The sequence below is a fragment of the Sphaerisporangium sp. NPDC088356 genome (assembly GCF_040685555.1).
Taxonomy (GTDB): Bacteria; Actinomycetota; Actinomycetes; order Streptosporangiales; family Streptosporangiaceae; genus Sphaerisporangium.
On sequence record NZ_JBFBIK010000019.1, the window covers coordinates 1 to 57,114 of the forward strand.

Genomic DNA, 57,114 nt, shown 5'->3' on the forward strand with positions numbered 1-57,114 from the left:
CGCTGACGAGCTCACCGTGGCGGCCCGGCGCGTAGCGGAACGGTACAGGGATTTGTCCCGGTCCTCCCGGTCCTCCCGGGACCACGACCGGCCAGGCGACCGGCGGACCGAGCACCGGTGTCCCGACTCCCTCGGTGCCTCCGACCGGCGGCCTCGTGCCGATCGTGGGTCTCCCGGCCGGCGTCGTCGTTCCGCTCACCGCTGTCCCGGCATCGCCGTGCGGTGGATTCTCGGGCTACGGCTACCCGGCCGTCTATTCCGTCTGCGGCGGCTGATCGCCTCTGACGCCCGGCGGGTGAGATGACCGGAGGGGTGCGTGCCGCATGGGGCACGCACTCCTTCGGCCGTGTGGCTCATGCCAGGCCGCCGGCCGGGCCGGGCCGCTAGGCTCGCGGGGGAGACGGTGAAGACGAGGGGCTGGCGTGATGATGTTGGGGCGATCTCGGGCCGGGCTCGCGGGAGCATTCGTCTCGGCCTCTGTGGCGCTCGCCGCGTGTGCCGCGCCGGGGCACGTGTCGCCGTCAGCCGAGGTCGCCGGCCTGCCGACGGCTCCGAGCACGGCCGCCACCTCACAGGCACCCGTCGCGTCTCCGTCGCCGGCCCGCACCCCCACGCCGACCCCTTCGGGCAAGGCCCTCGGGCCCGGCGAGGGCACGGTCACCGTGCTGACGTCGCGCGGGTACGCCGAGTACGGCGGGAGCGATCCCGCGTTCGACTGGGTGGGGCCGTTCGAGGACAAGACCGGCTGCCGGGTGAACCTCCGTTTTCCCCAGGTGAGCGACCAGATCGACAAGCTGCTCGCCCAGACGTCGTATGACGTCGTGTCGGCGCCCCCCGAGTTGGCGGGGAGGCTGATCGCCGAGAAGAAGGTGGCGCCCCTCACCACCTCACTCGTGCCTCACTACGACGACATTCCCAAGTGGCTGCGCTCCCAGCGGTCCGTCACCGGTGGAGGCAAGGTGTACGGCGTGCCGTACCTGTGGGGGTCGTATGTCACGCTCTACGACAGCGAGAGGGCGCGCCCGGCGAAGGGGGACGCGCTCTACTCCAATCGGGGCGCCGTCATGCTCAGGGACAGCCCTCTCTCGATCGCCGACGCGGCTCTCGCGCTGAAGGAGCGGCGGCCCGGCCTCGGCGTCAAGGATCCGTTCGAGCTCACCCCGGCCCAGCTGGACGCGGCGATCGCGCTCATCGGCGAGCGGCGCGACGGTGAGCGTTCGTACTGGAAGGACCCGATCGACGCGTTGCAGGGCTTCACCGGGGGGTCCGTGCGGCTCGGGCGCGCGCTGCCGTACCAGCTCGACATCCTGCGCCGGGCGGGTCGGCCGGTGAAGGCCGTGGGCGGCGAGCCGACGACCGGGTGGGTGGACTCCTGGATGCTCTCCGCGCAGGCGGCCTCTCCGAACTGCGCCTACAGGTGGCTCGACTGGATCAGCTCGCCGGAGGCGCAGCAGCAGGCGGCCGCGTGGAACGGCCTCGCCCCCGCGAACCCCTCGGCGTGCGGCTACCCGGGCGACGACTCCGAGAAGTACAGGTATGCCGAACGGGCCGGGAGGGTGTGCGACGCCTACCGGGTGAAAGACGCGGCGTGGATCAAGAAGATCAGCTTTGCCGTCCGCCCGGCGAGGGACTGCGGGGGCCGCGACGGGGAGTGCACTGACTATGCCGAGTGGGCCGCCAGATGGCGGCAGCTCGTGCGTTAGCCGGGGCGATCCGAAGCTGCGGCGGGCGTTGACCATCGTTTTCGCCGGATCGAGGCGATCCTGCAACGGATTCCGTGGAGAAAACCGGATTTTCCGGCGCCCCAAGTTGAATGGTCGACCAGTCAATTGGTACGGTCGCTGGCATGCGCATCCTGCTTGTAGGCGCTGGTGGCGTGGGTTCCGCTGTGGTCCCGATCGCCGCCCGCCGAGACTTCTTCGAACACATCGTCGTCGCCGACTATGACCGCTCACGTGCCGAGGCCGTGGTCTCCAAACAGGTCGCGTCCGGGCATCGGGACGCCGGGGGAGACGCGCGGTTCAGCGCGATCGGCCTCGACGCCTCCGACCAGGACGCGGTGGAGGCGGCACTCCGCGAGCACGACTGCGACGTCCTTTTCAACGCCGTGGACCCCCGGTTCGACATGCCCCTGTTCCGCGCCGCGCTGAACGCCGGAGTGCACTACCTCGACATGGCGATGTCGCTGTCCAGGCCGCACCCTTCACGGCCGTACGAGCTGACCGGGGTCAAGCTCGGGGACGAGCAGTTCGCGATGTCCCCCGAGTGGCAGGCCAAGGGGAGGGTGGCGCTGGTAGGCATGGGCGTGGAGCCGGGCCTCGCCGATGTCTTCGCCCGGTACGCGGCCGACCACCTGTTCCAGGCCATCGACGAGATCGGCATCCGCGACGGGGCGAACCTGGTGGTCGAGGGGCCGGACGGGGAAGAGTCCTTCGCGCCCACGTTCTCGATCTGGACCACCATCGAGGAGTGCCTCAACCCGCCCGTCATCTGGGAGGACGGTGAGTGGCACACCACCGAGCCGTTCAGCGAGCCGGAGGTCTTCGACTTCCCCGAAGGCATCGGCCCGGTCGAGTGCGTCAACGTGGAGCACGAGGAGGTGCTCCTGGTCCCGCGGTGGGTGAACGCCCGGCGGGTGACGTTCAAGTACGGCCTCGGTGAGGAGTTCATCGAGGTCCTCAGGACACTTCACAAGCTCGGCCTCGACTCCACCGAGCCGGTGAAGGTCAAGGGCGTGGAGGTCTCGCCGCGCGACGTCGTGGCCGCCTCCCTTCCCGACCCGGCGACCCTCGGCGACCGCATGCGCGGCAAGACCTGTGCCGGCACGTGGATCAAGGGCACCGGCAAGGACGGCCGGCCGCGCGAGGTCTACCTGTACCACGTGGTCGACAACGAGTGGTCGATGCGGGAGTACGGCTCCCAGGCCGTCGTCTGGCAGACGGCGGTCCATCCCGTCGTCGCGCTGGAACTGCTCGCGCGAGGGGCATGGAAGGGCGAGGGCGTGCTCGGCCCCGAGGCGTTCGACCCGGTGCCGTTCCTCGACCTGCTGAACGAGTACGGCTCGCCCTGGGGCATGCGCGAGCAGTGACCCCGGCCATCGCCGGCCGGTGGCCTCCCGCGGCGGTGGCCCGCCGGAGAGGTGGATCGCCCGCCGGGGCCACGGTCAGGGGAGCGTCGCTCTCCTCGCGGAGGGTTTGTGCCGGGGTGCGGGGGGCGCGGGGAGCAGCGCCTCGGCGCACTCCTCGCAGGCCATGACGGGGGCGTCGTCGGGAAGTCTGCCGACACGGACCCGAGGTCGAGGCCACTTCCTGTGGCAGACCACGCAGGCGTCCCCGTCGCGCTGCGGGCCGGTGAGATCTTCTGGGTCGAACGTCAGGTTGAGCCGTGCCGCTCCGGTCGGATCCCAGCTCATCACTCTCCTGTTGGTGATCGAGTGTCTCGTACCCGAACCGTTATAGCCTCATTACCGTCTGTGATCGACTAGGGCGATGTCAAGGACGGGTTAAATCGTCGGCATCGGGCGCGCCGTACAACAACAAAAGGGACACCCAGCAGCAAGCCGGGTGCCCCTTTTGGGGTGTTCCTAAACGGACGAGATGGCCTTCTCCAGGATGGACAGGCCCTCTTCCAGCAGGTTGTCGGGGATGGAGAGCGGGGGAAGGAAGCGCAGCACGTTGCCATAGGTGCCCGCTGTGAGCACGACCAGGCCCTCCGCGTGGCACCGCCTGACGATCTCCCCGGTGACCGCCGGGTCGGGCTCCTTGGAGCCGGGCACGACCAGCTCGATCGCGATCATGGCACCGCGTCCCCGGACGTCGCCGATGACGTCGAAGCGCTCGGCCAGCGCCCGCAGCCGGGGCAGCATGACGTCGCCGATCTGCCTGGCCCGCTCGACCAGATTCTCGGCCTCGATGGTGTCGAGCACGGCGAGCGCGGCCTCGCAGGCCAGCGGGTTGCCGCCGTAGGTGCCGCCGAGGCCGCCGGCGTGGACGGCGTCCAGCAGCTCCGCCCTGCCGGTCACGGCCGCGAGCGGCAGGCCGCCCGCGATGCCCTTGGCCGTGCAGATGATGTCGGGCACGATGCCCTCGTCCTCGCAGGCGAACAGGTGGCCGGTACGGGCGAAACCGGTCTGCACCTCGTCCGCGATGAAGACGATGCCGTTGGCCTTCGCGTACTCCACCAGGGCGGGCAGGAAGCCTCGGGCCGGCTCGATGAAGCCGCCCTCCCCCTGGATCGGCTCGATCACGATGGCGGCGACGTTCTCCGCGCCGATCTGCTTGTTGATCATGTCGATGGCCTGCGCCGCGGCCTCCTCGGCGCAGTTCTCGGGGCCGGTGGGCCACCGGAACGGGTACGCCATGGGCATCCGGTACACCTCAGGGGCGTACGGGCCGAAGCGGTGCTTGTACGGCATGTTCTTCGCCGTGAGGGTCATCGTCAGCAGAGTGCGGCCGTGGTAGCCGTGGTCGAACACCACGACGGCCTGGCGGCCGGTCGCGTGCCTGGCGACCTTGACGGCGTTCTCCACGGCCTCCGCGCCGGAGTTGACCAGGAACGAGCGCTTCTCGTGGTCGCCGGGGGTGAGCCGGTTGAGCTTCTCGCAGACCTCGACGTACGACTCGTACGGCGTGACCATGAAGCAGGTGTGGGTGAAGTCGGCGACCTGCTTCTGGACCCGCTCGACCACGCGCGGCGCGGCGTTGCCCACGGTGGTCACCGCGATGCCGGAGCCGAAGTCGATGAGCGAGTTGCCGTCCGCGTCCACGACCACGCCGCCGCCCGCGTGGGTCACGAAGACCGGCAGCGTGGTGCCGATGCCCGGTGGAATGGCCGACCGCTTGCGCGCGAACATCTCCCGCGACTTCGGGCCGGGGACCTCGGTGACCAGGCGGCGCTCCTGCGGAAGCGAGGGGCCGCCTCGCGTGATGGGCTGGTGCTCGGCCACGCCCGGCTGCTCGTGTACGTCACGGTCGATGCTCATGCCTGCGACGCTACGGCCACCGCGCCCGGCTGCCGACCTTGCGACATGGCACAATATGGCCATCCTGCTTGTCCAGGATGTACAAGTACCGACCGTTCCTGGGGGCTGGAATGGCTCCGACCTTACGGCGTGTGGTGGCGCTGGCGCCGCTGCGCCTGCGGGTGCGCGCCGGGCAGGGCGCGATGGACCGGCCGGTGCGCTGGGTGGCGGTCAGCGAGCTCGAGGATCCCACGCCCTTCCTGGAGGGTGACGAGCTGGTGCTGACCACCGGGATGCGGCTCGGCCCGCGGGACGCCCAGCCGTACATCTCCCGGCTCGTCGCCCGGGGGGTGGCCGGGCTCGGGTTCGGCGTCGGGCTCGGGCACGACAGCGTGCCGCCCGAGTTCACCGAGGTCGCGGCCGGCGCCGGGCTCCCCCTGATCGAGGTGCCCAGGGAGACGCCGTTCATCGCGATCGGCAAGGCCGTCAGCGAGCTGCTCGCCGCCGAGCGGTACGAGGAGCTCAGCAACGCCTTCGCGGCGCAGGGACGGCTGACGCGCGCCGCGCTCCAGGCCGGCGGCATGGGGGCGGTGGTCGAGCGGCTGGCCAGGGAGATCCACGGCTGGGCCGTGCTGCTGGACGAGTCGGGAGCGGTGATCCACGCGGCGGGCGCCGGGGCCGTCGAGGGCACGCACCTCGCCGGGCGGGAGCTCGGCAGGCTGCGGGCCTCCGGCTCGCCCGCCAGCCTCGCGCTTTCCGGGCCGTACGAGCACGTGATCGTGCAGCCGCTCGGGGACCAGCGGCGCATCAGGGGTTTCTTCGCCGTCGGATCGGAACGGCCGTTCTCGCCCGTCGGGCACACCGTGGTCAACACCGCGAACTCGCTGCTCACCCTCTCCCTCGAACAGGGCAGGGACCGGCTCGCCGCCGTGCGGCGGGTGCGCTCCGCGGTGCTGCGCCTGCTGCTGGCCGGGGACCGGCAGTCCGCCGAGGGCATCCTCGCGGCGGTCGGCGGCGGGCTGCCCGCGGGGCCTGTGGTGGTGCTGGCCTGCGAGCCGCGCGACGAGGAGGCGTTCTATGACATGCTGCCGGGCTTCACCGCTCCCTGGGGCACGCAGGTTGTCGTCCTGGCGGCGGCGGAGGAGGCCGATCACCTCGCCGAGGTGGCCGCCGGGGCCGGGCGGGCGGGCGTGAGCGGGCCGGTCGAGCTCTCGCAGCTGGCCACCGGTCTCGATCAGGCCGAGCGTGCCCTGGCCTCGGCCGCTCCGGTCATGCGCTTCGCCGACCTCGCCGGTCAGGGACTGCTCTCACTGGTCGATCCGGCTGTGCTGTCGGCCTTCTCCAGCTCGCTGCTCGCCCCGCTCAGGGAGTACGGCTCGCGCGCCGACCTGGTGGAGTCCCTGCGCGCGTACCTCGCGTGCAACGGCCACTGGGACGCCGCCGCGCAGCGGCTCGGCATCCACCGGCACACCCTGCGCTACCGCATGCGGCGGGTGGGCGAGCTGCTCGGGCGCGACCTGGACGACCCGGCCTCACGCGCCGAGCTGTGGATGGCCCTGTCGGCGTCCGGCTCCACCGGCCCGCCGGGCCGTTAGAAGGTCATCGGGATGGAGTCCTTGCTCACCAGGTAGCGGCTGATGGCGGCCATGGTGACGGACGCGTAGACGCGGTCGTCCCTGAGATGGCCGGCGCGTTCGAGGCTGACGGCACCGTGGGCGGCGGCCCACAGGCAGTCGGCGATCTTGCGGGGCTGGGTGGGCACCAGGTAGCCGGCGGAGATGCAGTCGGCGATGGCCCGGTCGAGGACGTTGACCGCGGCCCTCGCCAGCGTGCGCGCCCGCTCGCTCGGCTGGAAGCCGGGGATGGCCTTCTCGAACATCACGCTGTAGTACCCGGGCTCGGCCAGGCAGGCCTCGCGGTACGCAGGGCCGAGCGAGGTGAGGTACTCAAGGGGGTCGGGGTGGCGCGGAACCGCAGCGAGCCTGCGCCGGAAGCGCTCGAAGCCCTCCAGGTAGAGCGCCTCGGCCAGCCCCTCCTTGTTGCCGAACATGGTGTACACGACCGTGGTCGGGCACCCTGCCTCGGTGGCGATGCGCCGCACGGTGAGGCTGTCGGCTCCGTCGGTGAGGAGCAGCTCTCCTGCCACGTTGATGAGGCGGCCGCGCAGCTCGTCCTGGGAAGTCTGGCTCCCCAACGCGTACGCCCCCTGAAGGCCAAGCGGCGCCGGCGAACCCATGAGCTACCCAGCCCCTTCTCCCCAAAGGGTCCCGCGCGGACCCGCCTGTTGACTTAACCATGTGCGGAGTCCTTCAAACCGCCATGCGCCAGAAACACCCGAAATTGCGGCATGTCTGTTACGGAAAGGGGAAAATACATGCCTTATGCGGAATGTAGCGGTGGGGGCCGCCGCTTGTCCGTACTGGAGTAGCGCCCCCGGCGACCTGGTGGCATACGGTCGGGGACATGGACGTACGCCCCTTCTGGCTCGCCGGTTCGCCCGCCACGGGCGAGGCCGAGCTCACGGTGACCAACCCCCATGACGGCCGTGTCGTCGGCATCGGCTCCGTGCCTTCCCCCGATCAGGTCGAGCAGGCCGTGGCGGCCGCGCACGCGGTCCGCAGGGAGGCCGCCGCCCTGCCGATCCACGTGCGCGCGGAGGCGCTGGCCCATGTCTCGCGGCGCCTGTCCGAGCGCGCCGAGGAGATCGCCCAGCTGATCAGTGCCGAGAACGGCAAGCCGATCTTCTGGGCGCGCGGCGAGGTCGGCCGCGCGGTCGCGACCTTCCGCTTCGCCGCCGAGGAGACCCGGCGCTTCAGCGGCGACGTCCAGCGGCTCGACACCGAGGCCCCCGCCGACGGCCGCCTCGCCTACGTGTCGCGCCAGCCGTACGGGCCGGTGCTGGCCGTCACGCCCTTCAACTTCCCGCTCAACCTGGTGGCCCACAAGGTGGCCCCGGCCATCGCCGTCGGCGCGCCGGTGATCGTCAAGCCCGCCCCGGCTACCCCGCTCTCGTCGCTGCTGCTCGGCGAGATCCTCGCCGAGACGGCCCTTCCCGCGGGCATGTTCTCGGTGCTGCCGGTGCCGAACGACCGCGCGGGCGCGCTGGTCGAGGACCCGCGCCTCCCGGTGGTGTCGTTCACCGGCTCCGGGCCCGTCGGGTACGCCATCAAGGACCAGGTGCCGCGCAAGCACGTCACGCTGGAGCTCGGCGGCAACGCCGCAGCGGTCGTGCTCGCCGACGCCGACCTCGACTGGGCGGCCACGCGCGTCGCGCTGTTCTCCAACTACCAGGCCGGGCAGAGCTGCATCGCCGTGCAGCGGGTGATCGTCGAGGAGCCCGTGGTGGAGGCGTTCACCGCCAAGCTCGTCGCCGCCGTCGAGAGCCTGGTCGTCGGCGACCCGGCCGACGACAAGACGCAGGTCGGTCCGCTGGTGTCGGTCGACGCGGCCGAGCGGGTGGAGCGGTGGGTGGCCGAGGCCGTGGCCGGCGGGGCAAGGTTGCTCGCCGGAGGCGGCAGGGACGGTGCCACCGTCGCGCCGACCGTGCTCGCGGACGTCCCGGGCGACGCCAAGGTCATCCGTGAGGAGGTGTTCGGCCCGGTGCTGGTCATCCAGCCGGTCTCCTCGGTGGACGAGGCGTTCGCGGCCGTCAACGACTCCAAGTACGGCCTGCAGGCCGGCGTGTTCACCCGCGACCTCGGCATCGCCTTCCGCGCCGGCAAGGAGCTGGAGGTCGGCGGGGTCATCATCGGCGACGTGCCGTCGTACCGCGCCGACCAGATGCCCTATGGAGGCGTCAAGGAGTCGGGCATCGGCCGCGAGGGCCTGCGCTCGGCCATGGAGGACTTCACCTACGAGAAGGTCATGGTCCTGACCGGCCTGACCCTGTAGGTGCCGCGCGGGGCTCTCCTGGCGGTCACCCGTCGCTGACCGCCTGGAGAGCTCTTTTGGTCAGCCGGGTCGGCTCACGCGCGCTGGGCCGTGTCGAAGAGCCGTTTCGCCTGGTCGCCGAAGTACGGGCCGTACATCGTGCCGTCGTCGTCGCTGTACTTGAAGCTGCTGACCGAGGTCACGACCCCCTGGCCGGTGGCGGGGTCGAAGGAGGTCAGCCACGGGCCGCCGCTCGACCCGGCCGTGAGGTCGCACCTCATCCCCTGGTCGCGGGTCTGGCTGTGGGGGTCGTGGTGCAGGTCGCCCGCGCAGTAGATCAGGTGCCGGCCGTCGTAGGGCGGGTCGGCGGGGAAGCCGAACCCGAAGGCGCGCCCGCCGCGCGGCACGTTGAACCCGATCTCCTGGCCGCCGACCGCCTCGTTCAGGTGGCGCCCGCCGGAGGGGTTCACCGCGACCATGCCCACGTCGTAGCTGTCGTCGCCGCTCTCGGACCAGGGCTCGGGGACGAACATCCGCCGCGCCGTGAACACGCCGTACGGCTGGCGCCCCGGCTCGTAGGCCGGCACGAAGGTCCAGTTCTCGGCCCAGGCGCCGGAGCCGTCCTTGGCGCAGTGCCCCGCGGTGACGACGACGTCCATGTTGCGGCTGCTCACCGCGCCGGCCGAGCAGACGTAGTCGACGCCGCGCAGGGTGAGGAACACCCGGCCGGTGGTGCGTTTCACCGCGCCTCCGGCCGCCCAACGCGCGCCGCTCGTCTTCCCGCCGGGCGCGCCGGCGCCCGAGGCGGAGGCCGCCGAGGACGCTGAGACCGCCCGGGCGGGGGAGGAGGGCGGCGGCGCGGGGGACGCCGTGGAGCTGGACGAGGGCGTGGAGGCGTGCTCGGCCGTGAGGCGCAGGGGCAGCGCGCCGGACGCGAGGCCGCCGATCTTCGCGACGGGGCCCAGCACCCCCGCGGGGACCGCCCGCGCCATGCGCCCGGCGGTCCAGTAGCCGAGCACCCGGCGCTGCTCGGCCCCGGTGCGGGCGGCCATGTGCTGGACGACGCCGGTCGACGGGGCTTCGTTCCTCGTGACGGCTCGGCCGGCGCCGCTGGACGCCATCGAGCCGGTGGGCAGGGCGCCCACCAGCCCGGCGGCGAGCGGCACGGCGGCGATCAGGGGGAGGATCGGGGTCATGGCTCCCGAGTTTGGACTACCGAACGTGCCCTCGCGGATACTTTCGGTAAATCAGGTGGCGTCCTGACTCTGGGCGGAGGTGTAGACCGCCTGGGCCTCCGGGCCGAAGTACGGGCCGAACATCCAGTACGGCGCGAAGTTGTACTTGAAGCTGTTCACCGAGTTCAGCGTCCCCGCGCCCGTGCTCCGGTTGAAGCTCATGAACCAGCCGCCCCCGCTGGAGCCGCCGGTCATGTCGCAGCTGAGCCCTTGGTCGGTCGAGATCAGGTAGTCGTCGAACACCCTGCCGCCGCAGTAGATCAGCTTCGACCCGTCGTACGGGCTCGCGGCCGGGTACCCGAAGGCGTACATCTGCTGCCCGCGCGCCTGGTTGAAGGCCACGCCCTGGCCGCCCACGACGTCGACGAGGCGCTCGCCGTTCAGCGGGGCGACGACGGCCGCGGCCATGTCGTAGTTCATGTCCTCACTGGCGTTCCACTGGGTGGTGGTGAGCAGGTTGGTGGCCACCCAGGTGCCGTACGGGCGGCTGCCGGCGCTGTAGCCGGGGACGAACACCCAGTTGGTGTGGAAGGCGCCGCCGAGCTTCACGCAATGCCCGGCGGTGAGGACCACGCTCTTGTTGGCGCTGCTGACCGCGGTGCCCGAGCAGGAGGCGCTGCGTCCCTGGTAGGTGAAGAAGACGCGTCCCTCCGTCTTCACGATGGTGCCGCCCCCCGTCCAGGAGGCTCCGGTGGAGCGGGCCGCCAGGGCGGGCGCCGGGGTGGCAGGGACGGCGCTCGGCGAGGGCGAGGGCGAGGCCGGCGCGCTGGGCGAGGCCGACGCCACGGGCGGGGGTGGGGTGGTGGGCTCGGCCGGGGTGTCGGCGCGCTTCACGGCATGGGCGCCGGGGGCGACCGGTTTGACCGCTCCCCCGCCGCTCGGCGCGGTGGTCGTGCGCCCGGCGCGCGACCTGACGAGGTCGAGCGGCTTGGCGGCGGCCATCTTCGCGGGGGTCCAGAACCGCTTCACGACGCGCTGCTCGGTCTTGGTGTCGGCCGCGCCGTGGACCACGGGCCGCGGCGGGGCGGACGGCTTCGCGGCCTCGGCGGTGGGGGCCGTCAGCAGGATCCCCGCCGCCACGAGGGGCGATATGGCCAGGATGGGGATGAGACGTCGTGCCTTGCGATGCATGCGTGTCCTCCGTGCTGTGTCGCGCTCGCCGGGTACGCGCCGATGGGTCGTTTCCGTGCCCGTGGGGCGGCGCTGGGGTGCCTGCTCGTGCCCGGCTCCCGCTGTGATCGGGTGCCATGTCCTGACGGGGGAAGCTAGTGGGGTCGAATGCCGCATTTCTCGCGATTTACCGAGACCGGTATGGCGGGATTCGGGCATTCAGCTGCTGGTTTCCCACCCGTCGCTGTGGTGACGGAAATCGGCTCGCGAGCGGGTGGGGTCCGCGCGGGGCGGGCCCTCGGCAGGGGGAGCGCGCCGCCGCGATAATGGGGGGCATGCAGACCCCTCTGGCAGACCCGGCCGATCTGGCGCCCGCCGCCGGCCCCGCCGATCTCGTGGGCCCGGTGTCACTCCCCGGCCCGGCCGAGCCGCGATCGATCGTCGTGCTCGGCTCCACAGGATCGGTGGGCACGCAGGCGCTCGACGTCATCGAGCGCGATCCGGGCCACTTCCGCGTCGCCGGGCTGGTGGCGGGCGGCGGGCAGATCGACGTGCTCGCCCGTCAGGTCGAGCGGTTCCGCCCCGAGGTGGTCGCCGTCGCCGACGAGCGAGCCGTTCCCGCGCTGCGCGAGGCCATCGGGCCGGTGCGCATCCTCGCGGGCCCCGAAGGGGTCGCCGAGGCCGCCGCCTGGCCCTGTGACATCGTCCTCAACGGGATCACCGGAGCGGTCGGGCTCACCTCGACCCTCGCCGCGCTGGAGGCCGGACGGGTGCTCGCGCTGGCCAACAAGGAGTCGCTCATCATCGGCGGCCCGCTGGTGAAACGGCTGGCCGGTCCCGGCCAGATCCTGCCGGTCGACTCCGAGCACTCGGCGCTGGCGCAGTGCCTGTGGGCCGCCGGCCCGTCCGGGTACGACCCGGAGGCGGTGCGGCGGCTCGTCGTCACGGCGAGCGGCGGGCCCTTCAGGGGCCGCAGGCGGGCCGAGCTGACGGAGGTCACCCCCGAGCAGGCGCTGAAGCACCCCACCTGGGACATGGGCACGGTGATCACGCTCAACTCGGCGACGCTGGTCAACAAGGGCCTGGAGGTCATCGAGGCCAGCCTGCTGTTCGACATCCCCTTCGAGCGGATCACCGTGGTCGTCCACCCGCAGTCCGTCATCCACTCGATGGTGGAGTTCGTGGACGGCTCGACCATCGCGCAGGCCAGCCCGCCCGACATGCGGCTGCCGATCTCGCTCACCCTCGGATGGCCGTCCCGGGTGCCGGGGGCCGCCAAGGCCGTCGACTGGACCACCGCCCACACCTGGACCTTCGAGCCCCTCGACGAGGAGGCGTTCCCGGCGGTGGCGCTGGCCCGGCACGTCGGCTCCCAGGGCGGCACGGCTCCGGCCGTCTACAACGCCGCCAACGAGGTCTGCGTGGAGGCCTTCCTGGCCGGGAAGCTTCCGTTCCTCGGCATCGTCGACACCATCGCGGCGGTCGTCGGTGAGCACGCCGTGTCGCCCGCGGGCTCGGTGGCCGAGGTGCTCGACGCCGACGCCTGGGCCCGCGCGAGGGCCAGGGAGCTGACGGCCGGCTGAGCGAGCCGGAGACGACTCGCCATGCAGCGGTAAACGGCTTTCTCGGCATCCGTAACTCGATGGTCGGCACGGGTACCTAGACTGAGTAGGTCTTAGCGCGTCGCCGAACACCAAGGTGCTGGAAAATATGACATCTGTTGATCTGGGGATTCCCTCAGTACGGAGCAAGCCGATCGCCGAGCGGCGGATGTCGCGGCAGATCATGGTGGGCTCGGTCCCGGTGGGCGGGGACGCGCCGGTTTCGGTTCAGTCCATGACCACCACGCTCACCTCCGACGTGAACGCCACGCTGCAGCAGATCGCCGAGCTGACGGCGTCGGGCTGCCAGATCGTCCGGGTGGCGGTGCCCTCCCAGGACGACGCCGACGCGCTGCCGGCCATCGCGCGCAAGTCGCAGATCCCGGTGATCGCCGACATCCACTTCCAGCCGAAGTACGTCTTCGCGGCGATCGAGGCCGGCTGCGCGGCCGTCCGCGTGAACCCCGGCAACATCAAGAAGTTCGACGACAAGGTCGGCGAGATCGCCCGGGCCGCGGCCGACACCGGCACCCCGATCCGCATCGGCGTGAACGCCGGCTCCCTGGACCCCCGCCTGCTGGCCAAGTACGGCAAGGCGACGCCCGAGGCCCTGGTGGAGTCGGCGCTGTGGGAGTGCTCGCTGTTCGAGGAGCACGGCTTCCGCGACATCAAGATCTCGGTGAAGCACCACGACCCGGTCGTCATGATCCAGGCGTACCGCCAGCTCGCCGCGCAGTGCGACTACCCCCTGCACCTGGGCGTCACCGAGGCGGGCCCGGCGTTCCAGGGCACCATCAAGTCCGCGGTGGCGTTCGGGGCCCTGCTGGCCGAGGGCATCGGCGACACGATCCGGGTCTCGCTGTCCGCCCCTCCGGTCGAGGAGGTCAAGGTCGGCATCGGCATCCTTGAGTCCCTCAACCTCCGCAAGCGCGGGCTGGAGATCGTCTCCTGCCCGTCGTGCGGGCGTGCCCAGGTCGACGTGTACACCCTGGCCGAGCAGGTTCACGCGGGGCTCGACGGCCTCAAGGTGCCCCTGCGGGTCGCCGTGATGGGCTGCGTCGTCAACGGCCCCGGTGAGGCCCGCGAGGCCGACCTGGGCGTCGCCTCCGGCAACGGCAAGGGCCAGATCTTCGTCAAGGGCGAGGTCGTCAAGACCGTCCCCGAGTCCCAGATCGTGGAGACCCTGATCGAGGAGGCCCTGCGCCTGGCCGAGCAGATGGGCGTGGACGTCGACCTCGACGACGACGAGGACGCCTCCGGCCCCGAGGTCTTCGTCCGCTGACCACCCGGCCGGCCCCGGGGCCGGCCGCTGTGGGGAGTGTCTCCTTGCCTGGGGAAAAGTGCTCTTCCTGGGCGGGGACGTGTGGGTGTATGCAGGAAGGGTGCCATTTCGGCGAAGCCCGTCGGACCAGCACCAGCGGCGGCGGCCCGGTAACGCGCTGGTGGCGATACCACTCGCGCTGATCGCGGCGATCACCGTCGCCGATCTCCTCACCCCGCGGGAGATCCAGCTGAGCCCTCTCCTCGTCACCGCTCCGGCGATCACGGCCTCGTTCGCGGGTCCCTGGCTCACCGGCCTGGTGAGCGTCATCACCGTCGTGGACGGACTGCTCGTGAGCGCGCATAGCGACCTGCTCGGCACGCGCACCATGCAGACACAGCTAGCGGCCCTGATCGTGGTCTCGGTGTTCCTTGTGATCTTCTCTTTCGTGCGCGACCGGCACCAGGAGGAGCTGACCCGGGTGCGCTCGGTCTCCGAGGCCGCGCAACGGGCCCTGCTGCGGCCCCTGCCGGCGGGCCTCGGGCCGTTCCGGCTCGCCTCGATGTACCTCGCCGCCGAGCAGGAGGCGCAGATCGGCGGCGACCTGTACGCGGCCGCCCGTACGCCGTCGGGGGCCCGCGTCGTCATCGGCGACGTGCGGGGCAAGGGCCTTCCCTCGGTGTCGGACGCCGCCCTGCTCCTTGGCGCCTTCCGGGAGGCCGCCCGCCGCCACGCGACCCTGCCCGACGTCGTCGACCACCTGGACGAGAGCGTGCGGGCGGATCTGGAGGAGCACGCGGAGGAGTTCGCGGAAGCCTGCGAGAACTTCATCACCGCGGCGGTGCTGGACATCCCGGACGACCGGCCGGTGGTCGAAGTGATCGACTGCGGGCACCCCCCGCCCCTGCTGCTGCGCGACCACGAGGTCATGACGCTTCAGGTCGCCCAGCCCGCGCCCCCGCTGGGCCTCGGCGATCTCACCGAACCCGGGTACCACGTCGAGACGTTCGACTTCAAGCCGGGCGACACCCTCCTGCTCTACACCGACGGCGTCATCGAGGCCCGCGGCCCCACCGGCGTCTTCTACCCGCTGGTCGAGCGGGTGCTGACGTGGCCGGGGGACGGCCCCGCGACGCTGGTCGAGCACGTTCGCGACGACCTCCTCGCCTACGTCGGCGGGCGGCTCGGCGACGACGCCGCCATGGTCGCGATACAGCGCCTCCGCGAATGAGCCCGGCCGGGCGGGTGAACCATCACTGAAGTGCTGATCATCACGGTCCCTGCGGTGGATCGCCCGATCCTACGTTGCGCAATCGGATGACTACGGATCGGTAAACATTGGGCCGGGTCGCAGGTGACCGTACGGCCTGATCCGGAAGCATCACCCTCTGCCACAAGAGCAGAGGGAGTGACGTGTGAAGCGGGTCTTCGGCGTATCGGCGATCATGACGGTGCTGGTCACCGGGCTGACAGGAGGAGCCAGTGGGGCATCGGCCGCTCCAGGTGACGGAGTGGTCTGGGGGCCCTGCGCGGGGTCGAGATCGGTGATGGCGGTCGAGTGCGCGACCGTCAGGGTGCCACTCGACTATTCCCGGCCGGCCGGGCCGACCATCGGGCTGGCGCTCAACCGCATCAAGGGTTCGGCCTCCCACGGTCACGCGCTCCTGGTCAACCCCGGAGGGCCGGGCGCCTCGGGCCTCGGGCTGTCCCGGTACGTCGGGGCCGCGCTGCCCAGGGACGTCTCGGCGCGGTACGACGTGATCGGGTTCGACCCGCGGGGCGTCGGGAGCAGCGAGCCGGCGCTGAGCTGCGCCGATCCCAAGCAGCACTTCGCCGCTCCTCGCATCGACCAGGTGCCGAGGAACGACGCGGCGGAGTCCGCGCTGCTCTCGCGGGCCAAGCAGTACGCCGACGCGTGCGGCAGCCGCTGGTCGTGGCTGCTCCCGCACCTCACCACCGAGAACTCCGCCCGCGACATGGACATGATCAGGCAGGCGCTCGGCGAGCAGAAGATCAGCTACCTCGGTTACTCGTACGGCACCTACCTCGGCGCCGTCTACGCGACGCTGTTCCCGAACCGGGTGAGGCGGCTGGTGCTGGACAGCGTGGTGGACCCCGAGGGCGTCTGGTACGACTCCAACATCGCCCAGGACTACGCCTTCGACCGGCGGCACCGTGACTTCCTGGCCTGGGTGTCACGGCACAACGACGTCTACCACCTCGGCCGCACCGAGACCGAGGTCTCGGACGCGTGGTACTCCATGCGGCAGCGCCTCGGCGCCCGCCCGGCGGGGGGCCTCGTCGGGCCGAGCGAACTGGACGACATCTTCACCGTCGGCGGCTACACCAACGCGGTCTGGCCGCAGTTCGCCGGCGCCTTCGCCATGTACGCGAAGAAGGGGAAGCCCGAGGGCCTGGTGGCCGCCTACGACCAGCACGTGGACCACGACGCGGCCGCCGAGAACAACTACGCGGTCTACCTGGCGGTCCAGTGCCGCGACGCCGAGTGGCCGCGCGACTGGTCGCGCTGGTGGGCGGACACGCTGAAGGTGAACGCGAAGGCGCCCTTCATGGCCTGGGCCAACGCGTGGTACAACGCGCCCTGCGCCTTCTGGCCGGAGAAGGGCGGGACGCCGGTCCACGTCGGCGACGTCGCCCACCTGCCCTCGGTCCTGCTGATCCAGTCCAAGCACGACGCGGCCACGCCCTACCACGGAGCCCTGCGCGTGCGCGACCGGTTCCCGACTTCGCGGCTGGTCGTCGAGGGCGGCGGCAACCACGGGGTGTCCCTCGGGGGCAACACCTGCGTCGACCGCTACCTCGCCGAGTACCTGCGGGACGGAAGCGTTCCGGGCGGTGCGACGCGGGCCACAGGGCATCAGCCCGACGCGACCTGCCCGGCCGGGCCCGACCCCCGGCCGATACTTCCGATGTCGTCGGGCCCCGGTCACCTTAGGCTGACAAAGGTGATTCTCGGCCAGTAGGGTCGGTTCATTCAAAAATCGGGACGGTCGCGTAGGCTAAGCCCGTGATGCTGCGAACATCGGCGTCGCGCGTGCTCGACGATCAGGACCGCGAAGAGGTGCTCTCGATACTCGACGCGGACCCCGTCGCCAACGTCTTCGTCGCCTCCCGGGTCCGGTCCGTCGGGCTGAGCCCGGCCCGGCTCGGCGGACAGATGTGGGGATTCGGCCCGCGCGGCGGGCTGACCTCACTGTGCTACGCCGGGGCCAACCTGGTCCCGGTCAACGCCGGGCCCGAGGCCGTGCAGGCCTTCGCGGACCGTGCCCGCAGGCAGGGCCGCCGCTGCTCGTCGATCGTCGGCCCCGCCGACGCCGTCGAGAGGATATGGGAGCGGCTGGAGCCCTACTGGGGCCCGGCGCGGGCCATCCGCTGGGCCCAGCCGGTCATGGTCACCTCCTCGCGGTCGCCCGTCATGCCTGATCCACTCGTGCGTCAGGTACGCCCGGACGAATTCGCCACGCTGCTCCCCGCATGCGTGGCGATGTTCACCGAGGAGGTCGGCATCTCCCCGGATCTCGGGGACGGCGGCGCGCTATACCGGTCGCGGGTGGCGGAGCTGATCCGCATCGGCCGCTCGTTCGCCCGTATCGAGGACGGTCAGGTCGTCTTCAAGGCGGAGGTCGGAGCGGTGACCCCGCAGGTCTGCCAGATACAGGGCGTGTGGGTGCATCCGGACCGGCGCGGGCGGGGGCACGCCGTGGCGGGCATGGCCGCCGTCGTCGACCAGACCCTGCGGCATTTCGCGCCGACGGTGACGCTGTACGTGAACGACTTCAACGTCCCCGCGCGGGCGGCGTACCGCAGGGTGGGCTTCAAAGAGGTCGACACGTTCATGTCCGTCCTGTTCTGATTGGCGCTCGCCAGGCTCGGTACCCTTGGCGGGTGCTCGAACAGGTGACCGCGACGCGCTATGTGACCCCGCTCCGGGAGGGCGGGTCGCTGCCGGGCGTCGTCGAAGCAGATGACCTCGGTACCTATGTCGTAAAATTTCGTGGTGCGGGGCAGGGGCGGCGCGTGCTCGTCGCCGAGATCATCTGTGCCGAGCTGGCACGCGGGCTCGACCTGCGCACCCCCGATCTCCGGATCGTCGACCTCGACCCGCAGATCGGGGCCAGGGAGCCCGACCAGGAGATCCAGGATCTCCTCAACGCCAGCGAGGGCCTCAATCTCGGGGTGGACTTCCTCCCCGGCGCGCTCGGCTTCGACCCGCTCGCCTGGACCCCCGACGCGGCCTTCGCCTCGCGGGTGCTGTGGTTCGACGCGCTCATCCACAACGTGGACCGCAGCTGGCGCAATCCGAACCTGCTGGTCTGGCACGGGAACACCTGGCTGATCGACCACGGCGCCGCCCTGTGGTTCCACCACAACTGGCGCACCGCCGACCCGCAGCGCCCCTTCGACGCCCGCGACCACGTGCTGGCGCCGTTCGCCACCCGCATCGAGGAGGCCGACGCCGAGCTTCCCGGCCGGATCACCGAAGACCTGGTCCGAACGGTCGTGGACCTCGTCCCAAGTGAGTGGCTCGACGGCGAGCCCGGCTTCGAGGACGCGGCGGCCGTGCGCCGGGCCTACGTCGACCACCTGCTCGCCCGCGTCCACGGCCCGCGTGCCTGGCTCCCGGCGGTGGCGCGATGAGCGAGCTGTTCATCTACGAGTACGCGGTGATCCGGGTCGTGCCGTGCGTGGTCCGAGGCGAGCTGATCAACGCCGGTGTGATCGTCTACTCCCAGCCCCGCGGCTACCTGTGCGCCCGTACGGAGCTGGACGAGGCCAGGCTGCGCGCGCTCGACGACGGCGTGGACCTCGACGGGCTCAGGCTGGCGCTGGCCGCCTTCGAGCGGGCGTGCTCCGACGACTCGGGGCCGCTGCGCGAGGAGTCGCTCGGCAGCCGGTTCCGCTGGCTCACCGCGCCTCGCAGCACGATCGTGCAGACCGGGCCCGTGCACGCCGGACTGACCGCCGACCCCGCCGCCGAGCTGGAAGCCCTGCTCGACCGGCTCGTACGCAGGTTCACATCCGCGCGATGACCTCCTCCGCGAAGCGCTCCATGGTCGCGATCTTGAGGTCGAGGGTGCCCTCGCCGTGCTCGGCCTTCTCCTTGGGGGTGGCGAGCCACCACGGGGCGGCCAGCGTGCCGGTGACGCCCTTCTCCGCGATCCTGCGATAGGTCTCCGGGTCGGGCATGACGGCGAGCGCGGCGATGATCTCCAGGTCGTCCTCGGACCTGCCGTACTCCTTCAGGTAGGCGCGGAGATGGGCCAGCACGACGTCCAGCTCCGCCTCCGAGTACACGCGGTTGCCGATCCAGCCGTCCCCGGCACGGGCCGCCCGGCGCAGCGCGGCCTCGCTGTCACCGCCGACCAGGAACGGCACCGGGCGCGAGGGGACCGGGGCGATCGACAGCGGGCCGAAGTCGAAGTGCGTGCCGTGGTGCTCCACGGTGCCGCCCGCCCATAGCTCGCGCAGGACCGGGATCATCTCGTCCAGCCGCTTGCCGCGGGTGTGGAAGTCCTGCCCGGTCTGCAGGAACTCGTCCTCGCACCAGCCGACCCCCACGCCGAAGGAGACCCGGTCGCGGGAGAGCACGGCGGCGGTGGACACCTGCTTGGCGACGGTGAACAGGTCGCGGGCGGGAGCGATGTAGACGTTGGGGGCGAAGCGCAGGCGCTCGGTGACGGCGGCCATCGCCCCGATGGTGACCCAGACGTCGGGCCAGTGCGTCGCGGCGTTCCAGCGCGGCGCACCGGTCCGCGAGTAGGGGTAGGGCGAGCGGTAGTCGGCGAAGAAGATGTGGTCGGAAAGGGTGAGGGTGTCCATGCCGCACCGTTCGGACGCCTTGGCCAGCTCGATGAACTGGTCGGTGTCGCTGAACGACGCACCCAGCCAGAAGCGCATGCGATCCCGTTCTCAGCCGGCGAACTCGGGGATGACCTTGGTGGCGAACATCTCCAGGTTGCGCTTGACCGTGTCGAGCGGCAGCACGCCCTGCTGGCCCTGCATGAACAGGCCGAACCACTCCAGATCGGGCATGCGGTCGAGCATGCGCTGGATGCCGCGCTTGACGTCGTCGGGCGTGCCCAGCAGGGCCAGCTCGACCTCGTTCATGCGCTTGTAGTCGCCCTTCTCCGGGGAGATCGGCTTGTGCCGGTCGTCCTCCTGCTTGCGGAGGACCTCCAGGTAGCCGAAGGGGCCGAAGAAGGCGGCGAAGTCCTTCTGCATCGGGCCGTACGTGGCGATGGCCTCCTCACGGGTGTCGGCCATGCCGACGACCTTCAGGATGCCGGTGTGCTCGCCCAGCTTGTAGTCGCGGCCGCACTTGGCCGACTCCTCCTGGTAGAGCTTGGCCTTGGCGGCGTGCTCGTCGGGGTTCGGGGTGAACATCCACGGCAGGATGTTCTCCTGCGCCGCCCTGATCACCGACCGGTCGCTGATCGTGAACGGCTGCCACAGCTCGGGATAGGGGTCCTGGTACGGCCGGGGGCTCACCGAGACCGCCTGGAGCTTGCCGTCCTCCGACACCTCGCCAGGGGCGCCGAACGTCTTGGTCCACTCCAGCGCGGGCCAGCCCTCGATGCCGTCGTAGGGCGAGGGCACCTCGTAGTCGAGCGTCTCGCTCTTGTAGCGCAGGGTCTCCTGGGTCCACGCCAGCTTCATGATGTGCAGGATCTCGCCGAACACGTCGAAGTTGCGGTTGTCCGAGGCCGAGCCGTCCGACCGTGCCGCCGACGCGTGCCAGCGCTGGCCGAGGACGTTCATCCACCGGTTCTGGTAGCCGCGCGCCACGCCCAGCCGGAGCCGTCCCTTGCAGAACTGGTCGAGCAGCGCGACGTCCTCCGCCGCCCTGATGGGGTCCCAGGCGGGCAGCACGAGCCCGAGGGGCGCCAGCAGGATGCGCTCGGTGCGCGCCGCGAGGTCGGTGAGGACCATAAGCGGGTTGACCGAGAACTCGAAGCCCTCCGAGTGGAAGTGGTGCTCGGTCATCATGAGGGCGTCGAAGCCGATCTGGTCGGCGTGGACGGCGATCTCGCGGACCTCGTGCAGCAGCTTCTGGTACGACTCGGTGTCGCGGCCGATGGGGCGCCTGGCCCGGGCGTTCTCCTCCTGGCTGTACCCGGAGCCGGGGATCTGCGGGTTGAGCATTATGGAAAATTTCACGGCAAACGTCTCCTCATGCGCGAGCGCCCGCGAGCGCCTTCAGCCAGTTGTTGACGACGAGGAGGAACTCCGCCGGGCGTTCCTCGTGCAGCCGGTGGCCGCTGCCCTCCCAGACCACGGTCCGCGAGCGGGGGTCCTTGAACAGGCCAGACTCCCAGGCGGCCTGGCCGGGGTCGAACCAGAAGCTCAGCACCGGGCAGTCCCTGCGTGCCAGGTAGCCGTCGGAGTTGGGCCGCACCCCGATCGCGCCCGGCACCGCGAACATCGCCTCGAACGCCTCCACGAGCACGTGGGGCGGCGTGGCGAGCGTGCGCCTGCGGTGCCACTCCCTGATGAGCGGGGGAGTGGCGCGCGTGTACGACCACCGGTCGATCCCGACGGCCACGGTGCCGGTGTCCCCGTCGCGCAGGGCCGCCACCATGGCGGGGAAGCCCGAGGCGATCGGATCGGCGAAGCCGTACCCCGGGTCGACCGTCACCAGCGCGCGCACCGCCTCGGGATGCTCGACGGCGAGGTGGGAGACCACCTGGCCGCCCATGGAGTGGCCGACGGCCACGACCGGGCCCGTGCCGAGCCCGGCGAGCAGCTCGGCCAGGTCGGCGGCCATCCGGCGCGGGGTGTTGCCGGTGTCGCGGGAGGAGGAGTATCCATGTCCCCGGAGGTCGACGGCGATGACGCGGTGCCGCTCGCGGAGCTTCGGGATGTGGTGCGACCATTCGTGGGAGTCCGACCCCCATCCGTGGACGAGCAGCAGCACCGAGCCGGCACCGGTGTCACCGGTGTCACCGGTGTCATCGGTATAGAACAGCCGCACGCCGTCGACATCGGCGAATGCCATGAGCGCCCTTCCTATGAGGACTTCCCGCCAGGCAAGCTACCCTAGGAATGCTAACCGAGCAATCGCTTGTTTAGCCACGCGGGGTTCGTCACAGGGTTTGTCACGGAGAGGACGGCGTCATGCGGCTGGGCGTCACGATGTTCACCACCGATCAGGCTATGCCCGTCGCCGATCTGGCACGAGCGGCCGAGGAGCGGGGTTTCTCCTCGCTGTACGTGCCCGAGCACACCCACATCCCGATCTCCCGCAGGACGCCGCCCGCCGCCGGGCAGGACGTGCTGCCGGAGGAGTACAAGCGGACCCTCGACCCGCTGGTGGCCCTCGCCTACGCGGCGGCCGTGACCGAGCGCCTCACCGTCGGCACGGGCATCATGCTCGCGGCCCAGCGCGACCCCATCGTCACGGCCAAGGCCGTCGCGACCCTCGACCACCTCTCCGGCGGGCGGTTCGTGCTCGGCGTCGGATTCGGATGGAACGTCGAGGAGATGGAGGACCACGGCGTGCCGTACGGCTCGCGCCGTGACGTCGCCCGCGAGCACGTGCTGGCCATGAAGGAGCTGTGGAGCAGGGAGGTCGCCGGCTTCGAGGGGCGGCACGCGCGCTTCGAGCCGTCCTGGTCGTGGCCCAAACCGGTCGGCGGGCCACCGGTCTACATCGGGGGCGCGGCGGGCCCGAAGATGTTCGCGCACGTCGCCGAGTACGCCGACGGCTGGATGCCGATCGGCGGCAAGGGCGTGAAGGACGCGCTGCCCGCCCTTCGCGAGGCGTACGAGAAGGCCGGGCGCGACCCGGCGACGGTCAGGGTGATCCCGTTCGGCACCGTCCCGAGCCGGGGGAAGCTCGACTACTACGCCGGGCTCGGCATACAGGAGGTCGTGTGCAGCCTCCCGGCCGCGTCCGCCGACACCGTGCTGCCGATGCTCGACGGCTACTCCTCGTTGCTCTGAGCCCGGGGCACCCACCACATCTGCCCGCTCGCGATCTCGTGGTACACGTCGAGCAGGTCCTTGTGGGTGGTCACGCTCCGCGACTCGGCGGCGGCCCAGGTGTACACCCCGCGCGACATGGTCGACGTCTCCTGCTGTACGCGCAGCGTGTAGACGCGTGCCCTGATCTCGTGCACCTTGTGGTCGCTCGGGTCGGCCTGCATGGCCAGCTCCGCCAGCTGGCACGCCAGGCGCAGGTCCCCGTCCGCGGCGGCGGTGGCGGCGCGCGCGGCGAGGACGGGGGCGCCTCCGGCGAGCGCGGCGAGGGCCGAGGCCAGCACCTCGTCGGGCGCCGGCTTGAGGTGCGCGGGGTTCCCGTCGTGCCACCCGCCGTACAGCCGCCAGATGTTGCGCACGACGAACTCCGGCTCGTCGTAGTGCGGCTGCAGGTAAGGGCGGCCCGCCAGCGCCTCGGGGGGTTTCACGGTGTGGATGATCTCGTCGAGGCGGGCGCCCGCGTTCATCATCTCCAGCGTCTGTTCCACCAGGCTGTCCAGGTAGTCCGCCGTGTCGGTCAGCGCCTGCCGCACCCTGCCGGTCCCGGCGATGGGCAGGCCGTGGCCGGGCAGCAGCACCTCCGCGTCCAGGGCGGCCATCTTCCGCAGCGCGATCGCCCACTCGTCGGGGTACCGCTGCACCTTCTGCGGGTTCCCGGCGTTCGGGGTGACCCAGATGAACAGGTCGCCGGTCAGCAGCACGCCGCGCTCGGGCAGGAACGCCCAGGTGGCGTCGTCGGTCTCCCCGCGCGCGTGGTGCATCTCGAAGGTGACGTCGCCGAGCGAGAGCCGCATCTCGTCGCGGTACGTCAGGTCGGGCCGGCGGTAGGCCGTCGGCCAGGTCATCCGGGTGAAGCCGAACTGCCGCTGGTTGATCACCGTGTTGTAGCCGGCGGTCCTGGCGTACCGGGTGAACCGGGCGGCGACGTTCTCGTGCGCGATGACGCTCGGGCGAGGGCCGTCCTCCGCGTCGAAGGGATCCATGCCCGCGACGTGGTCGAAGTGCCCGTGGGAGAAGATGGCGTAGCGGACTGGCTCATCGGACCAGGCCCTCATGGCCGCGTGCATGTTCCGCGCGTCCATGTTGTTCCCGGTGTCGAACAGAGCCAGGCCGCCCTCGCCCCGGATGCCGTAGACGTTGCCGAACGCGGGCCACATGACCACGCGATCGGCCACCTCCTGCACCCCCCTCGAGCGCAGGTCCCGCAGCGGCACCTCCTGCGGGGTCACCGACCCGCCCCAAACACTGTCCGCATGGTCGAGGATCGGCGTTGTCATGGGCCAAGCCTGTCGCGGACGCCCCCGCCGCAGCAGTAGGGAGTTCCCTACTCCTTGGATCTTCGCCGTCTCAGGGCCGCCGGCACAAGCGCCGTCCAGACGTCGATGGCGCAGCACGAGCTGTAATCGTCGGAGGCTTGGTGCAGTGGCGCCGCACCCGAGCGGTCATACTTCGCCGCGTTCGTACGCCAGGGCCAGCTCGACGCGGGAGCGTAAGCCGGTCTTGGCGTACACGCGGGACAGGTAGACCTCCACGGTCTTGCGGCTGTAGTGCAGCTCGTCGGCGATCTGGGGGTTGGAGAGCCCGGTCGCGACCAGTTCGATGACGCGTCGTTCGACCGGGGTGAGCGCGGCGGCGGGGGCCGGGGCGAGCCCGGCGTCCCTGAGGCGGCGGGCCGTCCGCTCGCGCCACGGCGCCGCGCCGAGGTCGGTGAAGATCCCGTGCGCCCGTACGAGCTGGGCGCCGTCCCCGAGCGCTCCGAGGACGAGGCGTGCACGGCCCTCCTCGAACCTCAGGCCGTCCGCCCTGGCCGCCTCCAGCACGGCTTCGGCCCGGGCGGCGTCGTGGAAGGCCCCCGCCGTCGCGAGCTCGGCAGTCATGCGCGCCCGTGGGGTGCCGGTCCGCGCGACCTCGGCCAGGGTGACGGCCGCCTCACGGGCCGGCTCCATCTCTCCCGCGAAGCTGTGCATGGCCACTCGGAGGGCCAGGACGCGATGCGCGACGTCCGGCGGCCCGCCGGCCATGGCCTCGTCCAGCAGCCGGACGGCCGTCGCGCGGTCTCCGAGGCCGAGCGCCCGTCTGGCCTTGAACATGGCGCGCAGAGACAGTTGCAGGACGCAGTTGGGCGGCGGGTCGGCGAGCAGCGGCTCGGCCTCGTCGTAGCGTCCCTGGTCGAGCAGGATGTCGAGCTCGATGTTGCGCAGCAGCGCGACGTTCTCCCAGAGCCCGGCCTCGGTGAGCGTGACGGCGTCCGAACGGATGTCGCGCAGGGCGTGCTCCCACTCGCCGCCGAGCCGCCGGACCACCGCCATGGTGCGTACGTGCTGGCCCGCGATGTTGTGCCAGCCGAGCCCCCGGTAGATCGCCTCGGCCTCGGAGAGCAGCCCGAGCGTACGGGTGCGCACGCCACCGCTGGCGAGGAGGTGCGCCGCCGACTCCAGCGCGGCCAGCCGCCCGGCCGGTGGCAGCGCCGCGGAGGCCGACAGGAGGGTGTCCAGGGCCCGTTCGGTCTCCTCCCACCTTCCCCTGATGATCGCGTCGCCGGCCAGGGCGCTGAGGGCGATCACGAGGTCCTCCGAAGGGCACTGGGGAAGGGCCCGCCAGCTCTCCTTCACCAGGTCGGCGGAGTCGAGGCCGAGCTGGGTGCTGATCACGGCCCGCTGGGCGAGCAGCGCGGTCGGATCGTCGGCGAGGGGAAGCTGATCGGCGGCGATCGACACCGCCACCTCGTACTGCCCCATGGAGTGCGCGGCGTTGACCAGCGTGTGCGCGGTGCGGGTGTGCCGGCGTCCGGGGGGCAGCACGGCGAGGGCCGCCCGTCCGGCGCGCAGCGCGTCCACGGGGCGGGAGCCTTTCCAGTACGACAGCGCCTGCCTGGCCAGCAGCACGCCGCGCTCCCCGGGCGGGGCCAGCACGGCGGCCCTGCCGTACCAGTGGCCGGCGGAGAGCGGCGCGGTCCAGCGGGTCAGCTCGGCGGCGCGGAGCATGGCGGGCAGCGCCTGGGCGCTCGTGGCTCCCTCGGCGAGGTGGGTGGCCCACTCAAGGACCCGGCGCGTCCCGCTGAGGCCCTGCCGGTGGAGCAGTTCGGCGATGCGGGTGTGGACCCTGCGCCGTTCGGCCGGGCCGAGGTCGGCGTAGAGGGCCTCGGCGACCAGCGGGTGGGCGAACTCGTACGTGCCCTCGCCGGTGCCCACGACCAGGCCGTCCCTCACCAGCCCGTCGAACGCGCGCTCGGCCTCGCCGGCGTCGAGTCCGGCGACCTCGGCGAGCGCGTCCAGGTCGGCCATGCCGGCGGGGCGGGTGCGGCGGAGCGCGGCGAGCACCTTGGCGAGGTTGCGGCCGCCCTGGTCGCGCTGGAACAGCCGGCTGAGTATGGCGCCCCTGCGCGGGCCGGGGTAGGCCGACTGGATCGCGCCGCCCTGCACGAGCGTCAGCACCGCCTCGCGGACGAACCACGGGTTGCCCCGGCTCTCGTCGTGGACGCGGCGCAGGATCGGCTCGCTCGGGGTACGGCCGAGCAGGCTGGTCACCAGGGCGGTGACCTCGTCGAGCGACAGCGGGCTGAGCCGTACGGCGAGGTCGGCGTCCATCGCGGGGAGGCGTCTGGCCGTGCCGGCGACGGCCAGGCCCCGTACGCGGCGGGGGAGATAGGAGAGCACGCCGAGGGTGTCGGCGTCGGCCAGGTGCAGGTCGTCGATGGCGAGGAACGTGCGGCCCGGCAGCCCCTCCAGCAGGTTGGCGGTGCGCACGGCCGGGGCGGCGCCGGTGATCCCGAGGGCGGCCTGGTCGATGGCGTCCAGCAGTTCCTTGAGCGGTTCACGGGCGGCAGGGACGGCGTGGAGGGGGCCGAGCGCGTCGGCGAGCGAGGCGTAGGCGAGGCCGCTTCCGAAGTCGCGCGCCTGGCCGTGGAGCACCCGGTAGCCCACGGACCTGGCGAGCACCTCGGTCTCGGCCAGCAGGTGGGTCTTCCCGATGCCGGCCTCGCCGTGGATGAGCAGCGTCACGGGCGGGCGGAGCAGCGCGGCCTCGAACCGGCGCAGGACCGCCGGCCGGTCGGCGGGGTCCGGGGCAGCGTGGTGGGCAGCGTGGTCGGCAGGGTGGTGGGCGGGTGTGGGGGGGTCCTCCACGCGTCACCGGCCCTGGTCGCCGGCCAGGGCCGCGTCGTGGACGGCGAGGGCGGAGGCGAGCAGCAGCCTTCGTACCGTCTCCTGCGGGAGGTCCATGGTCTTCACCACGGCGAACTGCAGGGAGCCCATGACCGCCCAGGCCCGGATCCGGGCGGCGCTGTCGGGCGACGGTCCGGCGAGCCGGTTGTAGATCTCCTCGCCGAAGGCCCGGATGGTCTCTCCCGGGGACCCGGGAGGGGCGTCGTCGGCTCCGCCGATATCTTCCATGAGCAGTCTTATTACGGCCCGGTGCTGAACGACGAAGTCCGTCAGCGGCTCGATGAACCCGCGCGGGTCGTCGCCGTAGTCGCCTCCGAGCAGCGCGAACAGGTCGTCGGCCGCCGGTGCGATCAGCTCCGCGGCGAGCTTGTCCTTGGGGTGGAAGTGGTAGGCCACGGCCGTCTTGGTCAGCCCGACCCGGGCGGCGATGTCGGTGAGGGATGTGGCGGCGTAGCCGCGCTCGGCGAACAAGTGGCGCGCGGCGGCGAGGATCCGGCTACGGGTGTCACTGCCACGGTCGAATGTGGTCATGGTCTCACTTCTTAGCGCGACGGAGCATTTCAGGATAATCGCGCCTAAGCTCTTAAACGGACGTCCTGCACGGCCGTACAGAACGGGACGTCGCAATCGTCTTTCGGAATTCATCAATAGTGTCTGGGACGGTCACCGATGGCTAGCTTGCTTGGTCGACTGGGTGGTTGGTGCGCGCGCCACGGTCGCATCGTGCTCGCGGTGTGGATCGTCCTTGCGGGGACGCTGACGCTGAGCACCGTGGTGTTCGGCCGTCCGGTCAACAGCAACGTCTCCATTCCAGGGACGGACGCCCAGCGCGCCCACGACCTCATGCGCGACGGCTTCGGACCGGGGTACGACCCGGGCGGCACCGTGCAGGTCGTTCTGTACTCCAAGGACGGCTCGCTGCTGACCGCCGAGCGCAAGCGCGCGGTCGAGAAGGCCATGGCCGAGATCCGCGAGGTTCCCCACGTGGTCCAGGTGGACACGCCGTACCGCGCGGGCGGGGTCTCGTCCAACCTGATGATCGGCGTCATCACCGTCCGGCTGTCGGGCAACGATTCGAGCAAGCTGGGGGAGACCTCGCGGCAGATCTCCGAGGCGGCGCAGCCCGTACGGGAGGCCGGTATCGAGGCGGTCCCCGCCGACAGCGGGACGCCCGCCGACAAGGAGATCAAGACCGGGTCCAGCGAGATCATCGGGCTGGCCTGCGCCCTGCTGGTGCTGCTCCTCGCGTTCGGCACGCTCGTCGCCGCGCTGGTGCCCGTCTTCACCGCGATCATCAGCCTCGGCGTCGGTCTCGGCGTCATCGGCGTGCTCGGCCACATCGTGGACGTGCCCAAGCAGGCGTCGGTCATGGCCTCCATGATCGGTCTGGGCGTGGGCATCGACTACGCCCTGTTCCTGCTGTCACGGCACCGGAAGCTGCTCGCCGACGGCGTGCCCGTACAGGAGTCCGTCCGGCGTACGACCGCGGGCGCGGGCGGGGCCGTGCTGTTCGCCGGGGGCACCGTCGTGATCGCGCTCACCGCGCTGATGCTCGCGGGCTTCCCGATGCTGCGCACGCTCGGCTGGATCACCGGCATCTCGGTGGTGTGCGCGGTGCTCACCTCGCTCACCCTGGTGCCCGCGCTGCTCGGCCTCCTCGGTCACCGCGTCAACGCGCTGCGCCTGCCGTTCGTCGGGCCCCGGCGCCGCAGCGCCCACGCCCCGGCGAACGGCTGGGCCGGGCTCGGCACCTGGGTCGCGCGACGCCCGTGGCGGGTGCTCGCGGTGTCCGCGGTCGTGCTCGGCGCGCTCGCCGCACCCGCCCTGGCGCTCAAGCTCGGCACCGTGGACGACGGCTACGCCGATCGCGGGCAACCGGCGCGGCGGGCGTACGAGCTGATGGAGACCGGGTTCGGCCCCGGAAGCAACGGCGCGCTGATCGTCGTCGGCGAGCTGGACTCCAAGGTCGCGGCCGGCGACCCGCCCGCCCCGGTGGTGAAGGATCTGAAGAACCGCCTGACGTACGTCCCCGGCGTCGCGCACGTGGCACCCGCGAAGATCAACACCTCGGGGACGTCCGTGCTGTTCCAGGTGGTGCCCGAGTACGCCCCGAGCGACCCGCGGGCGGGGGACGTGGTGCGCGCGGTACGCGGCCTGCACGTGCCCGGAGCGCGGCTGCACGTGGGCGGCGAGGTCGCGGGCATGGCCGACGCGAGCGACCGCATCGCCGAGCGCACCCCGGCCGTGATCGGCGTCGTCGTGCTCCTCAGCGCCCTGCTCCTGCTGGTCGCCTTCCGCGCGCCTCTGGTCGCGGCCAAGGCCGCGCTGATGAACCTCATCTCGCTGGGCGCGGCGTTCGGCGCACTGGCGATCGTCTTCTCGTACGGGCTCGGCAGCGGCCTGGTCGGCATGGACCCGCCTGTGTCGATGGACGGCTCGTACCTGGCGACGATCTTCTTCACCGTGCCCATCGACTCCTACGTGCCGCTCATGCTGTTCGCCGTGCTGTTCGGGCTGTCCATGGACTACGAGGTGTTCCTGCTGACCTCGGTCCGCCAGGCGTACCTGCGCTCGGGGGACAACCGGCGCGCGGTCGCCGAGGGGCTCGGCGCGACGGGCCGGGTCATCACGTCCGCAGCGCTGATCATGGTGGTGGTGTTCGTCGCGTTCATCGCCTACCCGGACCCGCTGGTCAAGGTGTTCGGCGTGGGACTCGCCGTGGCGATCGCCGTGGACGCCACCGTCATCCGCGGGCTGCTCGTCCCGGCCACGATGGTGCTGCTGGGCCGGCTCAACTGGTGGTGCCCCGCGTGGCTCGACCGGATCCTGCCCAACCTGTCCATCGCCGACCACGCCGAGGACGACGACGAGCCACCGGTGACACCGGACAAGGACCTGGTCACCACCGGCCGGACCTGACCGGCGTCCCGAGCCCGCGCGGGCCGTACGAGCCGTCGTGCTACCGCCCGGCTCCGGCGTCGCGCGGGCGCCTTGCCGCGCGGCGGCCGGTGACTGCGGGGAGCAGCCCGTGGGGCAGGAAGAGGACGACCACGATCAGCACGAGCGCGTAGACGGCGTACGAGAGCACGCTCGGGGCGTAGCTCGGCATGCCGGGCGCGGTGCCGACGACGTTCAGCGCCTGGACGAGCAGCGTGATGGCCGCCGCCCCCACCACCGCCCCCCAGACGGTGCCGAGGCCGCCGACGACGGCCATGACGATGTACTCGATGGACAGGAGCACCGGGAAGGAACCCGGGGCGACGTACCCGACGTAGAACGCGTAGATGCCGCCCGCCAGCCCGGCGAAGGCCGCGGAGAGGGCGAAGACCACAAGCTTGTAGCGGCCGACCGGAACGCCGGACGAGGCCGCCGCCGTCTCGCTCGTGGCGAGGGCCCGCAGGGCGCGGCCGGGCCGGGAGTCGATGACGTTGCGCGTCACGAGCATCACCACGGCCACCCCGGCCCAGGTCAGGTAGGCGTAGCTCGCGGCGTCGCCCAACTCGAACGGGCCGATGCCGAATCTCGGGATGCCCTGCAGCCCGATGTCGCCGCCCGTGAACTCCAACTGGCCCGCCAGCGAGAGCAGGATGAGCTGCGTGGCCAGCGTGGCGAACGCCAGGTGGTGCCCGCGCAGGCGCAGGAGGGGGACGCCGATGACGGCCGCGAACACCGCCGCGACGACCGGGGCCGCGAGCAGCCCGAGCACCGGGGGGCCGCCGTGCACGGCGAGTATTCCGGCGGTGTAGCCGCCCACCGCGTAGAAGGCGCCCTGGCCGAGCGAGACCTGACCGGCGTACCCCATCAGCAGCGAGACGCCGACAGTCACCATCGCGGCCAGCCCGAGAAAGATGTAGACCGACAGCGCGCTGTCGTCCAGCACCGCGGGAAGGGCCAGCGTGACCGCGCCGACGGCCAGACCGGGGAGCGGGCGTTTCATTCGGGCTCCTCCGGTCATACGGCCTCCTCCAGGACGGTCGCGCGCCGGGCCGACTGGACGACCATGATGATGAGCATCAGGCCGAGGGCGAGCTCCGTCTGGTAGGCCGCGTACCCGTACCCCGCGGCCAGGGACTCGGCGACTCCGAGCAGCAGCGCGCCCACCAGGGCGAGACCCGGGCGGGTGAGCGCGCCGAACACGGCGGCGGCGAAGCCGTTGACGATGAGCGTGACGTCGGTGTCGAACGAGACGGGCCGCAGCGGGGTCACGAGCACCCCGGCCACCCCGCCGAGCAGCCCGCCGAGGGCGAAGGCCAGCAGCCCCATCTTGGTGACGTCGATGCCGATGACCCGGGCCGCGTAGGGGTTCGAGGCGCACGCGCTGAACGCTTTGCCGAGGTACGTGCGGCCGAAGAAGGCGGTGAGCAGCAGGAACGTCACCACCGTGGTCGCGACGACGAGCAGGTGCTGCCACTGGATCCCGACTCCGGCGAGGGTGAGCGAGCCCGGCAGGCCGGGGAACGAACGCGGCTGGTCCCCCCAGACGAAGATCTCGACCGCGTAGGCGAGCACGCCGACGCCCAGCGTGATGATGAGCGACGACTGCGGGGTGGTGCCCCGCTTACCGATCGCGAGCAGGCCGGTGAGCAGGCCGGTGGCGGTCGCGATCAGCACGGCCGCCACCTCGCTCACCCCGTGGGGCAGGCCTGCGCCGAGCAGCCACGACGCGCTCAGCCCCGCGACGACCGCGAACATGCCCTGGGCGAAGTTGACCACCCCGGTCACCCGGTGGACGGCCACCAGGCCGCTCGCGATCAGCGCGAACCCGCAGCCCACGGCGAGGCCGTTGACGAGGTAGGTCAGGAGCTCTCTCACGTCACGGCCCTTCGTCCCCGGACCCGGTCACGCCTGGGTCTCCTCGATCGATCCGCCGAGATAGGCGCTGGCCACCCGAGGACTCCCGGCGAGCTCGGCGCACGGCCCTTCCGCGACGACCCGGCCGGCCTCAAGGACGTACGCCCGCTCGCACACGCCGAAGGCCAGCCGGGCGTTCTGCTCGATGAGGAGCACGGTGAGCCCCTGGTCCCGGTTGAGTGCCACGAGGTGAGCGGCCAGGTCGCGGGTCACCATGGGGGCGAGGCCGAGGGACAGCTCGTCCACGACCAGCACATCGGGCCGGGACATCAACGCCCTGCCGAAGGCCACCATCTGCTGCTCGCCCCCGGACAGGACGCCCGCCCGGCGGCGCCGGAGCTCGGCGAGCCGGGGCAGGAGGCCGAACACGAACGACGGGTCGCGCTCGCGCGAGCGCCAGCCGCCGAGGCTCAGGTTGTCCTCGACGGTGAGGTCGGGGAAGAGCTGGCGGCCCTCGGGTATGTGCGCGAGCCTGCCGCCGACCTCGACGGTCCCGGACCGCGGGGAGACGATGCCCGACAGGGTGTCGGCCAGGGTCGACTTGCCCGCTCCGTTCGGCCCGAGCAGCGCGACCATCTCGCCGCGCCGCACGGAGAGCCGGACGTGGTCGAGCGCGGTCGCCGAGCCGTACGTGACCACCAGGTCCGTGATCTCGATCATGCCGCGATCCCCCCGAGGGCTCACGAGCGGGCTCACGAGGCTTCTCCGAGATAGGCGGAGACCACGAGCGGGTCGGCGCGGACCTCGCCGGGAGTGCCCTCGGCGATGATCCGGCCGAGGTCCAGCACGGTGATCCGGTCGGCCAGCCGGGTGACGAAGGCGACGTCGTGCTCGACCAGCATGATCGTCAGGCCCCCCGCCCGCAGCTCCTCGATCAGCACGGCCAGCGCCTCGCGTTCGCCGGCCCGCAGGCCTGAGGCGGGTTCGTCCAGGAGCAGGAGGCGCGGCTCCGCGCACAGGGCGCGGGCCACCTGCATGGACCGCTGCTGCCCGAGGGGCAGCAGGCCCGCCTGCCGGTCGGCCCACGCGCCGAGTCCGACCCGTCCGAGCGCCTCGTCGGCCAGCCGGGCGATCTCCCGCTCGTCGCGCCGGTGCCGGGGGAGCCGGAGCGCGGCGGCGGTGAAGCCGGTTCGCGTACGGCTGTGCGCGCCGACCATGACGTTCTCCCGGACGGTCATGCCGCGGAACACCCGTGCGCCCTGGAAGACGATGGAGATGCCGAGCCGCGCGCGCAGGTGCGGGGAAAGGCGGTCGATCCGCGCGGACTCGAAGGAGATGGTGCCCTGGTCGGCGGCGAGATGGCCGGTGATGAGGTTGAACAGCGTCGACTTGCCCGCGCCGTTGGGCCCGATGATGCCGCGCACCTCACCCCCGGCGATGCCGAGGCTGACGTCGCGCACGGCGTAGACGCCTCCGAAGGACCGGGAGACCCCGTGGACGCTCAGCACGTCGGCGGACTCCGGCGAACTCGACTGGTCGTGACTTCCCCGCACCTGGAACCTACCCGGCGGCGACGGTCTTGGACAGCTGCTCCCGGGCCCAGCCGGTGGGCACGAACGCCCCGCCCTTCACCGTGTTGATCGAGATGAAGTCCGGCCGCAGCCCGGAGTGGTCGGACGGCGAGTAGCGGAACCGCCCGTTCGGGGTGACCAGGTCCATGCCCTCCAGCGCCTGCTGCACCTTGGCCTTGTCCGTTCCTCCGGCCTTCTTGATCGCCTCGAACAGCAGGAGGCTCGCGCTGTAGCCGTCCTGGGCGAACTGCGGCGGCGGGTAGCCGTACTTCTCCTTGAACGGCGTGGCCATCTGGTCGATGACCTCCTTCTGCCTGCTGGCCGGCAGGTGGTCGCCCACGACGCCGATCGCGCTCTGCACCGTCATGCCCTCGGCGGCGTCGCCCATCGGCTCCAGCCAGAGCTTGCTGGCCTGCGATCCGGTCAGGAACAGCGGCACCTTCAGCCCCGAGGCGGCGTACTGCTTGCCCGCCGTGACGCCGGGGGCTCCCGACCCCCAGAAGACCAGGGCCTGCGCCCCGGAGTCGCGGACGTGCGTGAAGATCGCGCTGAAGTCGGAGGTCGTGGTCTCGTACGGCTCGTCGGTGACGACGGTCACGCCGTACTTGGCGGCGAGGGCGGCCATGGCCTTGTGCCCGGCCACCGAGTACGCGCTCTTGGTGTCGTGCGCGACCGCGATCTTCGTGATCTCGGTGGCCCGCATGTACTGCAGATACCGTTCGGCGTACATGCTGGAGAGCGCGGGCGTGACGAAGACGTACGACTTGATCGGCTCCACCTGCTCCTGCGCGGGGGCCAGGGAGAGATAGGGGATCTTCTCGCGCTGGGCCAGCGGCTCGATGGCGAGCGCGGAGTTGGAGAACACCGGGCCGATGAGCGCGTCGATCTGGCCCTTGATCTGGTTGAAGGCCACGATCCCCTGGTCGGGCGCCGTCTTGTCGTCCCGCTGGACGAGCTCCACCTTGCGCCCGAGCAGGCCGCCCTTGGCGTTGACCTGCTCGACGGCGAGCTCCACGGCCTTCTTGTCCTCGCTGCCGAGCGGGGTGTAGTTGCCGGTCAGGGAGACGATGAGGCCGACCCGGATGGGGCCGTCACCCCCGGATCCGCCGCCGGTCGAGCCACCGCACGCGGTCACGGCCAGGGCTAGACAGGCGATCGCTGGGACGAGCTTGCGCACGTGTGCCTCCTGAAGCTCATGTCGCGGCAACAGGCCCCCGCGCATGCCTCCATCAAGCGCTGGTACGGCCACCGCGCAAGGGAATACGGCGTGATCCGGACCCTCGATCGCCCTGAATTTAGGCATGGCATTTACAGCTGTCAATAGAATGCGCGACATCTTGAAGTGAGGTACGGCGTGGTGGCACAGGTTCGCGAAAGTCCTGCGGGGCAGGCAATGCGGTCGCAGTCGGTGCTGCTCACGTTTCTCGGGAACCATGTGTACGGCCGGCCGGTCCGCGTCTTCTCGGGCAGTTCGGACGCCGCCGTTCGTTGGGCAGAACAGTGACAGCCGTCATGCCCTGGCCTAAGTTGATTGGCGGGATCACCTGACCGTCAGGGAGCGCCATGCGGAATCAGGGCTTGGGTTCGTGGCCGGGGCGGCGGGCGCGCATGACGCCGGAGCGGGTGGCGCTGAGCCACGACGGCCGCCAGTGGACCTACGCGGAGCTGCACGAGCGGGTCGACCGGCTCGCGTCGGCGCTTCGCGGCCTCGGGGTGCGGCATGGTGACCGGGTCGCCTTCCTCGGGCTCAACCATCCGGCCCTGGTCGAGACCTTCTTCGCCGCGGGCGCGCTGGGAGCGGTGTTCGTGCCGCTGAACACGCGCCTGACCGCACCGGAGCTGACCTACATCGTGCGGGACGCGGGCGCGGACATCGTCATCTGCGGGGCCGAGCACGAAGAGGTCGGCGCCGCCCTGCCCGTCGCGCGCCGCGTAATGGTCGGGGGGGAGTACGAGGGCCTGCTGGCCGGGGGCGATCCGGAGCCGCTGGACGAGCCCGTCGGACCGGACGAGCCGTGCCTGATCATGTACACCTCGGGCACGACCGGGCGGCCCAAGGGGGCCGTGCTGAGCCACGCCAACCTGACCTGGAACACCTTCAACCTGCTGGTCGACGTCGAGCTCGCGCATGACGAGGTCACGCTGATCAGCGCTCCGTTGTTCCACATCGCCGCGCTCGCGCAGACCCTGGTGCCCACGGTGCTGAAGGGCGGCAGGTCCATCCTGCTGCCGTCGTTCGACGTCGATGAGGTGATCGGCCTCATCGAGTCCGAACGGGTGACGCTGATGTTCGGGGTCCCGGCGATGTTCACCTTCCTGGCCCAGTCGCCCCGGTGGAGCGAGGCCGACCTCTCCAGCCTGCGCAACCTGCTGTGCGGCGGCGCGCCCGTGCCGGAGCCGCTGATCCGGACGTATCAGGCGCGCGGGCTGACCTTCCTGCAGGGCTACGGCATGACGGAGACCTCGCCGGGCGCCCTGTTCCTGGCGGCCGAGCACTCCGTACGCAAGGCGGGCACCGCGGGCGTGCCGTGCTTCTTCTCCGACGTCCGGCTGGTCGATCCCGACGGGGTGGACGTCGCGCCCGGTGAGCCCGGCGAGGTGATCGTCCAGGGGCCGAACGTGATGACGGGCTACTGGGAACGCCCGGATGAGACCGCGACAGTAGTGTCGGAGGACGGATGGTTCCACTCGGGTGACCTCGCCCTCGCCGACCAGGACGGATATATCCGGATCGTCGACCGGGTCAAGGACATGATCATCTCTGGTGGTGAGAACATCTACCCCGCCGAGGTCGAAAGCGTCCTGTACGGGCACCCCGCCGTCGCCGAGTGCGCGGTCATCGGGGTGCCCGACGACAAGTGGGGCGAGGTGGGCAGGGCCCTGGTCGTCCTGCGGCCGGGGATGACCGCCGAGCCGCATGACCTGCTCGGCCACCTCTCCGGGCGGCTGGCGAGCTACAAGATCCCCAAACGGGTGGAGTTCGTGTCGGCCCTGCCGCGAAACGGGGCGGGCAAGGTCCTCAAGTCACGTCTGCGGTTCCTCTACGGCTGAAGGTACAGGTGAAGATGGTCGGCATGAGTGCGATGAACGTGGAGTCCCTTGTCGCGATCGACGTGCACACGCACGCCGAGGTCTCGCTGGACGGTGGAGAGTCGCTCTCCGGCGCGCTGAAGAGCGGCGCCGACGAGTACTTCAAGCTGGCGGGGCAGCGCCGGCCGACCGTGCCGGAGATCGCCGCGTTCTACCGCGAGCGTGCCATGGCCGCCGTCGTGTTCACCGTGGACGCGGAGACCGCGACCGGGCATCCTCCCGTGCCCAACGAGGAGATAGCCCAGGCCTGCGCGGACAACGCCGACGTGCTGATCCCTTTCGCTGGGGTCGATCCGTGGAAGGGCAAGGCGGCGGTGCGGCAGGCCCGGCGCCTGGTCGAGGAGTACGGCGTTCGGGGGTTCAAGTTCCACCCGAACCTGCAGGCGTTCTTCCCCAACGACCGGATGGCGTACGGGCTGTACGAAGTGCTGGAGGAGCTCCAGGTTCCGGCGTTGTTCCACACCGGCCAGACCGGCATCGGGGCGGGGGTCCCCGGAGGCGGGGGGGTACGGCTGAAGTACTCCGACCCGATGCACGTGGACGACGTCGCCGTCGACTTCCCCGAGCTGCCGATCATCCTCGCGCACCCGTCGTTCCCCTGGCAGGACGAGGCGCTGGCGGTGGCCACGCACAAGCCGCGGGTCCACATCGACCTTTCGGGCTGGTCGCCTAAGTACTTCCCGCCGCAGCTCGTGCAGTACGCGAACACGCTGCTCAAGGACAAGGTGCTGTTCGGCTCGGACTTTCCGCTTATATCGCCAGATCGGTGGCTGGCCGACTTCGAGAAGCTGCCGATCAAGGACGAGGTCCGGCCAAAGATCCTCAAGTACAACGCGGCGCGGCTGCTCGGGCTCTGACGCCCCGGGGGGCCGTCGAAACCTGCCGGCAGGACGCGTGGCCCAAGGGGTTCAGAGGACGTCCGTCTGATCGCGGGCCGCGATGGCCGGGGCCATGAACTCGCGGAAACGGGCGAACTGCTCCGCGTCCATCCGGAGCCCCATGCCGTTGACGATCCGGTCGTCCTCGGACCTGGAGCCGATTTGGACCTGGAACCCGTCACCGCGCGGCTTCGCGTCCACCCCGAGGAACGCCACGTGGTGACGCCTGACACTGGACAGGGTCCGGTGGAAGATTTCGAGGGTCCTGCCATCCTGCACCAGGATGTAGTCGCCCAGATGGAACTCCGCCGCCATGGCTCCCGCTTCCGTCCGCCGAACCGATGCCCGACAGTACCGTCTCACGCGTGGGACCGGCGTCGGCGTCGGGTCGGGATCGGCGTCTCAGTCGAAGACGATGACGCTGCGGGCGACGGCGCCCCGGCGTACGTGCTCGACGGCCTCGTTGATCTGGTCGAGGGGGATGCGCTCGCTGACCAGCCCGTCCAGGTCGAGACGGCCGCGCAGATACTGCTCGGCCAGCATCGGCAGGTCCCGGATGGGGGCCGCGTCGCCGCCCTGGGTGCCCATCAGGCGGCGGGAGGCGAACAGCAGCGAGGCCTCGACGCCGACGGTGCTTCCGGCGGGAGGGCTGCCCACCATGACCGTCGTGCCCCCGGGCCGGGTGGCGGCGAACGCCGTGCCGAGCACGCCCGCCACGCCGGTGACGTCGAAGGCGTAGTCGGCGCCGCCCCGCACGATGCCGCCCACCTGTGCGGGCAGGTCGTCGGCCAGGATGGCGTGGGTCGCGCCGAACTTCCCCGCGAGCCCCAGCTTGGGCTCGGCGACGTCCGCGGCGATGATCGTCGTCGCCCCGGCGAGGACGGCTCCCTGGATGACGTTCAGCCCGACGCCGCCGCAGCCGACCACAAGCACGCTGGACCCGGGCCGTACCTGGGCCACGTTGAGCACCGCGCCGACCCCGGTGACCACCGCGCAGGCGAGCAGGCACATCAGATCCATCGGCGCGTCCTTGGCGATCTTGACGCACATGCGCTCGCCGACCACGGCGTACTCGGCGAACGAGCCGATGCCGATCATCGTCTTGGCGGGGGTGCCGTCCACGCTCAGTCGGGTGGTGCCGTCGCCCATCGTGCCCATGATGGCGGCCATCCGGGCCGGGTCGCCGCACAGGTGGAAGCGGCCCGCGCCGCAGTCGCGGCAGCGACCGCAGGGACCGTTCATCGCGATGATGACGTGGTCGCCGGGCCTGACGGCGGTCACGCCCGCGCCGACGCTCTCGACCACGCCCGCGCTCTCGTGGCCGAGGACGAACGGCAGGCGCCGCACGACGGGGCTCTTGCCGTCCAGGGCCTTGATGTCGGAGCCGCACACGCCGGAGGCGGCGATCTTGACCCGCGCTTCGCCGGGACCGGGACCGGCGATCTCGATGTCCCGGATCTCCATCTCGGCCCCGAACTCGGTCAGTACGGCTGCGCGCATCAACATCCGCCGGGCTCCGTCCCACCTGTCTGGATGGCTCTGGTCCGAACGCTAGCGAGGCGCTGTGTTCAAAGCAAGCAGTTGCTTGGCTCGGATGGCCTCCGGTCTACGAACGGCCGCCGCGGCGCTGGCAAGGACACCAAGCGTGCGCTAGTTTGGTTGGGCCGCCGACCTACGGAGGACATGTGGATCTGGACTTCACGCGGGCGGAACAGGACTTCCGGGCCGAGGTCCGCGCCTGGCTGGCGGCACACGTGCCGGACCCTCCGCTCCCCTCCATGGACACCGCCGAGGGCTTCGAGGCGCACCGGGAGTGGGAGCGTCTGCTGGCCGCCGAGAGCTACTCCGTCGTCAGCTGGCCCCGCGAGTACGGCGGGCGAGGCGCGTCCCTGGTCGAGTGGCTGATCTTCGAGGAGGAGTACTGGGCGGCGGGCGCGCCCGGCAGGGTCGGCCAGAACGGCATCTTCCTGCTGGCGCCCACCCTGTTCACCACCGGCACCGCCGCGCAGCGGGACAGGTTCCTCGTCAGGATGGCACGGGCCGACGACGTCTGGGCCCAGGCCTGGTCGGAGCCCGAGGCGGGCAGCGACCTGGCCTCGCTGCGCTCGCGCGCCGAGCGGGTGGACGGCGGCTGGCGCCTGTACGGGCAGAAGACCTGGAGCTCCCGGGCCGGCTACGCGGACTGGGGCTTCGGCCTGTTCCGCTCCGATCCCGAGTCGGCACGCCACCGGGGCCTGACCTACTTCATGTTCCCGCTCCGGGACGTCACGGTCCGCCCGATCGCCCAGCTCGACGGCGAGCACGGGTTCGCCGAGCTGTTCTTCGACGGCGTCTTCGTCCCCGACGACCAGGTGCTCGGCGCGCCGGGAGAGGGCTGGCGCATCGCCATGGCCACGACCTCCTCCGAGCGCGGCCTCACGCTGCGGAGCCCCGGCCGCTTCCTGGCCACGGCCGACCGCCTCGTACGGCTGGCGCGCACGCTGAACCCCGACCCGGTGCTCGCCGACCAGGTGGCGCGGGCGTGGCTCGACGCCGAGGCCTACCGGCTGCACACCTTCGGCACCGCCCGCAGGCTCGCAGCGGGAGAGGAGATCGGCTCGGCTTCCAGCATGGGGAAGGTCTTCTGGTCCGAGTTGGACGTGCGCATGCACACCCTCGCCCTCCAGCTCCTCGGCCAGCGAGGGCTGCTCTCCGGCGGCGCGCCCGACTCCGCGGACGGCGGGCGGTGGCTCGACGGCTTCCTGTTCTCCCTCGCGGGCACGATCTACGCGGGCACCAACGAGATCCAGCGGAACATCATCGCCGAGCGCGTCCTTGGGCTGCCGCGATGAACTTCGCGTTCAGCGACGACCAGCTCGCGCTCGCGGCCACCGTCAAGGACGTACTCCGGGCCCACTGCCCCCCGCGCGCCGTGCGGGACGCGGGGCTGGACGGCGACCGCACGCCGGCCTGGGCGCACCTGGCGAAGGCCGGCCTGTTCGGGATGCTCGTGCCCGAGCGCTACGACGGCATGGGTCTCGGGGTCACCGACGCGGTCCTGGCCTTCGAGGAAACGGGAAGGGCCGCCCTGCCCGGCCCCGTCGCCGAGACCGCCGCCGCCGCGCCCGTACTGCTGGCCGGCGACCCGGCCGCGGCCTCGTCGGTGCTGCCGGGGGTGGCGGCCGGTACGACGATCGTGAGTGTGCGCCTCGGCGACCAGGTGTACGCCCCGGACGCCGACCTCGTGGACCTGCTGATCCTGGAGGAGGACGGCGAGCTGCACGCGGTGCCCGCGGAGGCTGTACGGCTCACGCCCCAGCCCGGGGTGGATCCGGTACGCAGGCTGTTCGCCGCCGCCTTCGACCCCTCGCCCGGCACCCGTCTGGCGCACGCGGGACCCGGCGCCCTGCGAGGGGTGACGATCGCGGTCGCCGCGCAGCTCATCGGGCTGGCCCGGCACCTGCTGGAGACGACGGTGGGCTACGCGAGGACGCGGCGGCAGTTCGGCGCGGCGGTCGGGACGTTCCAGGCGGTGAAGCACCAGCTCGCCGACGTCGCCATCGCGATCGACTTCGCCGCGCCGCTCGTCTACGCGGCGGCCTTCGCCGCCGACCGCGACCTGCCCTCGGCCGACCGGGACGTGAGCGCGGCCAAGGCGGCGGCGGGCGAGGCGGCCGACCGCGCCGCCCGGGTCGCGCTCCAGGTCCACGGGGCCATCGGCTACACCGGCGAGCTGGACCTGCGGCTGTGGCTGGCCCGGGTCTGGTCGCTCGCGTCTGCCTACGGGAACACCGGTCTGCACCGCTCGCGCCTCAGGTCGGCGATCCTCGGCACCCCCGAGCTGCGGAGATGGCCGTGAGCGCGGAGGTGGGCCGATGAGGTTCGGCGTCCCGCTCGGACTGCTGCATCCGGCGGCCTGGAAGGACGTGGCCGTGGCGGCCGACGAGCTGGGGTTCGAGTCGGTCTGGCTGCCCGAGCATCTCGTCTTCGCCACGGACCTGTCGCTGGCGGCCTATCCCGGAACCGGCAGGCCGGGCATCTCACCCGCGACCCCGCTCTTCGACGCGCCCGCCTACCTGTGCTGGCTGGCCGCCCTCACCTCACGGGTGCGGCTCGGCACGGCGGTTCACCTGTACGCCCTGCGGCACCCGTTCGTCTCGGCCCGCGCCTTCGCGACCCTCGACGTGGTGTCGGGCGGCCGGGCGATCTGCGGAGTGGGCGCCGGATGGTACCCGGGGGAGTGGCTGGCGGCGGGCGTGGACTTCGCGACCCGCGGGCCACGGCTGGACGAGGCCATCGAGGTGACCAGGCGGCTCTGGTCGGAGCCGGTCGTGGCTCACGACGGGCGGTTCTTCGCGTTCCCGCAGGTCGCCTTCGAGCCCAAGCCCGTCCAGGAGCGGCTGCCCATCCTCGCGGGGGGCGAGTCGGTCGCGGCGCTGCGCCGGGCGGCCACCCTGTGCGACGGCTGGATCAGCATGCCGCACACGCTGGAGTCGATCCGTCCCCGGCTCGACCGGCTGGCCGCCCTGCGCGGCGCCCACGGTTCGGCGGATCCCTTCTCCGTCACCGTGCACGCCTACTCGCTGGCGGGGCCGGACGAGATCGGCGGCTGGGAGGCGCTGGGCGTGGACCGCATGATCGTCCGTCCCTGGACGCGGGGCCGCGAGGCGGTGGCGAGGCTCGCGGATTTCGCCGACCGGTACGGCGTCCGTGATCGGGCCGTCGTGGACTGAGTGCCCGTGCTCCGCCTGGTCACGGCGTGCGCCAGCCGTACGGAGGCCCGCGTGACCTTGAAGTAGGCGATCAGGACGAGGGCGGCGATGAGCATGGGGATCACCAGGGCGCTCATGCCGAGGTCGCCCTGCTGGGGGCCGGTGGTGAACGCGCCGACGGCCCTTGGCGCGAGCGCCGTCGCGGACAGCGGGAACTCGGCGGCCTTGAGCGTCACCGACGGGGCCTCCGCGGGACCGGCGAGGGGGATGCGAGTGGACGGCGCCTTCGCCAGGACGGGCTCGGGGGCCATCTTGGCCTGGATCTTGTCGGGGTAGCCGTAGCCGACGACGGAGCTCTGGTCCCTGACCTTCTCCCGGACGAACTGGCCGTCGACGTTGCCCTCGATCGTGTGGATGGTGTCACCGTCGACGGAGATGACCATGCCCACGTGGTCGATGTTGTCGACGACGCCGGAGCCTCCCCAGTCGTAGAACACAACGGCGCCCGGCTTGGGGGTGCTGCCCCAGGCGTCGTGGCCGATGAACCACTTCGCGTGGTCGACGGTGTAGGCGAACTGGCCGAACCACTTCTCGTAGCCGAGCTTGTGGGCCGCCCACGACAGGAACATGTCACACCAGGGCTGGGCCGAGTAGTCGGAGTCGAACTCGACCGTGTTGCCGTACCAATCTCCGAACTTGGTGTAACCGCCGCCCTGCTCGCTGTAGCCGAGCTGGGTCTTGAGCAAATCAAGGATCTTCTGAACTTCAGGCGACATAGGAAGTGAGGGACCTTCCGCTTGTACGACCGACGCTGAGGTACGTCAGGTGTTCCGTGTTGTGGTGGAGGACGTTAGTCAGGAAAATCCCAGGTCAAAAGGGGGTCAACTTGACCCCCACCTGGCATCTCCATGGCGGTCGCGCGCCTGGAACCCCGTGCCCACCGGGGTTCGCGTCCCTGTACGGCCCGTCTGCGGATCAATCCTCGAATGGGATTCCTTTACCCAAACATGACTAAAACGGTCAGATTCGAACGGCATTCGGTGACTCGTCCTAGAATCGGCGGCATGATGCCCGATCTCGCCACGCCCCAGGAGTCCGATGGCGAGGCCCGTCTCGCGGCCCTCGCCGTGCTCGCCCAGCAGGTGCGAGACCTCGTCGACGCGGTCGTGCTGACGGACGTGCCCGAGGACGAGCTGACCGCGGTGACCGCCGGCCTCGTGGCGCTGACCGACCGGCTGACCGCCACCCGGCGCTCGGCCCCGCTGGCCCACGAGTTCGGCCCCGACGGCCGCTTCCGGCACCTCGGCAACGCCGTCACCGGCGAGTGCAACCCGTACGCGCTCCCGCTCGTCATCGACAGGCCCGCCGAAGGGGGATCAAGGGCCGAGGTGGTCTTCCGGCCGGCCCACGAGGGCCCGCCCGGGTCCGTTCACGGCGGCGTGACCGCCATGATCCTCGACCACCTGCTGGGGGACGCGGTCGCCACGTCCGGCAGGGCAGGTGTGACCGGCACGCTGAGCATCAGATACCGGCGGCCCGCTCCCTACGGCGAGCCGCTGGTGGCCTCCGCGGCCGTCTCGCGCGCCGAGGGACGCAAGACCTGGGCCGAGGGCACGATCGCCTCGCCGGACGGGACGACCCTGGTGGAGGCCACGGGCCTGTTCATCACGCCCTCGCAGTGGGCGAACGGCGACGGGCCCGTCGAAGGGGCCGTCAACGCCTGATCGCGTGAGGGGCGGCGAGCCCCCGCTCGCCCCTCACGCGTTCACGGGGTCGCCGTCAGAGAGGGGCTGGGCGTGGCGGCCGGCGCCTCGCCGACCGGCACGTGCAGCTGCTGCGCCAGCCACGGCAGGGCCTGCGGGACCTCGCGGTTCCAGGTGTTGAAGTTGTGCCCGCCGCTCGGCAGGATCAGCGAGGACGCCTGCATCGGGGGCTTCACCGCGTCCAGGAAGGCCAGCGTCGTCTTGTAGTTGGACTCACCCTTCTTGCTGCTGGTGACCAGCACGGAGATCGGCGGGTGAGGCATGTTGGCCAGGCGCCACATCAGGTCGTTCTCGTCCTGGAGCTTCCGGCTGCCGCCGAACAGGTCACCGGTCGTGGCGTCGATCGGCGCCTTGAAGTAGCCCGAGAGCGACACCGCGCTGGAGAACGCCTCCGGATGGCGCATGCTCATCTTCAGCGCGCAGTATCCGCCGGTGGAACCGCCAAGAACGCCCCAGTTGGCGGCGTCTGTCCCCACGCGGAAGGCGCTCGCCATCGACTCCCGCAGGTCCTTGGTGAAGTACGTCTCGACCTGCGGGCCGCCCGGCACGTCCATGCACTCGGTGTCGCGGGGCGGCGCCACGGTCGGGCGCATCAGCACCATGATCGTCGGCACCATCTCGTTGCGGTCGATCGCCTTGGCGGCCACGGTCGGGATGTTCATCCTGGTGACCAGGTTGCGGGCGTCGCCGGGGTAGCCGGTCAGCGCCAGGATCGCCGGGAAGCGCGTGTTGGCGAACTTCTTCTCGAAGTACTGCGGCGGCAGGTACACGTACGCCGGGGAGCTCAGCCTGGAGGTGGCCCCCGAGATCACGACCTGCTCCAGCCTGCCCCCCGAGTGGCCCTTCCTGGTCGTGATCAGCGGCACGTGCGCGCTGCTGATGATCTGGACGCCCTTCGACGGCGGCGTGCCGGGGTCCCCGTGCCCTGTCTCGGCATCGGTCACGATGGGCGCGGCGGAGGCGCCGTCGGTACCGAAAAGGTCGCTCCAACTACTGTAGAAGCCGAAATAGTTGTTCATGACGAGCGCGAGCGCGAAAAGGGTGAGAACCTGGTTTCCCAGAAGAACTCCCACACGCCCGAGAATGGCGGGCCAGGTGCGCGCGCTCAGCCTGGGCCATATCCACCAGACTGACGCGGCGAGCGCTGCCACTGCCAGCAGGCCCACCAGAAGCTCCAGCTTTGTCGCTGTGAGTCCCAATCTAACTCTCCCCCGGTCTTGGTCTCACTCCCAGCATCTTTTAGGGTAGTGCCCAGCAAAAGTTACTCAATCGAAATAAGGCCAGGGTAAGGATGTATCACTCCACGGATGCACAACGCACGGACCTCACCGTCTAGTGTGTCCTGACGTGAGGGATCGGACACGCCTTTCGCGCATGCTGGCGTCGCGCTCATGGGTGCCGGCGGCAGCCGGATACGCCGCGCTCGCCATCGGGATACTCGACATCGTCAGAGGCGTGGTCCCGCATTTCCGGCGGAGCCGCGTCAGCGCCATCGCGGGCATCCTCCCGGGCACGGTCACCACGCTCGCCGCGGCGGCCTCGATCCTGGTCGGCGTGCTGCTCGTCATGCTCGCCCACGCCCTGCGCCGCCGTAAGGTGCGGGCCTGGCGGGCCGTGGTGGTGCTCCTGCCCCTCGGAGCACTGGTGGAGGCCCTGCGATGGCGTCACTCCGCCACCGCCGCCATCAGCCTGGTGCTTTTCATCGTTCTCCTGATCAATCGGCGTGAGTTCCATGCCCTATCGGATCCCCGGTCACGCTGGCGCGCCCTGTGGAACTTCCTCGCGCTCGGCGTGCTCAACTTCGTCATCGGCTGGGTCATCGTCGGCGTGCACCCGTCGACGATGGTGGGCGAGCCGACCAACGGCGAGCGGCTCCAGCATGTGCTCCTCGGTCTCTTCGGCATGGAGGGGCCGGTCCAATACTCTCTCGACCGTACCGCTGACCTGGTGTATTACTCGCTGGCCGGGCTCGGCGCGCTCACCGCGATCACGACGCTCTACCTCGCTCTGCGCCCCGAAAGGCCCGTGGCGGCGCTCAGCGGCGACGACGAGAAGCGGGTGCGCGGCCTGCTCGCGCGCCACGGAGAGCTCGACTCGCTGGGCTACTTCGCGCTGCGGCGCGACAAGAGCGTGATCTTCTCCCCGTCGGGCAAGGCCCTGATCGCCTACCGCGTGGTCGCCGGCGTGATGCTCGCCAGCGGCGACCCCGTGGGCGACATCGAGGCGTGGCCCGGAGCGATCAAGCGCTTCATGGAGGAGGTCAGGCGGCACGCCTGGGTCCCCGCGGTCATCGGGTGCAGCGAGGCGGGAGGCGAGGTCTGGACCCGCGAGGCGGGGCTCTCGGCGCTGGAGATCGGCGACGAGGCGATCGTCGAGGTCGCCGACTTCACCCTCGAAGGCCGCACCATGCGCAACGTTCGCCAGATGGTCAACCGCACCGAGCGGGCGGGCTACAAATGCCTGGTCAGGCGCGTCCGTGACCTCAGCGAGGAGGAGAGGGAGCAGATCCGCGCGGCGGCCGACTCCTGGCGCGGCACCGAGACCGAGCGCGGCTTCTCCATGGCCCTCGGCCGCTTCGGCGACCCCGCCGACGGCGAGTGCGTCGTCGTCACGGCGCACAAGGCGTGTGAGGAGGGCAGGAGCCTGCCCGCGGGCGACATCAGGGCGATCCTCCACTTCGTTCCCTGGGGCTCCAACGGCATCTCGCTCGACCTGATGCGCCGTGACCGCGACGCCGACCCGGGCCTCAACGAGCTGCTGATCGTCAAGGCCCTGCAGGCGGCGCCCTCTCTGGGCGTGACCAGGGTGTCTCTCAACTTCGCCATGTTCCGCTCGGCGCTCGCCCGGGGCGAGCGGCTCGGCGCGGGCCCGGTGCTGCGGGCCTGGCGCGGCCTGCTGGTCTTCCTGTCGCGCTGGTTCCAGATCGAGTCGCTGTACAAGTTCAACGCCAAGTTCCGGCCCTACTGGGAGCCGAGGTTCCTGGTGTACCCGACGGCCCGTGACCTGCCGCGCATCGGCATCTCGACGCTCCAGGCGGAGGCGTTCCTCACCGTCGGCCTGCCGAAGCTGCCCTTCCGGCGCAAGCGCCGCTCCGGGTCCGGGTCGATCCCGCCCGGTCCCGCCCCATCCGGTGGTCCACTACCGGTTTCGCCGTAAAAAGTGGGGAAAAATTCGTTTATAGCGGGCTTGCTCAATGGTTACGGTTCGCGTACGGCCATAAACGGACGGGAAACACGGCGCGTCAGGCTTCTATTACCTTAAAGCGCGGCTTCTCCGGCTATAACAATATGAAAACGCGCGAGAGTCGTGTGCCGGACTTGAATGACGTAAGCGTCACTTCATCAGTCGGCCGGAAAGATAGCCCGTGGCGTTAACCGGGCGCTAATCCAAGTTAACCCGCCGCTGACATGTTCGGCCGCGCGAAACACGCGGGAAAGGCGGCCTCTCGCCTTCAACTGAACTGTGTCGATCACGATGCTACCGCTTCTCCCGCGAGCCACCGACCATCAACACAACAGGGCATCAACTCGGGCGATCTTCGCTTAAGGTAAGCATCACGTTAATGCCGCGCCAAGCTGCCGATGACCCGGCTGCTTTTACCGTGAGGTCAGCGATCCGGTCGCATCTCAGTAGGAGCCGATCATGGGGCAGGTCTGGCGAGCGTGCCGTCTCGCGGCCTGGCCGCCGCGACGGCGTGACCATCGTGACAGCTCCCCCCTGGAGGATTGGCCGGTGCCGACGTCGGTTCGAACCGTCTCCCGACCGCCGATGACGAGTCGTCCGGGTACCGCCCCGCATCGGCGCGCGCGCCTGGCCGGGTACGCGGGGCTCGCCCTGATCGCCGTCGCGATCGCCGTGATGCTGGCCGTCGCCCTCCTCGGGCCGTCCGCGGCGGTGCCCGACCTCGGCGGCGGCGCTCCGCCCTGGTCCTTCCGGGCCGCGCCCTCCGACACGCTGGTGATCCAGCTCTGCTGGACGGTCGTCATCGCCGGCGGGCTCGGCGTCGGCGTCGCGCTGTACGGGCTGCGCCGCGGATGGCGCCCGCCGCGAGGGGTCCTGCTCGCCGGCACGGTGGTCTCCGTCGCCGCCCTCGCGCTCGTACCGCCCGCCGGGTCGACGGACGTGCTGAACTACGCGGTCTACGGGTGCATCGCCGCCCTCGGGCAGGACCCGTACGTGACCGCCCCGGCGTGGCTGCACGCGATCGGGGACCCGGTCGGCGAGCTGGCCCCCCTCGCGTGGCGCCACGCCCCCTCGGTGTACGGGCCGCTGGCCACCTGGGCGCAGCTGGCCGCCTCGCGGCTGGGCGGCGGTTCGATGGCGGGCACCGTGCTGGCGCTCAAGATCATGACCGGGCTGGCGTTCCTGCTGTCGGCGTTCCTGCTCGACCGGCTGGCGGGCCCTGACCGGGAGCGGCGCGTCCGCGTCCACCTGCTGTGGAGCCTGAACCCGCTGATGCTGTGGCACGTGGTGCTGGGCGGCCACGTCGACGGCCTCGGGGTGTTCCCGCTGCTCGGGGCCTTCCTCGCCCTGCGGCGGGGCGGTGTGGTCGCGGGCCTGGCGGCCGGGGCCCTGCTCGGCGCGGCGGCCGCCGTCAAGGCGCCGTTCATCCTGGCCGGAGCGGGCCTGGCGTGGGCCGCGCGCCGGTCGGCGGGCACGTTCGCCGGCATGGCCATGGGCGTGCTCGCCGCGCTGGCCGGGACGTACGCGACGCAGGGCCCCGAGGCCTTCGGCAACCTGGTGGGCAAGATCGGCTCTCACTCGCTCGCGGATCCGTGGCGCGTGATCACCGACGCGCTGGGCCTCGGGATGGAGCAGTCGGCCCTGGAGGGGCGGCTCACCCTCGGCGCCGCGTTCCTCATCGGCGTCCTGCTGTGCTGGCGGCTTCCCCCCGCGCCGCCCGACCTGCCCTCCGTACGCCCGGCGCTGGCGTGGTGCCTCTGCTGGCTGCTCACCTCACCGGTGCAGCACCCCTGGTACGACGCGCTGCTGTTCCCCCTGCTGGCGCTCATGCCGGCCTGCCGGCTCGACGGCCTGCTGGTCGCCCGAGGGGTGGTGACCGGCCTCATCTACCTGCCCGGCGCCACCGGCGTCCTCGCGCCCACCGCGATGACCCAGTGGATCTCCGAGACCTACCGGCCGTGGGTCGCCCCGCTGGCCGCGGACCTCATCATCCTGTGCGTGATCGTGCTGAGCCTGGCGGGCGCCTTCCGCCCGCCGGTCAGGCGGTGAGGCGGGCGGCGTGCAGGCGCTCGTCCAGGGCCGCCACGCTGCGGGTGCGGTGCCACGGGCCGAGCTTCTCGCGCGTCTCCACGACCGAGCGGACCAGGCGCGGGGAGGTGTTGTGCCCGGCCAGGCGCGCCGCCTCTCCGAGCTCCTCACACGCCTGCTCGATGTCGCGCAACTGGAGGTGGGCCTGCGCCGTCTTCAGGCGGATATAGGCGACGTTGCGGACGAAGGCGGGATCGATGCCGGCCACCGCGGTGGCGGCCACCTGGAGCGCCTGGGCCGGGTCGCCCGTGTCGAGCAGGCAGCCCGTCTTGGTCGAGAGGTACTGGCCCTCCCCGTAGAAGGGGACGAGCCGGGCGCCCGGATCGCCGGCGTCGGCTCCCTGGAGCTCCCGCTGGGCCTGGTCCACCGACCGGAAGCAGCGCGTGTGGTCCTTGCGACGCTCGCCCTTGGCGGAACGCCTGACCACGGCGGCGTACGCGCGGGCGCCGACGTCGCAGGCGTAGGCGGTCAGGAGCTTGCTGCCCGCCCGCTGGCCCCAGGCCAGGGCGCCCAGCGCGTGCTCGACCCCGAGGCGCGGATCGCCTCGCCAGGTGGCGAGCTGGCTCCAGTTGGCGAGGACCATGCTGCACATCGCGTCGTCGTCGGCCTGGTGCGCCGCGTTCCTCGCCTGCGAGTAGTAGTAGTCGGCGCCCTTGAAGTCGTTGAGGTTGAACAGCATCCACGCGTTGCAGCGGCGGATGTCGGCGAGCAGTGAGAGTAACTTCGACCGCATCGGCGCGGGCGGCCCGGCGGAGAGCAGCGAGACGACCAGGTGTTCCTGGGCGAGCACGGTGGCCACGGTGACCTGGGGTCCGAGCGCGTCCTCCTGGCGCATGCAGTGCCGCAGCACCGCGTCGATGTGGCCGATCGTCGCGTCGTCGACCCTGCTCGGACTGGCCGAGGCCATCGCCACGCGCTGCGGCTCGTCGGTGTCGAGCCGGTCGAGGACCGGCGAGGCGTAGGCGGAGGTGGCGGCCGCTCCGATCAGCGCGAGAACGTCACGTCGATTCATCTGCGTTGCCCAATCCGTGAAGGCGTGGACGAGTTGCTCGAACTCCCGATCACGCAGTTCTCCTGGAGACATCGGCCCACGGAGCGGCTGAACGGGCAAGATGCCCTTAATGTCGCTAAATGTGAGGCTAACGGTGGTAAATGCGGGCGGGATATCCCGCCTGCGGGGGACATTCGCGTTCTGGTCGCTCCCGGTGTGGTCCTCGCCGTCGACGAGGTCGCACGCCCGGCATCCGTAGATGCGGGCCAGCCGGTTGAGCCCGGCGACCGGGGGCTCGTTGCCCGTGATGGCCGGCCACGCCTCCCACGAGCCGAGCTTGCGGACGCTGAACGGCTCCGACGGCCACAGCGCCTTCCACTCGTCCACGACGCGGTCCTGCGTGAAGCGATGGGCCTCCCGGAATGCCTGCCGCGAGTTGAGCCGGTAGCGCCGCTGGTACTCCCGGGCGATCTCGGCCCACGTCGATCCCCTTTCACGAAGCTCGGCGGTAAGGCGGTCCATCTCCTCTTTGAGGCTGCGTGGCTTACGTGGCATCGCGTACCCTCCGACCCCCGTCGATGCGTGTTGCCGACACCGAGAGTAGCCAGATCGGTGAATCGACTACGGAGGGTTGTCAGGAATCGGCGGCCAGAGCGCCGGTTTCTGACGCCACAGGGCGTCCAGGCGCGCGATCGCGCGCCCCGCCCTACAGACAGACCCCCTCCAAGCGCCTGTTGAGGCACCCGCCGCCCACCTGAAGGTAAAGGTCCGCCCCGTTACCGGATGCCGCCCACCCGGCGCGGCGGTCACGAGGCCGAAGCATCCCCAAGCGCGAAAGGCCAGGGAGATCGTGATGACCAGCATCCCATCCTGCCCCTGTGAGGCCCGCTGGGAGCTGCCCGCCGACCCGAGCGTCACGGCGAAGTGCCGCGCGATGGTCCGGGAGGCGCTCACCGAGTGGAACCTGCACGACCTCGCCGACGACGTGGTGGTCGTCGTCACCGAGCTGCTGGGGAACGCCATCATCCACGGCGCTCCCCCCATCCACCTGGCTCTCCGAGCGGGCCCTGGCACCCTGACCGGCGCCGTCACCGACGGGGGCGACGGATGGCCCCGCGTCCGCGCCGCGGGGACGGAGCTGGAGCACGGCCGCGGCCTGCGGATCGTCAGCGCCCTCACGGACTTATGGGGCGTGGAGCCCGTCCGCACGGGAGGCGGCAAGACCATCTGGTTCACGTGCGGCGCGCGGCCGTCCGAGACATCGAGGCCGCCGCCGGAGGGTCAGTAGCCCGCGCCGGTGAGCAGGCCGCCGTCGACGGTGAACTCGCTGCCGTTGCAGTAGCTGGACCGGTCGGAGGCCAGGAAGGCCACCACGTGGGAGACCTCGACCGGCTTGGCGAAGCGCTTGATCACCATGGCTTTGACGAAGGCCTCGCCGTCCATCTCGGCCAGCTCCGGATTCGCGACCATGGGGGTGTTGATGGCCCCGGGATGCACGGAGTTGACGCGGATCTTCATCCCGGCCAGCTCGCGGGCGGCCGACTTGGTCACCCCGCGCACGCCGAACTTCGAGGCCGCGTAGGCGGACATCCCCTCTGCTCCGATGAAGCCCTCGACCGAAGAGATGTTGACGATCGAGCCGCGCCCGGCGGCCTTCATGGGGTCGATCACCGACTTCACGCCGAGCCAGGTGCCCTTGAGATTCACGTCGAGGACGCGTTCGTACTCCTCCACGGTCATCTCGGCGATCCGCCGGAACCGCAGGATCCCGGCGTTGTTCACCAGCACGTCGAGCTTGCCGTAGGTGCCGGTGGCGACCGACACGGCGTGCGCCCACTCCTGCGGCCGGGTCACGTCGTGCCGCACGTACACCGCGCCCGTCTCCTCGGCCAGCGCCTTCCCCTCGTCTTCGAGCACGTCGCCGAAGACCACCTGTGCGCCCTCCGCGAGGAACAGGCGGACGTGGGAGGCGCCCATGCCCCGTGCCCCGCCCGTGATTAGGGCGACCTTCCCGTCGAGTATCCCCATGAGGTCCTCCGGAGTCCGATGTGCGGAGCCCGGCGCCGGTGGTCCGGACGCCGGTGGTTCAGGTCCCGATGGCCGCCTCGCCGCTCACCCATGTGCCGGGGGCGCCGGTACGGGCGCGGGCGAACCGCTTGCCCGCCGCTATGGCGACGGCCGCGCCCTCCACGGAGCGGTACACGGGGATGCCGGCCGCCGAGGCGATGGCCCGCACCTCGTCCTCGACGCCCGCGGGGGCGCACTCGCCGTTGCGGGTCACGAGCGTCACGCGGGTGCCGGGGAGCAGGGCCTGCGCCTCGGCGAGGTGCCGCGCGTAGGCGTAGAGCGGCTCGGCGGCGTCGCCGTAGGTGAAGAAGCTCTGCACGTTCACGTGCGCCACCACGTCCGGGTACGGCCGCCGCGGCACGATCGCGCCGATCGCGTCCCGGACCAGCCCGGCCGGCGCCCGGGGTCCGACGGGTATCTCCAGCGGGTTCGCCAGGGAGCTTCCGACCCCCACGCCGAGCGCCGTGAGGGCCTCCCGCGCCGGCTCGGGGAGCGGGCCGAGCGCGAGCCCGGCACCGTCGAGGACGTCGGCCGCCAGCACGTTCGCCCCGCCGCTCGGCCCGATGACCAGAACTCCCGGATCGCCCGGCACGGCGCGCGCCGCGTGGGCCTGGAAGAACGCCAGCGCGCCGATCAGGTCGTCCTGGGAGTTCACCAGGGTCGCCCCGGTCTGGTCGGCGACGGCCTGCCACACCCGCCCGTCACCGGCGAGACCCCCCGTGTGGGAGGCGGCGGCGAGCCTCCCTTGTGCGCTCCGGCCGCCGACGAGCATCGCCACCGGCATCCGCCCGCGCACCGCCATGAGCGCCTCGAACAGCGCACGGCCGCCGCGCGGATCCTCCAGGTACAGGCCGGCCGCCGAGGTCTCGGGGTCGGCCGCCAGCCAGCGCAGCAGCTCGGCGGGGGTGACGTCGGCGCAGTTGCCCACGGTCACGACCCGGCTGAACGCCAGGCCGCGGCGCTCGCCGACCTTGATGACCTCTCCGGCCAGGCCGCCGCTCTGGGAGATGACGGCCACGCTCCCCGGCGGCCCCTGCCGCCCGCCGACGAACGTCTGCCCGCCGCGCGGGCTGTACACGCCCATGCAGTTGGGGCCGAGGAGGCGCGTGCCGGCCTCGCGGGCGGCGCCGGTGAGCTCCGCCTCCAGGTCAGGACGGCCCAGCTCGCCGAACCCGCCGCTCATCACCTGGACGAACGGGATGCCCTTCGCCTGCCGTACGGCCTCGGCGCAGCGCGCGGCCGGCACGGCGACCAGGGCGTAGTCGGCGCCCGTGTCCGCCGCCGTCCGCACGGCGGGCACGCCGGCGATCTCGCCGGCCTCCGGGTGCACCGCGACAACGGGGACGCCGGTGAGCTTGTAGAACTCCAGGAACATGTTGCCGAAGTTGGGCCGGGTGCTGGACGCGCCGACCACGGCGACCTTCCTCGGCTCGAAGAGCGGGGTGAAGTCGGTGGGCACGCTCGCCCTTCTCGCCCCCTCGGGCCCGGGCACGTCCTTGCCGGACTCGCCTTCGCCCGCCGGGATGTACCGCGCGTCCACGGCGACGACCCCGCCGGCGGAGGCGATCACCGGGTTCAGCTCGAACTCGCCGAGGTCGAGATCCTCCCAGAGCCCGCCGTCACCGCCCAGCCGTACCAGGAGCTCCACCAGGGAGTCGACGTCCACGGCCGGGGCGCCGCGATGGCCCGAGAGCAGGGGGTGGCCCCGCAGCGAAGCCAGCATCTCGCGCGCGTCGGCCTCCCCGATGGGGCAGAGCCGCAGGGCGGTGTCGCGCATCACCTCGGTCCACACCCCGCCGAGCCCGGCGAGGACCACGGGCCCGAACCCGGGATCACGGACCAGCCCGGCGATCAGCTCCACGCCGGGGGCCGCCTGCTCCTCGACGAGGAACCCGTCCGGCGTGATCCCGTGCGCGGCCAGGTGCTCGCGCATTCCCTCGGCCGCGCCCGCCGCCTCCGCCGCCGACCCCAGGCCCAGCCGTACGGCTCCCGCGTCCGACTTGTGCACCAGCCCGGGGCCGTAGGCCTTCAGCACCAGCGGGGGAGCGAGCCCACCGGCGGCCTCGGCGATCTCCCGCGGAGCGACGGCCGTCACACCACTCGGGACGGCGACGCCGATGCCGCGCAGCAGGGCCTTGACCTCGTGCTCAGGGATCACGCCTGGTCCACGAGGTGCTGGTAGCGCTCGCGGATCTCCCGGCGCAGCAGCTTGCCCGGCCCGCCCGAGGCGTCCTCGAAGTGCGGCAGCTCGCCGGCGACCACGATGAGGTCGGGTCGCTGGTGCTCGGGAAGCCTCTCGGTGAGGGCGGCGGCGAGCTTCTCCGCGTCCAGGGAGTGCCCGGCCCTGGCCACCACGGCCAGGATGATCTTCTGCGGCGCCGCGTCCCGGCCCTCGGCGTGGGCGGGCACGCCCACCGCGCCCGCCTCGGCCACCTCGTCCACCGCGACGGCCGCCTCCTCCACCGTGGCGGGCTGGCTCCACTGCCCGCCCTTGAGGATGGCGTCCTCGCGGCGGCCCAGCACGGTCAGGACGCCGTCCTCGGAGACGATCCCGAGGTCGCCGCCGACGTACCAGCCGTCGCGCAGCACCTCGGCGGTCCTGCCGGGAAGCCTGTCGTAGCCCGCCATGCGGTGCGGCCCCGCGAGGTTGATCTCACCGGCCCGCGCGACGACCCGTCCGCCGTCCGGGCCGGTGACCCGCACGGCGCAGCCCGTTCTCGCGCGGCCGGACGAGCCGAGCGGGGTGCCGCCGTCGTCCACCCGGCCGAAGCAGGTGTACGGCGCCTCGGTCTGGCCGTAGTAGCTGTAGACGCCGGCGTCCGGCAGCCGCTCCTTCATGCGGGCCAGCAGCCCGGCGGTCAGCGGCTCGCCGCCCAGCATGATCACCCGGAGCGTGGAAAGGTCGGCGCCGGCGTGGTCGTCCGAGCCGAGCAGGGCGGCGTAGAAGGAGGGGATCTGCGAGACGTGCGTGACCCGTTCCCTCGGGACCACCCGCAGGAAGTTGGCCGGGCCCCAGTCCTGCTCCAGCACCAGGCGCATGCCGGTGTACAGGGCGGGCCCGACGATGGCGGGGAAGCCTATGCCCCAGATGATCGCGCCGGTGCCGAAGACCGACCCGGGGTCGCGCGGCACGTCCAGCCAGATCTGCGCCGTGGCCAGCGAGGAGGCGTGCGTGTGGACGACGGCCTTCGGCAGGCCGGTCGTGCCGGAGGTGTAGTAGAGCGCGAGCGGGTCGTCCCAGAACCCGCCCAGCTCCGGCTCGTCCTCGGCGGCGCCCGAGGTGAGCGCGTCGAGATCCACCACGTCAGGGTCGCCGGAGGGGCCGCCCGCCTTGATCCAGGTGGTGACTCCCGGCAGGTCGGGCCGGATCCGCGCGACCACCTGCTCCACCGTCGCGTCGTACACGAACGCCGTGCACTCGGAGTGCGCGACGACCGCCCGCAGCGTCTCCACGGGCCAGTACGGGTTGAGCGCCGAGGTGAGCGCGCCCAGCTTGGCCTGCGCGAGGTACACCTCGGCCACCTTGAGCGTTTCGTTCAGCAGCACGGCGACCCGCCGGCCCGCCTCGATCCCGGACGCCCGCAGGGCGTGGGCGCGCTGGTTGACCACCCGGTTCAGCTGGTCGTAGGTGAAGCTCTGCTCACCGCAGTACGTCAGCGCGACCCTGTCGGGGGTGCGCAGGGCGTTCGCGGTGAGCAGCGCGTATCCGTAGTTGCCGTAGGGGGTGCCATGCGGTCGCGCCATGGGACGGCCTCCACAAAGTGGTGACGCTCGTGCTCGGAGGTGGGCGGCAGGGGTCAGAGGGCTGAATAGAGGACGAGGACGTTGCCGGAGGGGTCGCGCAGCACGGCCCTGATCTCGTGCGGGCCGGTCTCGGGACCGCTGACCAGCTCGGCCCCCGCGGAGGTCAGGTCGCGTACGGCCTCAGCCACGTCGCCGACCTTGTACGACGGCGCGGTGACCGAGCCCGCCACCTGCTCGGCCTGGGCGGCGAGCGCGATCGTGACGCCTCCGGCGTCCAGCGCCGCGAAACGGTCGCCGTCCCGGAACTTCAGCGTCAGGCCGAGGATCTCTGAGTAGAAGGTCACCGCCTTGTCCAGGTCGCTTACGGGGATCAGAACGTTGCCGAGCTTCTGGGCGTGCGCGCTCACGCTGGCCTCCACTGGGGTAGATCGTCTTGATCGAAAGTAAGCCGGACGGGCATGCCGACGCGCACCCGCTCGGGTGCGCAGTCAACGATCCGCCCGAACGCGCGCGCACCCTCCCGGAGGTCGACCCAGGCCAGCACGTACGGCTCGCGCCCCTGGAACGCCGGGACGAAGCTGCGGTGCACGACCGTGAAGGTGTGCACGACGGCCTCTCCGGAGACGGGCGCGAAGGAGAGGCCGGCCGACCCGCAGCGGGGGCACTCGCCGGCGGGCGGGTGCACTCGCCCGCCGCAGGCCGTGCAGGCCTGGACCACCAGCTCGTGGCGGCGGCAGGCGTCCCAGTAGGGCGAGGTCTCACCGGTCATCGCAAGCCAAGCTAGCGCACGCTTGGTTGACTAACAAGGGGCTCGCACCGGAGGTCACTCAGTGGCCGGACCTACCTGATGACGGGGCCGTCGCTCTGGTCGCCCGAGGGGTCGGGCGTCGGCTCCTCGCTCGGCTTCTTGGTGGGCTCCCGGGTCGGTTCCCCGGTCGGGTCCTTGGTGGGTTCCCTGGTCGGCTGCTTGGTGGGCTGCTTGGTCGGCTGCTTGGTCGGCTCGGGCTCGGCGCAGGCGTCGCCCTTGCGTGCCGACCTCGCGGAGTCGCTCGCCGTG

General features: G+C 71.4%; 48 protein-coding genes and 1 pseudogene (1 of these 49 only partly in view). 22 read left to right on the forward strand and 27 right to left on the reverse strand.

The annotated features are described in order from the left end of the window. Positions 1-425: 425 nt before the first annotated feature. Together AB0O34_RS10075 and AB0O34_RS10080 are read left to right on the forward strand one after the other, a co-directional pair. A complete protein-coding gene (locus tag AB0O34_RS10075) occupies positions 426-1,703 on the forward strand; it encodes an extracellular solute-binding protein (RefSeq protein WP_363914821.1) in 1,278 nt (425 codons plus the stop codon). Positions 1,704-1,846: 143 nt separating this feature from the next. Beyond that, positions 1,847-3,088 (forward strand): saccharopine dehydrogenase C-terminal domain-containing protein, encoded by a 1,242-nt coding sequence (locus tag AB0O34_RS10080; protein ID WP_363914684.1) that lies wholly within the window; start codon positions 1,847-1,849, stop codon positions 3,086-3,088. Between the two features lie 75 nt (positions 3,089-3,163). Here AB0O34_RS10080 and AB0O34_RS10085 read toward each other — a convergent pair whose 3' ends face one another. Both AB0O34_RS10085 and gabT read right to left on the reverse strand, forming a co-directional pair. Continuing rightward, positions 3,164-3,412 carry a hypothetical protein gene (locus AB0O34_RS10085; protein ID WP_363914685.1) on the reverse strand — a complete coding sequence of 83 codons (249 nt, stop codon included), beginning with the start codon at positions 3,410-3,412 and terminating at the stop codon, positions 3,164-3,166. Between the two features lie 171 nt (positions 3,413-3,583). Beyond that, positions 3,584-4,981, reverse strand: a complete 1,398-nt coding sequence (gene gabT / locus AB0O34_RS10090) for a 4-aminobutyrate--2-oxoglutarate transaminase (RefSeq protein WP_363914687.1) — start codon at positions 4,979-4,981, stop codon at positions 3,584-3,586. A 110-nt stretch (positions 4,982-5,091) separates the two neighbouring features. Between gabT and AB0O34_RS10095 the strand changes: the two genes are divergently transcribed. After that, positions 5,092-6,555 carry a PucR family transcriptional regulator gene (locus AB0O34_RS10095; RefSeq protein ID WP_363914689.1) on the forward strand — a complete coding sequence of 488 codons (1,464 nt, stop codon included), beginning with the start codon at positions 5,092-5,094 and terminating at the stop codon, positions 6,553-6,555. On the opposite strand, the gene AB0O34_RS10100 is transcribed toward AB0O34_RS10095, so the two are convergent. After that, on the reverse strand, positions 6,552-7,154 hold the full coding sequence (locus tag AB0O34_RS10100; RefSeq protein ID WP_363914691.1) for a TetR/AcrR family transcriptional regulator: 603 nt from the start codon (positions 7,152-7,154) through the stop codon (positions 6,552-6,554). The two genes, AB0O34_RS10095 and AB0O34_RS10100, sit on opposite strands and share 4 nt — an antisense overlap. Positions 7,155-7,423: 269 nt before the next feature. Between AB0O34_RS10100 and AB0O34_RS10105 the strand changes: the two genes are divergently transcribed. After that, positions 7,424-8,851 (forward strand): aldehyde dehydrogenase family protein, encoded by a 1,428-nt coding sequence (locus AB0O34_RS10105; RefSeq protein WP_363914693.1) that lies wholly within the window; start codon positions 7,424-7,426, stop codon positions 8,849-8,851. Between the two features lie 74 nt (positions 8,852-8,925). On the opposite strand, the gene AB0O34_RS10110 is transcribed toward AB0O34_RS10105, so the two are convergent. Both AB0O34_RS10110 and AB0O34_RS10115 read right to left on the reverse strand, forming a co-directional pair. Further along, positions 8,926-10,026 carry a hypothetical protein gene (locus tag AB0O34_RS10110; RefSeq protein ID WP_363914695.1) on the reverse strand — a complete coding sequence of 367 codons (1,101 nt, stop codon included), beginning with the start codon at positions 10,024-10,026 and terminating at the stop codon, positions 8,926-8,928. Between the two features lie 51 nt (positions 10,027-10,077). Beyond that, positions 10,078-11,196 carry a peptidase gene (locus AB0O34_RS10115; protein WP_363914697.1) on the reverse strand — a complete coding sequence of 373 codons (1,119 nt, stop codon included), beginning with the start codon at positions 11,194-11,196 and terminating at the stop codon, positions 10,078-10,080. Between the two features lie 314 nt (positions 11,197-11,510). Between AB0O34_RS10115 and dxr the strand changes: the two genes are divergently transcribed. From dxr to AB0O34_RS10150, 7 genes are all read left to right on the forward strand, one after another. Next, positions 11,511-12,758: a 1-deoxy-D-xylulose-5-phosphate reductoisomerase gene (gene dxr / locus AB0O34_RS10120; protein ID WP_363914699.1), complete on the forward strand. Its 1,248-nt coding sequence runs from the start codon at positions 11,511-11,513 to the stop codon at positions 12,756-12,758. 127 nt (positions 12,759-12,885) lie between these two features. Continuing rightward, entirely contained in the window at positions 12,886-14,058 is a 1,173-nt protein-coding gene (ispG, locus tag AB0O34_RS10125) for a flavodoxin-dependent (E)-4-hydroxy-3-methylbut-2-enyl-diphosphate synthase (protein ID WP_363914701.1), read from the forward strand. A 160-nt stretch (positions 14,059-14,218) separates the two neighbouring features. Beyond that, the gene (locus tag AB0O34_RS10130) at positions 14,219-15,268 is read left to right on the forward strand and encodes a PP2C family protein-serine/threonine phosphatase (RefSeq protein WP_363914703.1); all 1,050 of its coding nucleotides are present in this window, start codon (positions 14,219-14,221) and stop codon (positions 15,266-15,268) included. Between the two features lie 184 nt (positions 15,269-15,452). Then, positions 15,453-17,021 (forward strand): alpha/beta hydrolase, encoded by a 1,569-nt coding sequence (locus AB0O34_RS10135; RefSeq protein WP_363914705.1) that lies wholly within the window; start codon positions 15,453-15,455, stop codon positions 17,019-17,021. Positions 17,022-17,068: 47 nt separating this feature from the next. Further along, positions 17,069-17,911: a GNAT family N-acetyltransferase gene (locus AB0O34_RS10140; protein ID WP_363914823.1), complete on the forward strand. Its 843-nt coding sequence runs from the start codon at positions 17,069-17,071 to the stop codon at positions 17,909-17,911. Between the two features lie 32 nt (positions 17,912-17,943). After that, positions 17,944-18,696, forward strand: a complete 753-nt coding sequence (locus AB0O34_RS10145) for a HipA family kinase (protein ID WP_363914707.1) — start codon at positions 17,944-17,946, stop codon at positions 18,694-18,696. Continuing rightward, positions 18,693-19,088 (forward strand): DUF3037 domain-containing protein, encoded by a 396-nt coding sequence (locus tag AB0O34_RS10150; protein ID WP_363914709.1) that lies wholly within the window; start codon positions 18,693-18,695, stop codon positions 19,086-19,088. The genes AB0O34_RS10145 and AB0O34_RS10150 overlap by 4 nt, the downstream gene beginning before the upstream one ends. On the opposite strand, the gene AB0O34_RS10155 is transcribed toward AB0O34_RS10150, so the two are convergent. From AB0O34_RS10155 to AB0O34_RS10165, 3 genes are read right to left on the reverse strand one after another with little or no spacing between them, the layout of a single operon-like run. Then, on the reverse strand, positions 19,072-19,956 hold the full coding sequence (locus AB0O34_RS10155; RefSeq protein WP_363914711.1) for a TIGR03619 family F420-dependent LLM class oxidoreductase: 885 nt from the start codon (positions 19,954-19,956) through the stop codon (positions 19,072-19,074). The genes AB0O34_RS10150 and AB0O34_RS10155 overlap by 17 nt on opposite strands. Before the next feature lie 12 nt (positions 19,957-19,968). Then, the gene (locus AB0O34_RS10160; protein ID WP_363914713.1) at positions 19,969-21,216 is read right to left on the reverse strand and encodes an LLM class flavin-dependent oxidoreductase; all 1,248 of its coding nucleotides are present in this window, start codon (positions 21,214-21,216) and stop codon (positions 19,969-19,971) included. 13 nt (positions 21,217-21,229) lie between these two features. Further along, positions 21,230-22,054: an alpha/beta hydrolase gene (locus AB0O34_RS10165; protein WP_363914715.1), complete on the reverse strand. Its 825-nt coding sequence runs from the start codon at positions 22,052-22,054 to the stop codon at positions 21,230-21,232. 119 nt (positions 22,055-22,173) lie between these two features. On the opposite strand from AB0O34_RS10165, the gene AB0O34_RS10170 reads away from it, so the two are divergent. Next, entirely contained in the window at positions 22,174-23,001 is an 828-nt protein-coding gene (locus AB0O34_RS10170; protein ID WP_363914717.1) for an LLM class F420-dependent oxidoreductase, read from the forward strand. Here the strand turns inward: AB0O34_RS10170 and AB0O34_RS10175 are convergent. The 3 genes from AB0O34_RS10175 to AB0O34_RS10185 all read right to left on the reverse strand — a co-directional run bounded on the left by AB0O34_RS10175 (position 22,983) and on the right by AB0O34_RS10185 (position 27,731). Further along, on the reverse strand, positions 22,983-24,314 hold the full coding sequence (locus tag AB0O34_RS10175) for an alkyl sulfatase dimerization domain-containing protein (RefSeq protein WP_363914719.1): 1,332 nt from the start codon (positions 24,312-24,314) through the stop codon (positions 22,983-22,985). The two genes, AB0O34_RS10170 and AB0O34_RS10175, sit on opposite strands and share 19 nt — an antisense overlap. 165 nt (positions 24,315-24,479) lie before the next feature. Beyond that, a complete protein-coding gene (locus AB0O34_RS10180) occupies positions 24,480-27,161 on the reverse strand; it encodes a LuxR C-terminal-related transcriptional regulator (RefSeq protein WP_363914721.1) in 2,682 nt (893 codons plus the stop codon). Between the two features lie 3 nt (positions 27,162-27,164). After that, entirely contained in the window at positions 27,165-27,731 is a 567-nt protein-coding gene (locus AB0O34_RS10185; RefSeq protein ID WP_363914723.1) for a TetR/AcrR family transcriptional regulator, read from the reverse strand. Between the two features lie 138 nt (positions 27,732-27,869). Here AB0O34_RS10185 and AB0O34_RS10190 point away from each other — a divergent pair, with 138 nt between their 5' ends. Beyond that, entirely contained in the window at positions 27,870-30,119 is a 2,250-nt protein-coding gene (locus AB0O34_RS10190) for an MMPL family transporter (protein WP_363914725.1), read from the forward strand. A gap of 40 nt (positions 30,120-30,159) precedes the next feature. On the opposite strand, the gene AB0O34_RS10195 is transcribed toward AB0O34_RS10190, so the two are convergent. From AB0O34_RS10195 to AB0O34_RS10215, 5 genes are read right to left on the reverse strand one after another with little or no spacing between them, the layout of a single operon-like run. Then, complete coding sequence (locus tag AB0O34_RS10195) at positions 30,160-31,137, reverse strand: branched-chain amino acid ABC transporter permease (protein ID WP_363914727.1); 978 nt, start codon at positions 31,135-31,137, stop codon at positions 30,160-30,162. Between the two features lie 14 nt (positions 31,138-31,151). After that, the gene (locus tag AB0O34_RS10200; RefSeq protein WP_363914729.1) at positions 31,152-32,012 is read right to left on the reverse strand and encodes a branched-chain amino acid ABC transporter permease; all 861 of its coding nucleotides are present in this window, start codon (positions 32,010-32,012) and stop codon (positions 31,152-31,154) included. A 27-nt stretch (positions 32,013-32,039) separates the two neighbouring features. Continuing rightward, positions 32,040-32,711 (reverse strand): ATP-binding cassette domain-containing protein, encoded by a 672-nt coding sequence (locus AB0O34_RS10205; RefSeq protein ID WP_363914731.1) that lies wholly within the window; start codon positions 32,709-32,711, stop codon positions 32,040-32,042. Positions 32,712-32,743: 32 nt separating this feature from the next. After that, a complete protein-coding gene (locus AB0O34_RS10210; RefSeq protein WP_363914733.1) occupies positions 32,744-33,544 on the reverse strand; it encodes an ABC transporter ATP-binding protein in 801 nt (266 codons plus the stop codon). Between the two features lie 7 nt (positions 33,545-33,551). Continuing rightward, positions 33,552-34,739, reverse strand: a complete 1,188-nt coding sequence (locus tag AB0O34_RS10215) for an ABC transporter substrate-binding protein (protein ID WP_363914735.1) — start codon at positions 34,737-34,739, stop codon at positions 33,552-33,554. A 386-nt stretch (positions 34,740-35,125) separates the two neighbouring features. Here AB0O34_RS10215 and AB0O34_RS10220 point away from each other — a divergent pair, with 386 nt between their 5' ends. Together AB0O34_RS10220 and AB0O34_RS10225 are read left to right on the forward strand one after the other, a co-directional pair. After that, positions 35,126-36,613 carry a long-chain fatty acid--CoA ligase gene (locus AB0O34_RS10220; protein ID WP_363914737.1) on the forward strand — a complete coding sequence of 496 codons (1,488 nt, stop codon included), beginning with the start codon at positions 35,126-35,128 and terminating at the stop codon, positions 36,611-36,613. Positions 36,614-36,636: 23 nt separating this feature from the next. Next, positions 36,637-37,509: an amidohydrolase family protein gene (locus AB0O34_RS10225; RefSeq protein ID WP_363914739.1), complete on the forward strand. Its 873-nt coding sequence runs from the start codon at positions 36,637-36,639 to the stop codon at positions 37,507-37,509. Positions 37,510-37,560: 51 nt separating this feature from the next. On the opposite strand, the gene AB0O34_RS10230 is transcribed toward AB0O34_RS10225, so the two are convergent. Then, positions 37,561-37,845 carry a hypothetical protein gene (locus tag AB0O34_RS10230; protein ID WP_363914741.1) on the reverse strand — a complete coding sequence of 95 codons (285 nt, stop codon included), beginning with the start codon at positions 37,843-37,845 and terminating at the stop codon, positions 37,561-37,563. A gap of 87 nt (positions 37,846-37,932) precedes the next feature. After that, on the reverse strand, positions 37,933-39,036 hold the full coding sequence (locus tag AB0O34_RS10235) for an alcohol dehydrogenase catalytic domain-containing protein (protein ID WP_363914743.1): 1,104 nt from the start codon (positions 39,034-39,036) through the stop codon (positions 37,933-37,935). A gap of 179 nt (positions 39,037-39,215) precedes the next feature. Between AB0O34_RS10235 and AB0O34_RS10240 the strand changes: the two genes are divergently transcribed. The 3 genes from AB0O34_RS10240 to AB0O34_RS10250 are packed head-to-tail and all read left to right on the forward strand — an operon-like array spanning position 39,216 to position 42,242. Next, the gene (locus tag AB0O34_RS10240; RefSeq protein ID WP_363914745.1) at positions 39,216-40,361 is read left to right on the forward strand and encodes an acyl-CoA dehydrogenase family protein; all 1,146 of its coding nucleotides are present in this window, start codon (positions 39,216-39,218) and stop codon (positions 40,359-40,361) included. Further along, complete coding sequence (locus AB0O34_RS10245) at positions 40,358-41,368, forward strand: acyl-CoA dehydrogenase family protein (protein WP_363914747.1); 1,011 nt, start codon at positions 40,358-40,360, stop codon at positions 41,366-41,368. The genes AB0O34_RS10240 and AB0O34_RS10245 overlap by 4 nt, the downstream gene beginning before the upstream one ends. A gap of 16 nt (positions 41,369-41,384) precedes the next feature. Continuing rightward, entirely contained in the window at positions 41,385-42,242 is an 858-nt protein-coding gene (locus tag AB0O34_RS10250) for a TIGR03619 family F420-dependent LLM class oxidoreductase (RefSeq protein WP_363914749.1), read from the forward strand. Positions 42,243-42,628: 386 nt separating this feature from the next. Here AB0O34_RS10250 and AB0O34_RS10255 read toward each other — a convergent pair. Next, positions 42,629-42,997, reverse strand: a pseudogene (locus tag AB0O34_RS10255) (CHAP domain-containing protein); the annotation flags it as partial. Between the two features lie 288 nt (positions 42,998-43,285). Here AB0O34_RS10255 and AB0O34_RS10260 point away from each other — a divergent pair. Beyond that, entirely contained in the window at positions 43,286-43,945 is a 660-nt protein-coding gene (locus tag AB0O34_RS10260) for a PaaI family thioesterase (protein ID WP_363914751.1), read from the forward strand. Positions 43,946-43,986: 41 nt separating this feature from the next. On the opposite strand, the gene AB0O34_RS10265 is transcribed toward AB0O34_RS10260, so the two are convergent. Then, complete coding sequence (locus AB0O34_RS10265) at positions 43,987-45,183, reverse strand: alpha/beta hydrolase-fold protein (RefSeq protein ID WP_363914753.1); 1,197 nt, start codon at positions 45,181-45,183, stop codon at positions 43,987-43,989. A gap of 148 nt (positions 45,184-45,331) precedes the next feature. Between AB0O34_RS10265 and AB0O34_RS10270 the strand changes: the two genes are divergently transcribed. Next, positions 45,332-47,140 (forward strand): phosphatidylglycerol lysyltransferase domain-containing protein, encoded by a 1,809-nt coding sequence (locus AB0O34_RS10270; RefSeq protein WP_363914755.1) that lies wholly within the window; start codon positions 45,332-45,334, stop codon positions 47,138-47,140. Between the two features lie 612 nt (positions 47,141-47,752). Continuing rightward, a complete protein-coding gene (mptB, locus tag AB0O34_RS10275; RefSeq protein ID WP_363914757.1) occupies positions 47,753-49,216 on the forward strand; it encodes a polyprenol phosphomannose-dependent alpha 1,6 mannosyltransferase MptB in 1,464 nt (487 codons plus the stop codon). Here mptB and AB0O34_RS10280 read toward each other — a convergent pair. Beyond that, entirely contained in the window at positions 49,206-50,801 is a 1,596-nt protein-coding gene (locus AB0O34_RS10280; protein WP_363914759.1) for a hypothetical protein, read from the reverse strand. The two genes, mptB and AB0O34_RS10280, sit on opposite strands and share 11 nt — an antisense overlap. A gap of 298 nt (positions 50,802-51,099) precedes the next feature. Here AB0O34_RS10280 and AB0O34_RS10285 point away from each other — a divergent pair, with 298 nt between their 5' ends. Beyond that, on the forward strand, positions 51,100-51,534 hold the full coding sequence (locus AB0O34_RS10285; RefSeq protein WP_363914761.1) for an ATP-binding protein: 435 nt from the start codon (positions 51,100-51,102) through the stop codon (positions 51,532-51,534). Here the strand turns inward: AB0O34_RS10285 and AB0O34_RS10290 are convergent. The 6 genes from AB0O34_RS10290 to AB0O34_RS10315 form a co-directional block, all read right to left on the reverse strand. Continuing rightward, complete coding sequence (locus AB0O34_RS10290) at positions 51,528-52,274, reverse strand: SDR family oxidoreductase (RefSeq protein ID WP_363914763.1); 747 nt, start codon at positions 52,272-52,274, stop codon at positions 51,528-51,530. The two genes, AB0O34_RS10285 and AB0O34_RS10290, sit on opposite strands and share 7 nt — an antisense overlap. Positions 52,275-52,332: 58 nt before the next feature. Beyond that, positions 52,333-54,471, reverse strand: a complete 2,139-nt coding sequence (locus AB0O34_RS10295) for an acetate--CoA ligase family protein (RefSeq protein WP_363914765.1) — start codon at positions 54,469-54,471, stop codon at positions 52,333-52,335. After that, positions 54,468-56,057 (reverse strand): class I adenylate-forming enzyme family protein, encoded by a 1,590-nt coding sequence (locus AB0O34_RS10300; RefSeq protein ID WP_363914767.1) that lies wholly within the window; start codon positions 56,055-56,057, stop codon positions 54,468-54,470. The genes AB0O34_RS10295 and AB0O34_RS10300 overlap by 4 nt, the downstream gene beginning before the upstream one ends. 53 nt (positions 56,058-56,110) lie before the next feature. Beyond that, positions 56,111-56,464 (reverse strand): VOC family protein, encoded by a 354-nt coding sequence (locus tag AB0O34_RS10305; RefSeq protein WP_363914769.1) that lies wholly within the window; start codon positions 56,462-56,464, stop codon positions 56,111-56,113. Beyond that, positions 56,461-56,826, reverse strand: a complete 366-nt coding sequence (locus AB0O34_RS10310) for a Zn-ribbon domain-containing OB-fold protein (RefSeq protein WP_363914771.1) — start codon at positions 56,824-56,826, stop codon at positions 56,461-56,463. Before AB0O34_RS10310 ends, AB0O34_RS10305 begins: the two co-directional genes overlap by 4 nt. 71 nt (positions 56,827-56,897) lie before the next feature. Continuing rightward, positions 56,898-57,114, reverse strand: the final stretch of a protein-coding gene (locus AB0O34_RS10315; RefSeq protein WP_363914773.1) for a protein kinase. 2,222 nt of this gene lie beyond the right edge of the window; the window shows 217 of its 2,439 coding nt (coding positions 2,223-2,439); the start codon falls outside the window, past its right edge; it ends in the stop codon at positions 56,898-56,900.

Coding starts and splice junctions, on each gene's coding strand:
- AB0O34_RS10290 (WP_363914763.1), bottom strand. CDS start 52,274: ATGGGGATACTCGACGGGAAGGTCGCCCTAATCACGGGCGGGGCACGG.
- AB0O34_RS10085 (WP_363914685.1), bottom strand. CDS start 3,412: ATGAGCTGGGATCCGACCGGAGCGGCACGGCTCAACCTGACGTTCGAC.
- AB0O34_RS10165 (WP_363914715.1), bottom strand. CDS start 22,054: ATGGCATTCGCCGATGTCGACGGCGTGCGGCTGTTCTATACCGATGAC.
- ispG (WP_363914701.1), top strand. CDS start 12,886: ATGACATCTGTTGATCTGGGGATTCCCTCAGTACGGAGCAAGCCGATC.
- dxr (WP_363914699.1), top strand. CDS start 11,511: ATGCAGACCCCTCTGGCAGACCCGGCCGATCTGGCGCCCGCCGCCGGC.
- AB0O34_RS10195 (WP_363914727.1), bottom strand. CDS start 31,137: ATGAAACGCCCGCTCCCCGGTCTGGCCGTCGGCGCGGTCACGCTGGCC.
- AB0O34_RS10205 (WP_363914731.1), bottom strand. CDS start 32,711: ATGATCGAGATCACGGACCTGGTGGTCACGTACGGCTCGGCGACCGCG.
- AB0O34_RS10280 (WP_363914759.1), bottom strand. CDS start 50,801: ATGCCACGTAAGCCACGCAGCCTCAAAGAGGAGATGGACCGCCTTACC.
- AB0O34_RS10235 (WP_363914743.1), bottom strand. CDS start 39,036: ATGTTGATGCGCGCAGCCGTACTGACCGAGTTCGGGGCCGAGATGGAG.
- AB0O34_RS10260 (WP_363914751.1), top strand. CDS start 43,286: ATGATGCCCGATCTCGCCACGCCCCAGGAGTCCGATGGCGAGGCCCGT.
- AB0O34_RS10105 (WP_363914693.1), top strand. CDS start 7,424: ATGGACGTACGCCCCTTCTGGCTCGCCGGTTCGCCCGCCACGGGCGAG.
- gabT (WP_363914687.1), bottom strand. CDS start 4,981: ATGAGCATCGACCGTGACGTACACGAGCAGCCGGGCGTGGCCGAGCAC.
- AB0O34_RS10225 (WP_363914739.1), top strand. CDS start 36,637: ATGAGTGCGATGAACGTGGAGTCCCTTGTCGCGATCGACGTGCACACG.
- AB0O34_RS10185 (WP_363914723.1), bottom strand. CDS start 27,731: ATGACCACATTCGACCGTGGCAGTGACACCCGTAGCCGGATCCTCGCC.
- AB0O34_RS10250 (WP_363914749.1), top strand. CDS start 41,385: ATGAGGTTCGGCGTCCCGCTCGGACTGCTGCATCCGGCGGCCTGGAAG.
- AB0O34_RS10170 (WP_363914717.1), top strand. CDS start 22,174: ATGCGGCTGGGCGTCACGATGTTCACCACCGATCAGGCTATGCCCGTC.
- AB0O34_RS10300 (WP_363914767.1), bottom strand. CDS start 56,057: ATGGCGCGACCGCATGGCACCCCCTACGGCAACTACGGATACGCGCTG.
- AB0O34_RS10075 (WP_363914821.1), top strand. CDS start 426: ATGATGTTGGGGCGATCTCGGGCCGGGCTCGCGGGAGCATTCGTCTCG.
- AB0O34_RS10155 (WP_363914711.1), bottom strand. CDS start 19,956: ATGCGCTTCTGGCTGGGTGCGTCGTTCAGCGACACCGACCAGTTCATC.
- AB0O34_RS10245 (WP_363914747.1), top strand. CDS start 40,358: ATGAACTTCGCGTTCAGCGACGACCAGCTCGCGCTCGCGGCCACCGTC.
- AB0O34_RS10285 (WP_363914761.1), top strand. CDS start 51,100: ATGACCAGCATCCCATCCTGCCCCTGTGAGGCCCGCTGGGAGCTGCCC.
- AB0O34_RS10115 (WP_363914697.1), bottom strand. CDS start 11,196: ATGCATCGCAAGGCACGACGTCTCATCCCCATCCTGGCCATATCGCCC.
- AB0O34_RS10230 (WP_363914741.1), bottom strand. CDS start 37,845: ATGGCGGCGGAGTTCCATCTGGGCGACTACATCCTGGTGCAGGATGGC.
- AB0O34_RS10220 (WP_363914737.1), top strand. CDS start 35,126: ATGCGGAATCAGGGCTTGGGTTCGTGGCCGGGGCGGCGGGCGCGCATG.
- AB0O34_RS10310 (WP_363914771.1), bottom strand. CDS start 56,826: ATGACCGGTGAGACCTCGCCCTACTGGGACGCCTGCCGCCGCCACGAG.
- AB0O34_RS10150 (WP_363914709.1), top strand. CDS start 18,693: ATGAGCGAGCTGTTCATCTACGAGTACGCGGTGATCCGGGTCGTGCCG.
- AB0O34_RS10175 (WP_363914719.1), bottom strand. CDS start 24,314: ATGACAACGCCGATCCTCGACCATGCGGACAGTGTTTGGGGCGGGTCG.
- mptB (WP_363914757.1), top strand. CDS start 47,753: ATGACGAGTCGTCCGGGTACCGCCCCGCATCGGCGCGCGCGCCTGGCC.
- AB0O34_RS10110 (WP_363914695.1), bottom strand. CDS start 10,026: ATGACCCCGATCCTCCCCCTGATCGCCGCCGTGCCGCTCGCCGCCGGG.
- AB0O34_RS10080 (WP_363914684.1), top strand. CDS start 1,847: ATGCGCATCCTGCTTGTAGGCGCTGGTGGCGTGGGTTCCGCTGTGGTC.
- AB0O34_RS10095 (WP_363914689.1), top strand. CDS start 5,092: ATGGCTCCGACCTTACGGCGTGTGGTGGCGCTGGCGCCGCTGCGCCTG.
- AB0O34_RS10140 (WP_363914823.1), top strand. CDS start 17,069: ATGCTGCGAACATCGGCGTCGCGCGTGCTCGACGATCAGGACCGCGAA.
- AB0O34_RS10190 (WP_363914725.1), top strand. CDS start 27,870: ATGGCTAGCTTGCTTGGTCGACTGGGTGGTTGGTGCGCGCGCCACGGT.